Here is a 57,671-nt window from a genome sequence, read left to right on the forward strand (position 1 = left end):
AATACACTTGTGAGTCTCCTTCAAAAGCTAAAATATGCGTACAAACACGATCTAAAAACCATCTGTCGTGCGAAATAATAACTGCACAACCTGCAAAGTTTTCTAAACCTTCTTCTAAAGCTCGTAAAGTATTTACATCTAAGTCATTGGTTGGCTCATCCAGTAATAACACGTTTCCTTCTTCTTTCAATGTCATAGCTAAGTGAAGACGATTTCGTTCTCCACCCGATAAAGTAGCTACTTTTTTGTTTTGATCACTTCCACCAAAATTAAAACGAGATAAATACGCTCTCGAATTTACTTGTCTTCCGCCCATCATAATCAATTCTTGACCATCGCAGAAGTTTTCCCAAATGGATTTATTCACATCAATATTGGAATGCGATTGATCTACATAAGCGATTTTAACAGTATCTCCAATTGTAAATGAACCTGAATCTGGTTTTTCTTCTCCCATAATCATTCGGAAAATAGTAGATTTACCAGCACCATTTGGACCGATAATTCCAACAATTCCCGCTTGTGGCAATACAAAATTTAAATCATCGTATAACAATTTATCTCCAAATGCTTTTGCTACATTTTTAGCTTCAATAACATTTGTTCCTAAACGAGGTCCGTTTGGAATGTAGATTTCTAATTTTTCGTCTAATTCTTTTTGGTCTTCGTTCAACAATTTATCGTAATTCTGTAAACGAGCTTTTTGTTTGGTTTGACGTCCTTTTGCTCCTTGACGCACCCAATCCAACTCGCGTTCTAATGTTTTTCTGCGTTTTGAAGCTACTTTTTCTTCTTGTTCTAAACGTTTTGATTTTTGGTCTAACCAAGAAGAATAATTCCCTTTCCATGGAATACCTTCTCCTCTATCCAATTCCAAAATCCAACCCGCGACGTTATCTAAGAAATAACGGTCGTGCGTAACTGCAATAACGGTTCCAGCATATTGTTGCAAATGCTGCTCTAACCAAAGTACGGATTCCGCATCCAAGTGGTTGGTTGGCTCATCTAATAACAATACATCAGGTTGTTGTAATAATAAACGACATAAAGCCACACGGCGTTTTTCTCCACCTGATAATACTGCAATAGGTGTATCCGCTTCTGGTGTGCGGAGTGCATCCATTGCAATTTCTAATTTATTATCAATTTCCCAAGCTCCACAAGCATCAATTCTGTCTTGTAATTCTGCTTGACGATCCATTAGTTTTTGCATTTTATCTGCATCTTCATAAACTTCTGGCAAACCAAAATCGTCATTTATTTTATTAAATTCTTCCAATAAAGCGAAGATTTCAGCAGCTCCTTCACGAACTACTTCAATTACCGTTTTAGTTTCGTCTAATTTTGGTTCTTGCTCTAAATAACCCACAGTATATCCTGGCGCAAAAACAACATCACCTTGGTAGTTTTTATCAACGCCAGCAATAATCTTTAATAAAGAAGATTTTCCTGAACCATTTAAACCTAAAATACCAATTTTAGCTCCGTAAAAGAAACTCAAATAGATGTTTTTTAATACTTGTTTGTCACTTCCTTGGTAAGCTTTGCTTACTTTTTGCATGGAGAAAATGACTTTTTTATCGTCTGACATATTAAAATTATGAATTTAGAATTTAGAAAAACTGAACACTGATTACTGAGGCTGCGCACTAACTTACACTCTCCCCTTTAAAGCATTAAAAACCCAAGCAATAGCAAAAAAACCAACGCCTACAGCAGAGAAGCCCCAACCTGCTACATCGGCATATCTGTAAATACCTAAGCCTATTAACAATAATCCCATTAGAATCATAATAAAAGTGGCCCAAGCCAAAATTGTATTTTTATTCATTCCCATAATTCAGTATTTTTAACAAAAGTTTTGTAAAATTTAGGACTGCGAAGGTACAAATTTTAAAACTTTTTATGCTTTGTATTAATTGAAAATTTTAATCAACATTTCCTTTAATAAATCGTGTTGCGACATTGAGGAAGCGCCTACACCCTTACTTTTAACATCAATATCGCGTAAAGCCGCTACAATAGCACTTACTTTTTTCATGGGATAATTTCGGAATGCTACTTCGTAATCTTTAACAAAATAAGGACTCACTTTTAAAACTTTAGCGGCATTAAACTGCGATTTATCTTTTAATCCGTGATATTGCAATAATTGTGAGAAGAAACCAAATACTAATCCTGTTGTAACTACAATTGGATTGTCTTTTGGGTTTTGAGAAAAATGATCAATAATTTTATACGCTTTTACTTGGTCTTTTTCACCCAAAGCTTTTCGTAACTCAAAGTTGTTGTAATCTTTACTAAAACCAATATTTTCCTCGATATCTTTTGGTGTAAACGTGTGTCCTTTTGGAAGAATAATTTTTAGTTTTTCTAATTCATTATTGATTTTTGATAAATCCGTTCCTAAAAATTCGACTAAAATAGCGGCTGCTTTAGGTTCAATACTATATCCTTGACCTGATAAAACGCGTTTAATCCAATCACCAACCTGATTTTCGTACATTTTTTTACTTTCGTAAACTACTCCGACTTTGTCTAAAAGTTTAGTGATTTTTTTTCGTTTATCTAAAGTCTTGTACTTGTAAGCAAAAACCAAAACGGTTGTGGGTTGTGGGTTTTCGGCATAAGCTTCTAATTTATCAATAGTTCTCGACAGTTCTTGGGCTTCTCTAACCACCACCACTTGACGGTCGGCCATCATTGGATAACGTTTCGCATTTCCTACCACATCTTCCATGGTAACATCGCGACCATACAAAATCGTTTGATTGAAATCGCGTTCGTGCTCTTGCAAGATATTTTGCTCAATAAACTCGGTTAATTTATCAATATAATAGGGCTCATCGCCCATAAAAAAATAAATGGGTTTAATGTTTCCTGCTTTTATATCTTTTGTAATTTGAATTACTTCATCCATTGCTTTAAGTATTCAGTGTTCAGAGCAGTTGGCAGTTTGTTTAAAATAACTATTTTTGCTTTATGCAAAAGTTGAACTTTCCAACGTATTCCTTTCGGTTCAAAAATAGTGAAAATAAAGTGTCTATTTTTGATGAAATCAGAAAAAAATTTATTCTTCTTACTCCCGAAGAATGGGTGCGTCAACACGTAGTTCAGTTTTTGTTACAAGATAAAAAGTATCCAAAATCATATATAAATGTTGAAAAATTAATCAAAATTAACGATTTAAGTAAACGATATGATAGTGTTGTTTTTCAACCTAATGGGGAAATATTTTTATTAATTGAATGCAAAGCGCCCGAAGTTTCTATTTCCCAACAAACATTTGATCAAATTGCGCGTTATAACTTAGTTTTGAAAGCGAAATATTTAATGGTTACCAATGGACTAAATCATTACTTTTGCCAAATGGATTTTGAGAATGAGAAATATGTTTTCTTAAGAGAACTCCCTGAATATTCAAATCAATGAAAAAAATAGCAGTAGTTATATTAAACTGGAACGGATCCAATTTGTTAGAACAATTTTTACCTTCGGTAATTGCATTTTCTGATGAAGCTACGATTTATGTCGCTGATAATGCTTCGACTGATACTTCTATTGAAGTGATTCAAAACCAATTTCCAACTGTAAAAATTATTCAAAATACAGGAAACTTTGGATTTGCAAAAGGATATAATGAAGCGTTGAAATTTGTAGAAGAAGAATATTATGCTTTAGTAAATTCAGATATTGAAGTTACTGAAAATTGGTTGGTTCCTATTTTACAAATTTTTGAAAATCAACCTGCAACAGCAATTATCCAACCTAAGTTATTAGATTTCAAAAAGAAAACCCATTTTGAATATGCTGGTGGTGCTGGTGGTTTCATAGATAAATTTGGTTATCCTTTTTGCCGTGGACGAATCTTTGATACTATAGAAGAAGACCTACATCAATATGATGATGAGATTGAAATCTTTTGGGCAACGGGTGCTTGTTTCTTCATTCGTAAAGACGTGTATCGCAAATTAAATGGTTTTGATGATGATTTCTTTGCCCATCAAGAAGAAATAGATTTATGTTGGAGAGCTTTTAATTTGGGCTACACAATAAAATATACACCAAAATCAATAGTGTATCATGTAGGGGGCGCAACATTAAACGATGGAAATCCAAGAAAAACCTTTTTAAATTTTAGAAATTCATTATTAATGTTAACTAAAAATTTACCGAAAAATCAACTATTTCCTGTCATTTTTATGCGTTTATGCTTAGATGGATTAGCTGGTATTCAATTTATTTTAAAAGGAAAATTCAAACATTGTTGGGCAATTATAAAATCCCATTTTGCATTTTATACTCTTGTAAATCAAATTTATAAAAAGCGTAACGCTAAACAAAATCCAAATTATTATAAAATAAATAGTATTGTTTTTCGTTACTTTATCAAAAATGGCAAGGTATTTGCGAAAATTTTTAACAACAGTTTAGTTTAAAAAAAGTTCTTTATTAACAATTTCAACCTAATTTTGTAAAAAAATATGTATCGTATGAGAAAAGTAATGTTATTTGCCGCAGTGGCTGCTATTTCGCTTAGTTCTTGTGTTTCAAAGAAAAAATACAGCGAATTAGAAGCTAAGAACAAAGAAATTCAGGATTTATTAAACACAGCAACAATTAAGTTAAATACATGTTTAACTGAAAGAGAAGCTTTAGCCCAACAAGTCGATTTCTTAAAGAGAAATAATTCGGACTTAATAAATAATGTGGGTAATTTAACAACATTAACAACTAAAGGTGCTGAAAATCTTGAGAAATCTTTAGAAAGTTTAAAAGAAAAAGATCTAAAAATTTCACGTTTACAAGATGCATTAACTAAGAAAGATAGTGTTACATTAGCTTTAGTTACAAGTTTAAAACGTGAGGTTGGTATTGACGATCCAGATATCAATATCAATGTTGAGAAAGGTGTCGTTATGATTTCGATAGCTGACAATTTACTTTTCAAATCGGGAAGTTATGAAGTTAGCGACAGAGCTAAAGGTGTTCTTTCTAAAGTAGCAAAAGTAATTAACAGTAAGCCCGACTTTGAATGTATGGTAGAAGGTCACACGGATAATGTTCCAATCAAAAATGCAGTTTTACTAGACAACTGGGATTTATCGGTTAAAAGAGCTACTTCTATCGTTAGAGTTTTACACAATGATTTAGGTGTGAGTCCTAAACAATTGATTCCAGCTGGAAGAAGTTCTTATATTCCACTTGTAGATAACAACTCCCCTGCTAACAGAGCAAAAAACAGAAGAACAAGAATTATTATTATGCCTAAAATTGATCAATTCTATGATATGATAGAAAAGGAAATGAAGAATTTAAGTGATGGTAAATAATAGTAAAAAAAAACGCTTTCAAAATTGAAAGCGTTTTTTTTTTATAAAACATCCAAACTTCCTTTTCCTTCACGAATAACTTCCGGTTCATAGCCTGTTAAATCAATAATAGTTGAAGCTACATTATCTCCATAACCACCATCGATAACCAAATCTACCTTGTTATTCCATTTTTCGTAGATTAATTCAGGATCTGTAGAATATTCTATAACATCATCTTCATCGTGAATGGAGGTAGAAACAATTGGATTTCCTAATAGTTTTACAATTTCTCTCGCGATATTATTATCAGGAACACGAATACCTACTGTTTTTTTCTTTCTGAATTCTTTAGGTAAATCATTATTTCCCGGCAAAATAAAGGTATAAGGACCAGGTAAAGCACGTTTTAAAATTTTAAAAGTCGATGTATCAATTTGTTTCACATAATCTGAAAGATTACTCAAATCAGAACAAACGAATGAAAAATTGGCTTTTTCTAACTTAATTCCTTTGATTTTAGCAATTTTTTCTAAAGCTCGAGAATTGGTAATATCACAACCTAATCCATACACGGTATCGGTTGGATAAATAATTAAACCTCCATCCTTTAGAACATCTACTACTTTTTTTATAGCAGCTTCGCTAGGCTTATCTTCGTATATTTTGATGAATTCAGACATATAGAACCGATTGATTAAAAAAAAGTGAAAAACATTATAAAAATAACATTTTCACTTTAAAATCTAAAACTAAAAAAAATGATTTTTACCTAAACAAAGGTATAAAATTATTGTTTAATAAGTTGGATTTCGGCAACTAACTTAATCTCCTCACCTACTAAAACGCCACCTGTTTCAAGAGCTGCGTTCCAAGTTAAACCAAATTCTTTTCTGTTTATTTTACCATTAACAGATAGTCCTGCCTTTGTATTTCCCCATGGATCTTTCATTAATCCACTATATTCTGTTTCTAAAGAAATACTCTTTGTAACATCTTTAATGGTTAAATCACCGTTGATAATGTAGTTTCCTTCATTTACTTTAGAAATTGAAGTACTAACAAAAGTTAGTTTTGCAAAATTGTCCGTATCAAAGAAATCTGCACTTCTTAAGTGATTATCTCTATCAGAGTTATTTGTATCGATAGAATTAACTTCTGCTGAAAAATTGATTTTTGAAGTTTCAAAATGATCGTCTTCATTTTCAATTGTTGCGTCAAATAAATTAAATTTACCTGAAACATTAGTAAACATCATGTGTTTTACTTTAAAACCTATTTCTGAATGTGTTGGGTCTATTGCCCATGCTGATTTTGCCATACTTTTAAAATTTATTGTGTTATTATTTTTAAATTATTTAATTTTTATAAGGTTAAAGGTACTTCCATTACTAAAAGCTCTGTATCTGAAGCCGTTGATTTGATATCAAATTGATCGACATTCCAAATTCCAAATCCATCTTTGGCTTCAAGTTGCTGTGTATATATGATAACTCCTCCTTTAATTACAAATACATAAACCCCATTTCCTTTTTTCTTTAATGTGTAAGAACTAGAAATTCCTTGATCAAAATTCCCCATGTGAAACCAAGCATCTTGATGAATCCATACGCCTTCATCATTGGGATCAGGAGATAGTATTTGCTGAAATTTATTTTTTCTAGCAGCAATATCTAGTGAAATTTGATCGTATCTTGGCGTTACATTTCGTTTATTTGGATAAACCCAAATTTGAAGAAACTTTACCAATTTGTCTTGATTTTTATTAAACTCACTATGAAAAACACCGGTTCCAGCACTCATAACTTGGACATCACCATTTTTAATCACAGTGGTATTTCCCATACTGTCTTTGTGTTCTAAATCACCTTCTAAAGGAATACTGATGATTTCCATATTGTCATGAGGGTGTGTTCCAAAACCTCTACCTGCATCTACAATATCATCATTCAAAACACGTAATACACCAAAATGCATACGTTCTGGATTATGATAATTAGCAAAGCTAAAAGTATGTCTGCTTTTTAACCAACCATGATCTGCATAACCACGAGTATTGGCTTTATGAAGAATCGAATTTTCTAAAAATTTAGAATCGGTATTGGGAATATGATTAAAACCTAATACTTCTGGTTTCTCAATTTCATCATTTTGATTTACCAAAACATTCCCTAAAACTGCTGAAGCAGCAAACATTCCAGTACCAAACAATCCTTTCTTTAAAAAACTTTTTCTATCCATTTTTATTCCAATTTGATAGTACAAAATTAAGACGGTAAAAAACAAAAAACATTGAACTAGATTAAGAAATGAATTTTAAGAATTCTTTGCTAATCTATTTCTAATCTTACTTAAAAATTCAGGTGATATTCCAAGGTAAGAAGCAATGTAATGTTGGGCTACTCTTTGAGGCAACGTAGGATATTTTTTTAAAAATTCTAAATATTTATCTTGGGCCGGTTTTGAAATAGTTTGTATTAATCTATTTTGAGTCGCTGATAAGTTTCGTTGTAAGAGCAACCGAAAAACACGCTCAAATTTAGGAACTTGAGCCAAAAGTTGTTCTTTAGTTTCAGGAGTTAAAATAAATAACTCAGAATTTTCAAGTGTTTCAATATACAATTGAGACGGTTGTTGCATGCTGAAAGAAGCTATATCACTCACCCACCAATCTTCAATTGAAAATTGGAGAATAACCTCAAATCCATTCTCGTCTATGTAATAAGTGCGAAGACAACCTTTATTTACAAAAGCTTCAAAATCACAAACAGACCCTTCTTGTAATAAAAGTGTTTTTTTAGGAACCGATTGTATTACCAGTAAATTTGTAAAAATATTTACTTCTTCATCGGTCAGAGTTACATACTTTTTTACATTATTTAAAATAGACTCTAAACCCATACTGAATTATTTAATTTCTTGATTAAAGGCATAAAATACCTCATTTTTTAACAAACCGCTTCCTCCTCCAAAATGCATTATTGTTTTCGTATTAGGAAAATGAACAGCTGTATATTCTTGAATGGCTTGCTCTTCTAAATTAGGTATACCGCAACTTAATAAAACTACATCGAAGGTTTGCTGATGAATTACATCATAAAAATCATTTATTTTATTACAAATAGAAGCTTTCCAGGAATAATTTTGTTGAATTACTCGATGTAATGTGTTTAAAATCTCAGTATTAGTGCCTACAACTAAAAAATTCAAATCTTGCATAATGATTCATTTTACGCAACAAAATTACATTAAGTTGGATTTGCAAAACCTTAACCTAAATTAAGAAATTAATTTTTTATTAGTTAGTTAAAAGATGATATTTTTCTTTAATGCGTAATATTAATTCTTCAATATAATCAGATTCTAAATCATTTGAAGCAATGTGTTTCCACAATGCATCAATCATCATTAATACAATTTCAGCCTCTAATTCTGGTTTAGAATATCCTAACTCTGAAAATGCTTTTGTTAACATCTCATGACTTGAAGTCATAAAATGCCGATGGTGCATCATGGCTAGTGAATTAAGTGGGGTTATTTTATATTGCATTTGCCAAAAATCCTTATTGTTGAGCACAAGAATTTTTGGCAAATCCAGCAAATTAGAGATATATTCTTTAGGAAATTTATAGGAAACATGTTGGGCCACTAATTTGGTAGCTTGTCGATAACCACATTTCAAAATTTCTTCTATCAGATTATCTTTACTTTTAAAATGTTTAAAAATCAATGCTTCAGACACATTTGCTTCTAATGCTATAGTTCTTGTAGAAGCAGCCTTAGTACCTAATTCTGTAAATACTTTTAAAGCGGCATTTAATATGTCCTGCTTTTTACTCATTTATATTAAAAATTACATTAAACTCGTTCTAAAATAACTGCATAGCCTTGCCCTACCCCTACACACATGGTAGCTAATGCATATTTACCATTCTTTTTGTGTAATTCTAAAGCTGCCGTGTAAGTAATCCTAGCACCCGACATTCCTAGTGGATGCCCTAGAGCAATAGCACCTCCATTTGGATTAATTCTTGGATCATCATCTTGCAAACCTAATGCCCTAGTACACGCCAAAGCTTGAGCTGCAAAAGCTTCATTAAATTCCATTACATCAATGTCATCCAAAGTTAATCCCGCTTTTTTAAGCGCTTTTTGAGTAGCTGTAACAGGTCCTATTCCCATGATTCTTGGTTCTACTCCTGTTACTGCCGAAGCTACGATTCTAGCCAAAGGTTTTAAGGTATATTGTGCAACAGCTTCACCTGAGGCTACAAAAATTGCAGCGGCTCCATCGTTTAATCCAGAAGCGTTTCCAGCTGTTACGGTACCATCTTTTTTAAAAGCTGGTTTTAAATTTCCCAACGATTCTAAAGTTGAATTTCCTCTAATAAATTCATCTTTTGAAAAAACTAATGGTTTGCCCTTTCTTTGAGGAATAGCAACTGGAACGATTTCTTCGCCCAATCTTCCATTTTCCGTGGCAGCGGCAGCTTTTAATTGAGATGCCAAGGCAAATTTATCTTGGTCCTCTCTAGAAATACCATACATTTCTACTAAATTTTCAGCCGTAATTCCCATGGGATCAGTTCCGTAAGTGGCCTGCATTTTAGGATTTACAAAACGCCAACCAAAAGAAGAATCCTCCATTTTAGAATCGGTTCCAAAAGCCTTTGATGATTTAGAAATTACCAAAGGACCTCTCGTCATGTGTTCGATTCCTCCTGCAATAAAAATTTCACCATCTCCTGCTTTGATTGCGCGGTTGGCATGAATAATAGCTGACATACCTGAAGAACACAATCGATTGATAGTTTCTCCTGGTACAGTTACCGGCAATCCTGCCAATAAAGCGGCCATTCTGGCAACGTTTCTGTTATCTTCTCCTGCCTGATTGTGACATCCTAATATAACATCATCTATAGCCTCTGCAGGTATATTTGGATTTCTCTTTACTAATTCTTCAATTACTAATGCCGCTAAATCATCGGCTCTAACAGCACTTAAAGTTCCGCCAAAATTTCCAATAGGGGTTCGTATTCCATCTATTATGTAAGCTTCTGTTTTCATGATTTTATAATTTTTCATAAGGAAGATTAACTTTTCCTCTTAAATGGTTAATTAAAATAGATGTTGATAAAGTAACTGATAATCCAATAAAACAGCCTACAGTAACAGAAGTAAAACGATAAACTGCAGCTAACCAAGTCAGTTGAGTTTGTTCACTTATAGTAACAATAATAAAAGCTACCATAGCTGTTCGGGCAACATTCATAAGATTAAAACCATAACAAATAATAACTGTTATTATAATTCCAATCAACATCAAATAAAGATTTGGTTCATGGATGATAAAACAAACCAAACCTAGTATAGATCCAATTAAATTAGATTTAAACCTTTCTATTGATAAGCGTTTTGCATCTTTTGCTTCGGGTGAAATAACTAAAATAATGGAAAGTAAAGTCCAATACATTTCATATTCGCTGAAATTTAAATACAGATGATATCCAATAAAAAAACCTATTAGACATCTAAACACATAGATAACTAAATCAGAACCTATACTATATCGTATTATTTTTTGCAGCATTTAGAAATTAATTAAGCTAATCGTTCTATAAAATTGGCTGTAGTGGTTGCTCTAACATCTTCTAACGTAGCACCCGGCATTAATTCGGTTAGCGTTAGTTTTCCATCGATAAACTCAAATACCGCTTTATCAGTTATTACCATGTCTACCGCTTTTAAGGCGGTTAATGGTAAATCACAAACGGGAACCACTTTTGCGTCACCATTCTTCTCATTGTGCGTCATAGTGATGATTAATTTTTTAGCTCCAGAAGCTAAATCCATCGCGCCACCCACTCCTAATAAAGGTTGACCCGGTACCGCCCAATTGGCTAAATTTGCCGCTTCATCAACCTGCAAACCTCCCATAATAGCCACATCAATGTGTTTTCCTCTGATCATAGCAAATGAATCGGCAGAATCAAAATACGAAGATCCTTTTAAAGCCGTTACGGGAACTTTTCCAGCATTTACGGGATAATCCATCGCACCTCCACCATCGGTTGGCGCTGGCCCCACGCCTAACATTCCATTTTCTGTATGCAGAATAATTTCATCTTCTTCAGAAATTAAATCGGCTACTAATGTTGGGATACCGATTCCTAAATTCACTACATGCCCTCTTTTAAGTTCTTGTAAAGCTCTTTTAGCCATATTCATTCGAGATTCTGACACTTTTTTACTAGAGGAAACGGTTGCAGAACTACCTAAATCTTCTAAAGTTAAAGTTGCTTGAACCAAAAAGTCTACATAAGAACCCGGTGTATGAATGCATTCCGGTGCAATTTCTCCAACAGGTACAATTTCTTCCACTTCTGCGATTACTAAATCTGCAGCCGTTGCCATAGCACGATTGAAATTTTGTTCCGTCATACGGTACTGAAGATTTCCAGCTGTATCTGCTTTCCAAGCACGAACAAAAGCAACATTTCCTCTAATCGCCGGAATAAAAACTTGTTCTACTCCATTTAATATTTTCACTTCTCTATCTTTAGCCAATTCCGTTCCGGCAGAAGTTGGCGTAAAAAAGCCACCAATACCAGCTCCACCCGCTCTGATAGCTTCGGCTAATGTGCCTTGTGGTAACAATTCGTATGCTACTACTCCGTCTTGGGCTGCCTTTACAGCCTCAGGATTTGACGTAAAGAATGAACCAATCATTTTTTTTATTTGACCATTTCTTAATAGTCTTCCTCCACCAATACCAACTTCTCCCACATTGTTTCCAATGAAAGTTAGATTTTTGGTTTGTGTTTCTGCCAAAGCGTGCATCAGATGAACAGGATTCCCTGTCATTCCAAAACCACCTTGTAGCAATATATCTCCGTCCTTTACCATAGCTGCAGCTTCCTGTAGTGTTATTTGAGGTATCGTCTTCATGTTTTTATTGTGTTAAATGTTGTGCGAAATGAATAATATGTTTCGAAAATTCTTCGGGATTAGCAAGATTAGAAAGGTGAGCCGCTTCCATTACTACCAATTGTGCATTGGGAATTTGTTCTTGTAAAAAAGTACCGTCTGTAACGGTAGTTACTTCGTCTTGTGCTCCGCATACAATCAAAGAAGGTACTTTTAAATGGTTTAATTCCGTTCTAAAATCGGCGTCTCTCACCATGGCGCAACAGGCAACATAACCTTGTACGCTATTATTTTCGAAATTCTGAAGAATTTGCGTTACTTTTTCAGGATATTTTTCTCGGTATTCTTCAATAAACCAACGTTGAGCCGTGCCTTCCAAAATACTGGATAATCCGTGGTTAGTTACTTGAGTAATACGAATATTCCAACCTTCTTCTGTGCCAATTTTTGCCGCTGTATTGCACAAAACAATACCACTACATCTTTCCGGATAGTGAATTCCTAACCATTGCCCTATTAATCCTCCCATGGATAAACCACAAAAAATTACTTTGTCTAGTTTTAGGTAATTTAATAACTCTATGACGTCATTTCCTAATTTTTCCACTGCAACTATTTCTTGATCAATGGTACTTTTTCCATGTCCACGAGTATCGCTACGCAGGATATTGAAATGTTCTTTCAAATACGGAATATTTTCGTCCCACATTGAAAAATTAGTTCCCAATGAATTAGAAAAAACTAAAGTAATTTCCTTTCCATAGTCTTCAAAAAGATAATGGCATTCAAAATGACTTAATTTAATTTTAGGCATTTTATCTTTTTAATATTTGAATATTTTTTGTCCGTTTCATTTTTGTAAAAACATTTTCTAGGAGGCAACTAAAGCTGACTTACATCAGCTTTAGTCGTAATTAATATTATTTAAAATACGGCTTAAGCCCCAACAGAAGCTCTAGATCTGTTGTTTTCACCAGCAGCAATATTTTCTCTATCAACTACCATGTTAAAATCGAATTCAATTTTAGCGAAAGCTTCCTCTTTACCATATTCCGCAGCTTTTTCAGCGGGGATTCTCACTACTGGTGGTACTAAATCTTCACGAGTTGCAAAAGCAAAATCGTCGAATGTTAAGGGATCACCTTCAATATTAATTTGGGTAGTTAATTTTCTAAATCCAGGCGCTGTTACGAAGAAGTGAATGTGAGCTGGTCTTGAACCATGACGCCCTAAAAGCGACATTAAAGTATCAGTTGAACCTCCCGGAGGACAAGAATATCCTACAGGCAAGAACGATTTGAATTCATATTTACCATCTTTATCAGTAACAATTGCTCTTCTTAAATTAAACTCCGGCTGTGTGGAATCGAAATGAGAATACATACCTTTTAAGTTACAATGCCAAACTTCAACTTTAGCTCCCTCAACCGGATTTCCGTTTTCATCTTTTACAAATCCACTCATGTATAAACGCTCTGCTCCTTCTTCTGAAACTGTTTCTAATTCTGCATACGATTTAGATTCCGGCGAACCTGCCACATATAAAGGACCTTCGATAGTACGAGGTGTTTTAGCATTAATTCCGGCTTGCTCATCTTCCCAATCCATCATTACATCGATGAAGTGTTCAATTCCTGTTCCAGCGAAAACTAGTCCCCATTCTCCATTTCTACCAATTTCACCTAAGAAATCGCAAGCATGCCACATTTCTTCAGAAGTAATATTTAAATCGGCCATAGCATTAAACAAATCTTTTAATAATCTGTTTACTACTTCTTTTACTCTTTCATTTCCTTGACCTGGAGTTTCTTTAGATTTAATGTAATCTAACACAGCATCGATACGAGCTTGTTCTATTCTTTTCATAATATTGGATGTTTTTTGTGGTTATTGTTTGTATAAAAAATTAAATAATTGTTTCTCTGATTGCATTTAGGTGTTTACATACACTAGTTACTTTGATATTCATGTATGGAAACAATGGCAATGAACTGATAATCTGATGCAATTCGTCTGGACCATCAACTTCCAAAACGGAAATATTAGCATACTTACCCGCCACGCGCCATAAGTATTTCCATTTTCCTGAAGATTGCCATTTCTGAGAGCATTCTTTTTCTCTGGCCAAATAATCCGCTAATTTTTCTTGACTCCAAGATTCGGGGATATTTACCTCCATTTCTACTACGTATACCATTTGATTTTTTTTATTTTCGTTTGTATTTTTCTACTTGATTCATATCCAACTCCACTCCTAATCCTGAACCTTTTGGAAGTTCTAGGCTAAAGTTTTCAAATTTGATTGGCTTTTTAACAATGTCGTCGGTTAATAACAACGGGCCGAAAAGTTCCGTACCCCAATCTAAATTGGGTAGTGTTGCAAAGAGATGTGCCGAAGCAGCGGTACCAATAGTACCTTCTAACATGGTACCACCATACAAAGAAATACCTGCTCCTTGAGCAATAGCCGCTTGTTTGGCAATATTGGTTAAACCTCCCGATTTTGAAATTTTTAAAGCAAAAACGCTAGCCGCATGAAGTTTTGCTAATTTAAAAGCATCTTGAACCGTGGCTGCCGATTCATCTGCCATGATAGGTACTTCAAAATAAGAAGTTAAACGAGCTAAACCTTCAAAATTATATTTTGCTAAGGGTTGTTCAATTAGATCAATACCAGCTTCTTGTAATTTCTTAATGGCTTGTTTGGCCACTTGCTCACTCCACGCTTGATTGACATCGACCGTAACTTTACTATCTTGTCCTAATGCTTTTTTAATAGCTGCAACGTGTTGTACATCTTCGTTAGGACTTTTTCTACCGATTTTAAGTTTAAAAACATTGTGTCTTTTTTCGGCAATTAGCTTTTTAGCTTCTTCAATGTCTTTTTCTGTATCACCACTAGCTAAGGTCCATAAAACTGGTAAAGTTTCTGTAATAGCACCACCAAATAAATTGTGTAGTGGCACTCCTAATCTTTTGGCGTGACCATCTAACAAGGCGGTTTCAATACCTGATTTGGCGAAATTATTTCCCGAAACATTTTTATCGAGTAGCTTCATCAGAAAATTAATCTGTGTGGGATCTTGTCCTATTAACAAAGGAGTAAAATAGGTATCGATAGCGAGTTTTATTCCTTCCGGAAATTCATCGGAATAGGAAATACCCCCTATGGTAGTAGCTTCGCCAATGCCTTCAATACCGTCAGATGAAAAAAGTCTGATAACCACAATGGATTGGTTTCGCATTACCGTCATCGATAAATGATGAGGTCTGATTGTTGGTAAATCAACAATAAAAGTCTCAATATGAGTGATTTTTAGTTGTGACATATGTTTGTTTACTTAGTAAGTGTTTTTTTGTGATTAGTAAGCACTTACTTACTTGATTAGCAAAATTATCAAGAAAACATATGTCGGTTATAGGACTTTTATTTTATTACTGCGACAAATATTACTTTATGAAGATTTTGGCTTTACCCCAATGCTTTTTCGAAATTCATTTGGGGTTACCCCTGTTTTCTTTTTAAAAATTCTTGCAAAATAGCTTGGATCTTCAAAACCGATACTGTAACAAATTTCATTAATACTTTTTTCGATGTCGGATAATAAAACTTTTGATTCGTTAATGAAATAATCCATAATGACTTCTTTAGGATGCTGTTGCGCAATGATATTACAAATTCGGTTTAAATGTCCCGTAGTAATATGGAGTTCCGAAGCATACTGTTCGATGGTTTTTTTATAGGTATGACTTTCACGAATGAGCTGTGAGAACCTTCTGAAATGAATGATTGAAGAATTGTCTTTATTGAATATCCTTAGGGGTGTACTTTTGGGAAGACGACTTAATTGTACAATAATTTTACCTATCATACTTTCCAGCATCAATAATTTACCTATATTTTCCTGATGATATTCCTCTATACATTCGAGCATATTTTGAAAAATAACTTCTGAATACGTATCTTTTTTTACTTCCGTTAATTGAAATGTTTCTAGCGCTATAACAGCCTCAGTTTCTCTTTTTATCATGTGTTCTAAAACGACATCGGAGAGACTAATAATCCAGCCTTTCATTTCTGTTTGGTGTTCAAAGCCGTGTTCAGTATTTTTAGGAATTGTTATAAAGGAAGGAGCCGTGACAGGAATTTTTTCACCATTATGAATTAACACTGTACTCCCCTTTATTATTAAAAAAATTTGAAACTGATTATTATGAATATGAGGTTTAATATTGTTATTGAATTCTTTTCCAATAACGCCAAAAGGGTAAATATACACCAAACCTTTCACAAATTCGATAGAACTTTTACCATATAATCCTTCAAAAAAAGTGCGACTAGTACTTTTCATATCCAATTCTTAATCCTTCCAAAAATAAGAAATAAACTCATTAAAAACCAATCTAGTAAGTCTATAATTTTAATTAAAAAAGATATATATCATTTTATATCACTTCAAAAATTCATATAAGTTCAAAAAACACAATCAACAAATTTACATATACTCAATAATTTATAAAAATATTTATAAAATTTTTAATTTTTTATATTTCTTTTTGTATATTTAATCGTAATTAATTTAAAATTAAACAATAGAACTAAATCAAAAAAAATATCAAATTTTAATTTTAATTTAACAATAAGTTAACCTATGTTATTGGTATATTTGCGCCCGCTTCTTAACTACCCCCTTTTAGGAGTCAATATTATTGATTTTTTGCCCGAAAATCTATAAAGTGAATATACCTACACTAATACAAATCATGAAAACTGATGTGAAATTTATATTTACACATTAAAACTAATGCCATGAAAATACTTGTCATTGAAAAAAATGAAATAATAAAGAATTTAATTTTTCATATCCTACAAAAGGAAGGTTATGAAATTAAATTAGCATCTAACGGAAAAGAAGCTTTTGATTACTTATCTGAGGAGGTTTTCAATATTGTTATCACTAACATTCACTTGCAATACTATTCTGGCTTTGAACTTATTGCTCTGATTAAATCTAAAGAAGATCACAAAAAAACAAAAATTGTCGTATTATCAGATAATTTTACTCCTGATAATATGTTGAGATTATATCAAATGGGAATAGATGATATGATTGAAAAACCATTTACACCAGTTGAAATGATTTGTAGAATTGGAAAATTATCAGAATTAATTAATAATAAATAAATGTCTTGATAGAGCTAATAAATAATATACCAGATACTTTGATAGGTATCTTTATTTTCAATATAGTAGTAGTTAATATTGGAATGTTATTGATTTTTATTTATAATAATCCAATTGCTTTTGATGACAAAAAAAATAAGAAAATCAAAAATATCTTCAATGAACTGCTAAGCGAACTCATTTTAAACGAGAACAAAATTGAATTAAAACAAAATCATGTTATAAAACAATTAAAAGTTCTAGAAAAAAAAAGAATGAAAACTATTTTCATTAAAACCTTAAAAGAATATGCAATATTCTTAAAAGGAAAAGAATTTGAAGCTCTAACAGAAATATATAAATCTATTAATCTTCATATCAATGATATTAAAGATTTAGATAGCAATAGAGTAAATTCAATTTTAAACGCATTGGAGAGGCTCAATCGATTTAAAATAAAAGTTGACAGAGAAAAAATTAAGGCGCTTCAAAAACATAAAAGTCCAGAAGTAAGAGAATTAGCAAATTCATACACCCTAAATATATACAACGACTTAGACATATATGAATTTCTTGATTTTACAAACGAACCTTTAACACCTTGGCAACAATTAGAATATTTTCAGTTAATTACTAATAATATTGAAGCACCTGTAATCAACTTTAGTAAATGGATTGATCCAAAATATGATAACTCATTAATACTTTTAGCTCTTGATTTATGTGGACATTATAAACAAAAAAATGCATCTACAGCAATTCAAATTATGCTCAATATTTCCACCGATTCTAGAGTTAGAATTAAATTAATTAAAACTCTTGGAATCATAAACGATACAGATGCTATCGAATTTCTGATACAAATTTTTAAAATAGAAAGTGAAAAAAAATGTAAAATAGAAATCATCAGAAGTTTAGGATATTTAGGATACAAAAATAAAAATGTGATTATATTCCTAGAGAATTTAATCGAAAACGAAACTAATATCTCAATCAAAAAAGCAGCTATAATTGGACTAAATCGAGTAAGTTATTCCTTTACAGCATTAGAAAAAAGAATTTACAATTTCGATATTGAAAAATCAACCAAAGAAGAATTAAAAGTAATATGACCGATATTCTTACACTTTTACAACATTATTTTGAGACTTTTTATCCTTCAAATACTTACAATAACACAACTAGAATTTTAACTATTGGACTGTTTGGTAGTTTAATATTAACAAACGTATTTTCCTTTATTGCAATTAAACGTTATTTATTCAAAAAGAACTTTTCCCAGAGTAAAAAATTAGCTTTAATGAATCATGCTCCAGGAATTAGTATTATCACAGGAGCACATAATGAGTCTTTAACTATTATTGACAATGTACATTCTCTATTATCATTAAACTACCACAAATTTGAACTAATAGTAGTTAACGATGGTAGTAAAGACGATACTCTAGAAAAACTAATTAAAGAATTCGATTTAGAAGAAACAAAATATTTTTTCGAGACTATAATTCTTACAGCACCCATAAAAAAAGTATATAAGTCTAAGAATTTAGCTTATAAAAGTTTGGTAGTAATTGATAAAGTTAATGGTGGCGGAAAAGCCGATGCTATTAATGCCGGACTTAATTTAGCGAAATATGATTATTTTTTAAATATTGATGTTGATTGCATCTTAGATTTTGACACATTACTAATTATGATGGATGTGGTATTGAATGAAAAGAAAAGATGTATTGGTGTGGGAGCAACACTTAGAATGTCAAACTCAAGTTTTGTAAAGAGAGGGACAATTGAAAAAGTCGGAGTGCCAAAAAAATTATTAGTTCGATTTCAAGAATTAGAATATGTACGTTCGTTTGTTTTGGGTAAAATGGCATGGTCTTTTTTAAATGCGGTTCCAAATATTTCTGGTGGATTGGGGTTATTTGATAAAGAGATTGTGCTTAAAATTGGGGGATATGATAATAATTCGTTAGGAGAAGACATGGATTTGGTTTTTAGAATGATTATTTACATGCAAGAAAACAACGAACCTTACTGTGTTAGAAGTGTTCCCCGAACTTTATGTTGGACAGAAGGTCCAGAGTCATTAAAAATTCTTGTAAGACAACGTATTAGATGGTCTAGAGGGCTTGTTCAAATATTAAAAAAAAATAAACGAGTTCTATTCAATCCAAAGTATGGAATCATGGGAATGGTAATTTATCCTTATAACTTTTTTGTAGAATTTTTGTCACCATTCATCGAATTTACTGGTTTTTTGATAATGATTTATTGCTTTTTTTACGATCCGATTATGTTCTTGAATATGCTATACTTAGTTGTTGTTATAATAAGTTTTTATGTAGGTTTAAGTTTTACAGCCGTTTTTTTAGATAGAAAAGTTTTTAAATATTATCAAAATAGCTTTGTAACATTAGGTATTGCAACAATGGCAATTTTAGAACCCATAATGTATCACCCTATTATTTTATATTGTAGCATAAAAGGTTTTTTTGACGAAGTAACTGGAAAGAAAAAAAAATGGGGAGTAATGACTAGAAAAGGATTTAATAATATTTAAGATATGTTACATTTTGCATTTAAAATAAAGATTGGTATCATCCTAATACTAATGAGTTGCTCAATCTTTTCACAAGAAATACTAACAGAAAAGAAGCGAAAGGAAGAAAATCTTCAATTTACTGAAACGGACTCATTAATGAAAATGAGTTCATTAAATCAAATAGGCCTTTCTGAAGTACAGAGTTTCTACAGTGGAAATATAGAAAAAATGAGCACTACTTCACTATTTTATCTAAAAAAATCTAAAAATCTGAAGTTCACTTTTGTAGTGAGAGTTAATATGAAATTAAGAGCTTCCATAAATAGTTTTAAATACGATGCCGAGATGTATGTTAAACATGGTAAAAATTACTATTCTTTTGCTGGGGCAAGTATATCCGATAAGGAATTGTTTCCTAATTACGAATTGTTTTATCAATTTTACAGCAATTTAGGCCGTAGTTGGGAATTAGAAACAGGAAGTAAATTTTTAGCGGCTCAAAATTTCAATCTTGTTACGCCCATCATTGGATTTACTAAAGATTTTGAAAAAAATAGAATTTCTTTCAGAAACTTTCTGACTTTTACTAGCGATAAAATGTATTATTCTAACATAATGCAATGGCGCCATTTTCTCAATGAAAAGCGGGATAACTTATTACTTGTAACTGGCTTTGGCAATGCTCCTGATAGCAGAAATATTGATTTAGCAGACGATTTCATTATAAATAAAACTATTTTTTCAGGATTAGCTTATGAAAAAAACTTTGAAAAATTTAAGTTAACAGTAACCTCTGTTTACAATAGAAATAATTTTAATACGGGTGCCAAATTCAATCAATTCGATATTTACTTTAATTTAATACATAGCTTTTAATAGTATTTGTATTTTGAAAATTCTTCTAATTTTTTTTAAAACTAAACAAAATTTCATGCTTATCACTCAGCTTTTTTTTAAGTCGCTGTTTAGCTTTTTTTACAGCGTCTAATGTAATTCCAAGGATTTCTGAAATTTCTAAATTACTAAATCCTAGTTTTTGTAAATAGATTATTCTTAAGTTAGAATTAGTTAAGGAAGGAAAATTGGTTTTCAAGTAACTACTAAACTCGGGATATTCATTTTCAAACTGACGTTTAAAACTCATCCAATTTTCTTCCGTCATCAGATGTGACTCTAGTAAAGCGTTCAGTTTTCCTCTCTTTGCTTCTAAGTAAAATGAGGAAGAATACTTAATCTTCTCAATTTCATTTTTAAGCTTATTGATTTGAATATTTTTATCCTTCAAATACTCTACCTGATTTTTAAAACTTTCACTAGAAGCCTTTAGCTTGTTTTCTATCTGTGTTTTTTGCTCTTCTAATTCTAAAACTCTATTTTCGTATGCCTCGTTAAGCTTGAAATGCTTCTTTCTTTGAAGATAATAGATATACAATAGCATTATACTGGAGAATACTATAATGATTCCTAATACTCGTTTTCTGGTTTTTAGCTTGTTATATTCTATTTCTGCATCGCTCAACTTCTTTTGGAACTTTGCCTTTTGAATTTGCCACTTCAAAAATTGTATTTGCTCATCGCCATCTGTACTTTTTAAGGAATCTTCTATAACCGCTATACGTCTTCTTAAATTTAATTCATTAACATCATTAGGTTGTAATTTCAGCAACTCTAACTTAAGCAGAATTATTTCTAATTCAGATCTTTTAAAATATGGTTTTAAAATAGCTATATCATAAGCTTGTTTGAGAACTAAAGTTGCCGCATCAAACTTTTTTAATTGCAAATAAATTCTACCCAAAGCAGTCAAGGCAAACATTGTATTTTTATCTTCTTTAAGTATTTTTGAAATTCTAATATCTTCATTTAGAAGTTGAATAGCTAGTTCATATTTTTTTTGTTTCTCAAAAACTAAAGCCTTGTTACCAAGTGTTTTAGCCAATCGAAGACTATCATTAATTTTAATAGCAATATCTTTCGCTCGATCAAAATATTGTAAAGCCTTTGTGAAATTTTCTTTCTTGTAATAATTTATTCCCAAATTATCTAACAAAGATGCCTGATTTGACGAGTTGGACTCACAATATTTTAATGCTAAATTTAAATAATAATCTGATTCATCATAATCTAAAAATGTTTGCATTATCCATCCGATAGTTTTAAATGTTTCCTCAGGTAAAATAATCTGCTTTTTATCAATATTTTTTAAATCCTCTAATAGATCTAACAAAATAGGCTGCATTATTTGGTACTTTCGGTATTTGTAAAGATGGGTTATATAATTATATTTAGTCCAAACAATTAACGAATTATCATTTAATTGAGACGCTAACTTTATAGATTTCTCATACAAAACCTTATCTTTTGACTTTACATTATCTTGAAAAGCAACATAACCATTTGCTAAAAAAGCATAATAAAGGGGAATAAAATTCCTGTTTTTAGAAAGTGGTGTTATAAATTTTTTTAAAGAAGCCGTATCGGATGGGAAAAATTTTTCTTGCTTAATTAAGGCTTTGCAATGGTCATTTAGCCTACCATTTTTTGGGACAATAATTTGAGCATTTACCAAAAAAAAAGAAAAATAGCAAAAAACAAGATAATAAGATAGTTTCATATAATGGCTACTTTGAAGAGCGAAAGTATGAAATATACTTTACTTAATCTAAACTTTTTTAAATTTGAGCCGCTAAATTACAACTGGAGCAAAAAAAATACAGATTGTAAAAGGAGACATTTAGGGGACAATTTTAGAAAATAATTAATTTTACTAAAACAATAATTAAAGTTGATTTTCTGACCACTCCTTGCTTAATCAAAACAAAATTACAACAAAAACTTACTGATAAAATTATAACCAAAATCCTTATTTGATGAAGAAATTTACCATAAAAATGATATTCCATATGGGTTTTAGTCTATCACAGACCTAAAGAAGGTTTTTAACATTAAAAACATGAGCACAAATAGCAAAGCTAATTTAGAAAAGATTTATAAACAAAAAGCCGTTCATACTTTTACGCCTTTTGCATCAATAGATTATTGAGATTAATGACTTGAATCTTATGGTTTACATAATGAAATATGATTATTGACTGAATCCTGAAATTTTGAGAAAAAGCATGTTTAAATTTTAAAAATTATTTTTTTTTAAAATCGATAAGAAATTTATGGAATATCATAGTTTTTGCGTAGGTAAATTTTATAAAAATGAAAGAAATTAATGTAATATATTTATACAAAAAATTTAAAATTATTTGAAATAAATAGTGTTAATTTTATCAATATAAACTAATTCTTTAAAATTTAATAAAACGATGAAACAAACCTCACTTTTGAATTTAATTAATGAATTCAACACCAGAGAGACTTCCCTAAAGCTTTAAAAAATTTAATTACATAATATTTCTACGTATATAAAATATCAGATGATAAAAATCATACAAATAACTGTAATTAGATTATAAATTTGCTCTCTTAAATAGTTTAAAATGTTTTCCAAATCTTGTAATTACGCCATCAAAGCCACCATTTTTATAGCCCAACAATCCTTACAGGAAAATAAAGTAAGTTTTGTTGATATTGCAAAAGAAATTGATTCTCCTACAGCATTTACAGCAAAAATTCTACAGATTTTAGTAAAAGCAGGGATAATAGAATCGGTTAAAGGCGTAAACGGGGGATTTTATATTCCCAAAAGAAAAATTAAAAAAACTTTTTTAGTTCAAATCGTTGATGCTATAGATGGTGATTCGGTGTTTCAGGGTTGTGGTTTGGGATTATCTCATTGTTCAGAAAAACATCCTTGTCCTGTGCATGATAAATTCAAAAGTATACGAAATCAATTAGCATACATGCTAAAAACAACGAATCTAGAAGAATTAGCTTTGGGAATTAAATCAGGAGAAACTTTCTTGAAAACGCTATAAAACTAATTCTTCTAATTTGTAGTATTTTTAAAACTGAAACATCAAATTTACAAAGACATTTCGTCCCATTCTTGGAAGATTTTTCCAATCGGTGTAAGTAGTATAATTGGCATCGAATATGTTTTCAACACCTGTATTTAGGATCATTTTTGATTTTTCAAAAGTGAATTTATAACCCAAATTGGCATTTACAATTGCATAATCAGGCGTTTTGTCTTCTCCATAAAAAGTATTGTATTCAGTTTGTTTGGCATTTCCTCTTAGTTGTAATTCCGAACTAAATTTTCCAAGTCTAAAACCTAAAGAAGTCATGTAATTAAACGGACTCATAAAAGGCAATCCGTTATTCTTATTGTCTTTTCCTAAGTTATAAACGAATTGTCCTTTCCAAATCCAGAAATCAGATAATTGATAACTTACCGTAAAATCGGAAGATAAAATAGTAGCGTAATCTAAAGCGGTATAAACTTTAATTCCATTAGCACCAATGGTCATAGGCGCTACCGAAGCATCAGGAATTCCGATGATATAATCGTAAATATGAAAGTACGATGCTGATAATTTCGTTTGCCATTTCGCATTTTTGAATCCAATATTAGCATTTCCTTCTAATGATTTCTCGTTTTTTAAATTGGGGTTTCCAATGTAATCAAATCCATCAAAACTGTTGTACAAATAAAAGCCATACCCTTCAGAAACTGATGGAGCGCGTTCGCCATAACCCATTCCGAATCCATACGAAATTCCATTCTTGTTGTAGAAATAATTAGTGGAAAAACTTTTCAAGAATCGAGATTTTGAGGCTTGCATTTCTGGATAGAAAATCTGTAAACTTTGTAAGCCGAAATCACTCGCAACATTGTTATTATGAAATCCTAAATTCGTATTGAATTTCAGATTAGAATGGCAATTGATTTCGTAATTATCTTCCAAATAAATTCCAGTGTACAAGGTACGAACATCAGGCCAAGTGTACATAAACATTAAATTTTCGTTTGGATCAGATGGATACATCGTCATTTCGGCAACGGAACGATTGTAAAACGAATTCAAATTGGCTAAAAATTGATGTTTTTTGTATTTTGCATTTACTTTGGAATAAAAACCATAGGTATCACTCCAACCTGGCATGTCCATATGAATAGGAACTTCAGGGCGTTTGGTATCATCCATAGTGTGCGTAATCGTATTGAAATAGAGTTTGGTTTCCCAATTATCGATTGGCTCCAAATTAGGTTTGTAATTGAATTTTACCGAAGTAATCAAAGCTTCCGCTAGAGAAACATCCATTGGTAACGCAGGATAACCGACATCGGTTGCTTTATCAAAAATTACTGAAGCTTCAATGTTTTTATTAGGTGCCAATCGGTAACCCGAAGTTGCAGATAAATTCAATTTTCTGAACTGTGAAAACTGAATTTCTTTATTATTTCCTGCTTTGTAATTTTCGGCATCGCGAAACATTACATCGGTATCTACATAAAATAAACTATCCGCATAATTGATGGCAGAACCTATGATTTTCTGACGATTATTCGTTTCATAACCTGAGTTGACAAAGAATTCCCAACCCGCATTGGTAAATTGACGTTGGCTTCTTTTTAAATCAATCGAACCACCAATTGTATTTCCGTGACAACTGCCTTGTTGGCCTGAAGAAATGGTAGCTTCTGATAAATTCGATACTTCAACATAGGATGTTACTGGGTCCATTTTATCGGTACAAGCGCCAAAGATTCGCATTCCGTCGATGGTAACTACAGTTCGCTCGGTTGCCATTCCGTTGATAATGGGTTCCCAAGCATAAGCACCTCTTTTGATTAAATCTACTTTGGTTGATTTTTGTAAAAATTCATCTAAAGTAGCGAGTGTTTTGGTTTGTTTTTCGTGCAAGGCTGCTTTTGTTCCTACTACCAAAACTTCTTTAAGTTCTTTGGTTTTAAGAGAATCCGCTTCTTGACTAAAAGTAAAACAAAACGAAAGTGACAGAAAAAATACTATTAATTTTTTCATGATATAAAGATTTTAAAAAAGGTCATTATAGTGTCATAACGACCTTTTTTATAAGTAAAAATTAAAATTCGATTTCGAAGAAAATACTACTAGAAGTAACGGTTTCAGAAATTTCTTCTCCTTTTAACACAGTTCCTTCAGCGTTGGCTAGTTGTAGGTTGATTTTCCAATAACCTGTCATGGTTAACGATAATTTCCCATTGTATAATCCGTTAGCAACAGCTTGAGTAGCATGTACGTTGTTTGGAGATGAATGATTTCCCATACTTGGCATTCTTGGGTCAATTTTTACGGTGTAACCATCAACAACTGGGAACGTCATCATGTTTTGCATTTTCCAAACACCAACTTTCATATCGTTAATGGCTACTTTTGGAGTAGTAGGTTCTATTAAAGCTACCAAGTATTTTGTACCATCCGAACCCATAAAGGTGTTTACTTTACGTTTAGTAGAAGCGGGCACATCGATTACATCTGTTGCTGTGTAATCCACACCATTAATAGTATAATCGATTTTTAAATCCCAATATTCTGTAGTATTCTGCGCCATTTGGAACATAATATATCCTTTATACAAAGTTCCATTTTCAGTTACTTTTTCTACTGCTGAATATGGGCACGCATGTGTCATTGAAGTCATGTGCATAAGTGGAGACCAACTCACTTCTGCATTTTTAATATAATTGTTGGTTCCGTTTTCTTTGATTCGTAGGCTAATTTCATTGTATCCTTGTTCTAAACTTCCCATTTTAGAATACAATTCAATAGTATGTGTGTCATTAGTGATTTCTTTAAATTTAGTAATTCCGTCTAATTCATTTACAGCAGTTTCATCATCGTTTGAACAAGACACGAAAGTTAAGGCCATAGCAAAAATGGCTACAATATATTTTATTGAAGTTTTCATTATATTTTTTAATTAAAGTGATTGTAATTAAATCTGAAATACTTGATTTCAGACAAATTTGGATATAAGTTGAGTGGGTTAATTCAGAAAATGAACTAACAAAAACCAATATTTAATTAAGAAATAAATGTGGGTGGATGAAAGAAGGCACAATCATTCAAGTGAAAGTAAAGATTAGAATAATTGTTACCAATAGAAGTTTTATTTAAAAAATAAATTTGTCTAATTTCTATCGGTTGAATTTCCTGAAAAAATACTATTTCAGTTTGTTCGAAAGATATTTTCTTATCAGAAGAATTTTCAGAATTACTTTCGGAAGCTTTTGCCAATTGTTTTGCCAAGTGACACTTTCCGTTACATTTTAATTCCGGTTTGGATTTATTCTCACAAAGGTTAGTTACAATATACTCATAATTCACGGCATACTCTAAAACCGGAAGTATTGGCTTTAGAAACATCAATGCAGTTAATATGACTAGTAATTGTTTCATGGGACAAATTTACAAGAAATAAATTAAGGTCTAGTATGATTTCAGTCATATTTTTTTTACTTTTATTGAAATTAATTTGTGCTTTATCTAAAAGAATTAAAGCCTTCAACACAACTACTTTATGCAGATAGATTTAGATTTATTATTTACTTGGGGTGCTATTGCCAAAGAGTACAAGAAAAATGAAATTATTTTCCATGAAGAGGAATCGGCAAATTTTTATTATCAAATCATCGATGGTTGCGTAAGAATGTACAATTCCAATGACGAAGGAAAAGAGTTTACTCAAGGCTATTTTAAAAATGGTCAGAGTTTTGGTGAACCACCTTTGTTTATTGATGAAGTGTATCCTTCCACTGCAGTAGCCTTTAAAGATTCCAAAATAATAAAAATTTCGAAGGAGAAGTTTTTAAAGATTTTAGAGGAATATCCTTTTATTCAGAAGCAATTCTTGAATTTAATGGCAACTCGAATTCACACCAAAGCCAAAACTACAAAAGACATTGTAAATCAAAAACCAGAGTTTCGAATTTTAGCCTTTTTAAATGCCCACAAAAACCCCGATTGTCCTAAAAAAGAATTGGTAGCATTTACAAGACAAGAAATTGCCAACTTTACAGGTTTACGTGTAGAAACTGTGATTCGAGAGCTTTCAAAAATGAGCAAGACGAATAAAGTGGAAATAATCAACCACAAATTATATTACTGATGTCGTTTAAAACAATTTTTTGGATTCGATTTTCAATTTTTAATCTGATGCTTGTTGCATTATTAGGACTTTTAATGCGTTATAAAATTCTGTTTGAATTTCCGCTTCTCGATCAAAAAAGTGTACAACACTCGCACTCTCATTTTGCTTTTGCGGGTTGGGTTACACACACTTTAATGACGTTAATAATTGCCTTTTTACAAAAACACGACACGCTTCACAAAATAACATTTAAAAAATATAATATTATTTTAATTGGGAATTTAATTTGCTCTTATGTAATGCTGATTTCCTTTATTTTGCAAGGCTATGGCGCAATTTCAATTACTTTTTCAACTCTTTCTATTTTTGTTTCTTATTGGTTTGCTTATGTATTCTTTAAAGATTGCAAACAACTTGAAACAAATCCTGTTGCGATAAAATGGTTCAAAGCGGCTTTGTTTTTTAATGTAATTTCGTCTTTAGGAACTTTTGCTTTGGCTTACATGATGGCCACTAAAAACATTCACCAGAATGAATATTTGGCTTCCATTTATTACTATTTGCATTTTCAATATAATGGTTGGTTTTTCTTTGCATGTATGGGATTACTATTAGATTATTTAAAAGTAACTTCAAACGATAATCGCATTTATTCACAATCGTTTATTTGGTTATTTTGGTCCTGTATTGTAGGTTATTTTTTATCTACGCTTTGGTTAGATTTGCCTCTTATAATTTATATTTTAACAGTTATTTCGGCGATTGTTCAAGTTGTAATTTGGTATTTATTGTTTAAAACTATTTTTAAAGAAAACAAATCCATCTTTTTAGCTCTTCCAAATTATTTGAAATATATAATTATATTTATAAGTTTTGCTTTGAGTGTGAAGTTTCTGTTGCAATTGGGCTCAACGGTTCCTGCAATTAGTAAATTAGCTTTTGGTTTTAGACCAATTATCATAGCATATTTACACTTGATTTTATTGGCGATTATTTCGCTTTTTCTACTGTTTTACATTTATGTAAATGATTTCATTGTGGTGAATAAGAAAACCATTTTAGGACTAGTCTTATTTAGCATTGGTGTTGTATTGAATGAAATTGTTTTAGGACTTCAAGGTATTGCATCTTTTAGTTATACTTTAATTCCTAACATTAATGAGGCTTTATTCGGAGTTGCAATATTACTCTTTGCGAGTATTTTATGGGTCACTTTTTTTGCAAAAAAAGGATAAAAAAGTATTTTTTATGATTCTACGCATAAAATAATCATCAGATTATCAGGTACTTTGTATTATTAACTTATACAAATTGTACTATTATGAAAAATTATTTTAAGACGTTACTTATCGCTAGTTTATTAATAACGGTGGGATGTAAGCAAGGCGAAGAAACAGCTTCAGAACCAACATCAGAATCTACGGAAGTGCCTGCTGGAGGACAAGAGAATGTAATAGATGAAAATTCTGCTCCTAACATTGTACAAACCGCTGCTGGAAGTAAAGATCACACGACTCTGGTTACGGCTGTAAAAGCTGCAGGATTAGTAACTTCATTGAGTAATGCTGGACCATTTACTGTATTTGCACCAACCAATGCTGCTTTTGATAAATTACCTGCAGGAACCGTAGAAGGGTTATTAAAACCTGAGAAAAAAGGCGATTTAGAAAACATTTTAGGCTATCATACGTATGTAGGTTCGTTGAAAGCAGAATACATGCAAGATGGACAAGAGTTTGATATGGTATTTGGTGGAAAAGTGAAAATCACTAAAAAAGACGGAAAAACATTCGTAAACGGTTCTGAAATTGTGGCTTCCATTGAAACATCAAACGGAATTATCCATGTAATTGGCGATGTTTTACTTCCAAAATAAGAAACAATTATTAATTCATCTTTTATAAAGGTAAAAAGCGTAGACTTCAACAGTTTACGCTTTTTATTTTAAATACCTCCTAATCGAATTAAGGAACCTAAAACCAGCATTGAAATAGCAATCAAAGTTACAACTATGATAAGAATCGAAACGTAATGATATCGTTTAGGTGTAAGTTTTGGAAAAATAAAAAGTTGGGCTGAAATGGCTAATGTTAAAGAAGTAATAAACAAAATAAGTTTGATAGAAATTACTTTTTCGATTCCATTTGAGAAGGAAAACCATTTGGTAAAAGTAACATCATAATCATACGCCATTAAAATTCCTGTAATCACAAGCGTAATTAAAGAAGGCATTCCGATAGGTTCAAACTTATCTTTAAATGTTTTAAGTTTCTCTAAATCTTTAGTTTTGATGGCTTCAGGTAAATAGCGAGTCGCTAAAATAAGATGTCCTCCTATCCAAACGGTTGCCGCCAATAAATGAATGATTAATAAAAAATGATGATACATTACGCTAACGTTTTATACATAATAACATTGGCAATATTGAGAGCTCTTTCTTTGATTTCGGTAGCTTTTTCGCCTTCGAATAATTCATCAACTGTTGTAGTGAATACGATTACCCAATGTTGAAAATGTTCAGGATTCATAGGACATTTACTATGTAAATCTTTGTGTACTTGCATCGGACTTCCGTTGTAATTTCCGGTATAGAACAAGATGTTTTCCCAAAAATCGTACATTCTAGGCAAATGAGTTTCCCAATTTACCTTGGCAATTTCGGTAAACAGAAAACCGATAACTGCATCAGTTTTGATTTTATCATAAAAGGTATCGACTAAAAGTTCAATATCCTTTCTATTTCTAATATCTGTTTTCATTTTGTAATTTGATTAAATAACAATTACAAGTCTTTTTTATTGAATTTTCGCATAGAAATGAAAAACGGAATAATTGCCCACAAACTCAATAGCACAAATGAAACTATTAATCCAACCGAAGTCCCAAAGAAATCTTTAAAAATTGCTCCTGTATATCCCATCATGGCAGAAACATCTAAATGCAAAAGAATTTGAATTCGAGCTAAGTCTATTGGACTAAAAGCGGTGATGCCAACCATCATATTTTCGATTGGATATTCAGCTAATTGGAACAGTAAAAACAAAACCATTCCGTCGAATAATAGTGCGAAATACAACCAAATCATTATCGCTAAACCAATTCCTTTTGCTTTATCTCGGGTTAAAATCGAACTCAAAAAAGCCAAAGCGACAAAGATGACTGAAATCAAACAACCATTGAGCAACATCATAAAACCAATACTATCAGGAGAATTGACTAACAACGGAATTCCAGCACCTATAAAAAACGCAAAAACCATTGCCGTTGATAATCCGAAAAACAAACTCAACCAAATCTTTCTTCTTTTGATGGGTTGACTTAGTAAAAGTTCAATAAATTCGGCGCTGTTGTACAAATAAATTGTAGCGAATAAAATGGAAACCAACGGAACTGTGAATAAAATCACATTCAAAATGGTTAGCAATCCTTTTGACGAATTGTCTTCTAATGCAAAAGAACTCCATGATAAAATAGACAAAATCAGCGTGTAAGCCAAAACGATTTTGTTTCGGATAATGTCAGATAATATGATTTTAATGATTCGGTTCATTTTGTTTGTTCTTTAAAATTTTGGCAATCGCTTTTGAGATTTTCTCTTCGCCAGTAGTCGTTTTTAATTCTTCTACTTTTTGATGAAAATGTACTTTTCCTTCTTGCATAAAAATGATTTCGGTAATTAAATCGTCCAATTCACTTAGTAAATGCGACGTAATCAAAATCAATTTTCCTTTTTCTTTCTCTTTGATGATTTTTTCTTTTAAAACCTCAGCCGCTAACGGATCTAAACCAGCGGTGGGTTCGTCTAAAATCAGCACATCTGGATTAAAAAGAAAGGCTAAAACAGCACTTACTTTTTGAGTTGTTCCACCAGATAAAGTGCGCATTTGCTTATCGAACATTTTTTCTAATTCGAAAGCGTGTAGCAAATCTTCATCCAAATCATCTGATGAATTTCGAATCTTTTTTATCATTTCGATAATTTGACCAATTGTCATATTATCGGGATAGCGTCCAATTTGTGGCATATAGCCAATTTTTTCACGATACAAATATTCACCTAAAACAGAATTTCCGTTAAAATGAATCGTACCCGAATCGGGTAAAACCATTCCCAAAACCGATTTTATCAAAGTGGTTTTTCCACAACCATTCGGACCAATTAAAGCGATACATTCTCCTTTTTTACAAGAAAGATTGATGTTCTTTAAAACTTCAAATTTTCCAAACTTTTTCTGCAATTCTTTTATCTCAATCATAGTGGCAGTGACTTCATTAAAGGCTTATTATCTACAAAATTATCAGGTGTTATACTGGGTAATACTTTTTCAGATTTATCTAACAGTGTTATCATGAAGCTCCGATACAGCAACATGGCAGAAGGCGTATTTTCGGTAAGTACGGCAAACAAACTCAGTGGATGATACGGAACATCTCCCATTCCATCTTTGTCTAAATCGTAGCCTTCATATTTGTCCCAATAATTGGCATTGAACGTGTTTAAAACCAAACTTCCATTGGTACTGATATCGAATGTGTTTTTCAAGAAATTATTATTTACGATTTCGTTTTCCATACAACTCGCTTGGATTTTCATGCCCCAACCGTTCGATTCGAAACTATTTTTTTCAACTTTGATTCGAGACGTTCCTTCCATGTAAATTCCCGAGGTATTTCGAGCAAAACGATTATTAAAAATGTAACTATCGGAGATTTCTTTTAGTAACAATCCGTAAGCCGAATCGCCCCAATTTTCCTCAAAATAATTATTAAACATTTTCACGTTTTTAGTAAACATAACGGCTACTCCAGCACCATTATTTTTAAAAACATTGGTTATGTAAGCATCATCATTAGAAAACATAAAATGCAATCCGTAACGTATGTTGTTATTAGCAATATTTCTCCAAATTACGGAATTGGTTACAAATTCGAAATAAATACCGTCTCGATGACCGTCAATTCGATTAGCAATAATTAAAATATCTTTTGATTTCCAACAATGAATTCCGTTACCTAATTTTTGCTCTTCTTTTCCGTATGCCTTTAGCGTATTATTTTTAATAATACAGTTTTGAGAATTTTGTAGATATATTCCAAAAAAATTATCGTCTAAAACATTATTTTGAATTAAAACATGACTTTTATTGTAAACTTTGATACCGCATGGATCTGTAATAGTTGCATAAGCGCTTCTAATTACTTTAAAGCCATCAACTACAACACTATCAGCATGTATTGATAAAACTTCATGCTTTTTTTCACCATCTAAAACTGGCAAATCTTTACCTAAAAAAACAATTTTTTTATCAATTATTATATTTCCTTCTTTGTACCATCCGCCGTGTACAATAAGTGTATCACCCGCTTTAGCTAAAGTAATTCCTCTTTTAACAGACTTAATCGCATGTTTTTTACCTACGTGAATAGTGGTAGCTTTTAGAGAAAGTGAAAATAAAAGGAAAATAATTAAGAAATATTTCATTTGATTTTATTTAATTATTTCACTCCAAGATGTTGGATTTGCTTTATATTTTGAAGCTATTTTTTTTACCTCTTCCTCAGTTTTTACAGCAATTATATTGCCGCGCATTGGGCTATTAATCTCCCCACCTTTCACATAGAAAGCAGTTTCAGCAGGAATCAAAATATTATTTTGGCTAAAATCATGGATATAAAAAGATTGAATATTTGTTGTTAGATTTTCTTTGTGGTAACTAATCATACAATGCATATCATCAAACTTATAAATTCTTCCTTTGTTAGTAATTAATTCAGCACCAAATTTTCCATCTGAAATTTTCATTTTACAAAACTCACATGCGTCTGAATTTAACTTAATTGGTTCTGCTTCTTTTGTTACACAAGAAACCGATACTAATAAAATTAAAAAATAAGATAACCATTTCATTATGTTAATTTTTTAAATTTGAATTCTTTTAAAACTATTGCAAATAATATTCCCCCAGCAACTACAAGCATCCAACCACCAATATCTGGTATTGAATAAGCACCAAAATTTAACAATTGCTTATACCCAATTAATGGAGGTTGATATGCCATGCCTGGCACTTTTATAGCGGCATTTGGATCAAGATTATGTCCATATTCGTAATTCCATCTGTAAAAATCAACTCCTGCAAGAATTACAAAAAGAACAAAAGTTATAAGAAAGCCAAAAACAGCTTTTCTATTGTTAATGAATACTAAAATTAGTGAAATAAATGCAAAAATTCCAAAAACATAAGGAAGAACCGTAAATTCAAAAAAATTCTCCGTATGCAAAGTTGCCATACCGATGTAGTGGTTTAATCCATTTATAATATCAACATCACCCCCTATTTTATTTGCATGAAGTTGTAACATTAATCCCTCCGGATATTGAGGAGCATCTAGTTCAATTCTCCACATGGGTACAAATAAAGAGCCAATAAATAATAATCCTACTAGTACTAACAAAACTTTAGAAAGTATTGTTAAATTATTTTCTTTCATGATTTCTGTTTTCATGTTAAAATTATATATTGTTTAAAATAAATTATCGTAAGTTTTTCTTACAAAAAGAAAAACAATAATGATTTTTAATTATAGTTTTTAAGTGAAGATTTTTGTTTTATTGGAAGAAAAATTAGGGAGCATTACTGCTCCCTAAAAAATTTATTTTGTTGAAGAAGCTGGTAAATTTGTACCTAAGCTATAACTAATTGGCACATTACTTCCAGCAGGAGAAACTCTAATGTATCCTGACATTTCTTGGTGTAATGCACTACAGAAATCTGTACAGTAAAATGGAACAATACCAACTTTTGATGGTTTCCAATTTAAAGTTGCTGTTTCACCTGGCATAATTAGTAATTCAGCGGTTTGTGCTCTTCTAATTGAGAATCCATGAGGAACATCCCAATCTTGTTCAAGGTTTGTAATGTGGAAATAAACATCATCTCCGACTTTGATTCCTTCAATATTATCTGGTGAAAAATGTGAACGTACCATAGTCATGTAAACATGTACTTTGTTCCCTTCTCTTACCACTTTTGTTTCTTTTTCACCTTTAGCTACTCTTGGGTGATTATTTTTCTTAATATCGTAAATTTTTAATTGTCCGTTATTTCGAATCAAATCAGCAGGAGCCGCTTGTGCATAGTGTGGTTCTCCAATAGTTGGGAAATCTAATAATAGCTTCATTTTATCTCCGCTAATATCATACAATTGAGCCGATTGTGTTAACTCAGGACCTGTAGGCAAATAACGGTCTTTAGTAATTTTGTTATACGCCACCAAGTATTTACCAAATGGTTTTTTACTATCTCCACCTGGAATCATTAAGTGACCAACAGAATAATAAGTAGGAACTCTATCTAAAACTTTTAATGTTTTGATATCCCATTTCACTACTTCAGAAGATACGAAGAATGTGGTATAGGCATTTCCTTTTCCATCAAACTCAGTATGTAAAGGTCCTAATCCTGGTTTTTGAACTTCTCCATGAAGAACAGAGTTGTATTTTAAAACTGGAATTCCCTCATAATCACCTTCATAATCTTTTTTACCAATAGCTTTTACCATTTTATCAAAGCTAAATACTGGAATTAATGCTGCTAATTTACCAGAACCCACTATGTATTCACCTGTTGGGTCAACATCACACCCATGAGGTGATTTTGGACATGGCATTAAATAACAAATATCTTTCATTGCCATAGCGTCTAAAACTAAAACTTCATCTTTAATTACTGAAGTTCCTGTATGCGTTTCGTCATTCCATGTGTTATGTGCATATTTTGTTTTTTCAATTTTACCTTTACCAGCTTTGATATATTCTTCAGCTTTTTTCCAATTGACAGCCATGATAAAATCTTTATCATTTTGAGAAGCATTTACTTCTAAAAGGGTATTTGCTTGTTCAGAATTGTAACAAGTGAAGAAAAACCATCCATGAGATTTTCCTTTACCAGCATGGGAAAGGTCAAAATTCACACCTGGTAAACGTAATTGGAAAGATAAATCCATTTTACCAGATTCTTTATCTACTTTAATAAAACTGATGTGAGCTTTAAAATTTTCTTTATACGTATTAATTGGCACATCTCCTTTATCGTAATCCCCAGGTACACCAAAACGAGTTCCAGCAACTACATATTCTGTATTTTCAGTAATAAAAGGTGAAGAGTGGTTACCAGCAGAGTTTGGTAACTCAATAATTTCTGAAGTTTTAAAACGTTTTAAATCAACTCTTGCGATACGTGGTGTGTTGTTTGCATTAGCAAATATCCATCTACCATCAACTTCACCGTTAGTTTGAGATAACTCTAAGTGATGTTGATCATCCCAAGGAATAAAACCTTCTGATGTGTTTAACATTGGTTTTGTTTCTTCACTAAAACCCCATCCACTTTCAGGATCTACCGAGAAGATAGGAACAACTTTCATCATTCTACCGCTTGGAAGTCCATAAACACTCATTTGACCACTAAAACCACCAGATACGAAATTATAAAATTCATCGTATTTACCAGGAGCTACATAAACACGTTGAGCAGCATCACCACTCACGGCATCCCCTGAATTTTTTGGTTTACAAGAAGAAACCAAGGCACTTCCTAATGCAATTACTAAAATTGCTTGTACAAATTTATTTTTCATGATATATGTAGTTAAATTAAGGTATCGTATTACTTTCACTTAACACAATACCCTTTTATGTTTATTTCACACCGTCATTTTTACGCATATACTCAAGAATTCCTCTAGCTTCGTCATCAGAAACACCTTGATTAGGCATACGAACCAAACAAATTTCCAATTGCGCTTGTACTTCAGGATCTTTGTCAATCATTGGATCAGGATTAGTAATGAAGTTCATAATCCATTGTGGTGTTCTTCTTTCAGTTACACCTTTCCATCCTGGCCCTACTAATTTTTCATCTGTTGTTTTGTGACATGATGCACATTTTACACCTGCTACTTCTTCCCCTTTTGTAGCCATAGCTTGATCTAATGTTGCACCTAATTCAACTGTGTCGTATTTTCCTTCACCACGTTTTGGATCATACGAAGCCGGATCAGCGGCAGCTTCTGTTGTTGCTTCACCTCCACCAGGCTGATAATTATCTTCAGCAGATGCTTCTTTTTTACCACATGCTACAGCTAAAGCAAGAGATAAAACAAGTAAAATTGATTTGTTCATGATATTTAATTATTAAAATTATTAGGACAAATTTCTGAAATTGAATTAGTTAAAAGTATGATTACAATCATAAAAAAGATATTTTTATCCATAATATTAACTTTTTTTTATAAAACGTTTGAAAGCTTTTATGTTAAAAAATCAAGCTATGATTTCAATCATAATAAAATCTTTATTTAAAGGATAAATTTGTCCTTCATTAAACAATATTAGTTATGGTCTTAGAAACAAATAAAACAATTGGAGAAATCGTTGCAGATGATTTTAGAACAGCAGGTGTATTTAGTCAATTAGGAATCGACTTCTGTTGTAAAGGGAATCGAACCATAGATGAAGTATGCAATAGAAAAGGAATTGATAAATATGTACTTTTAGAAGAATTAGATCGTGCGACTGCTAACAACAGCAATCAAAATATCGATTTTAAATCATGGGGAATGGATTTACTTATCGATTATATCGAAAAAAAACATCATAGATATGTAGAAGAAAAAATTCCGCAATTATTGATGTTCTTAACAAAATTAGAACAAGTTCACGGCAAAAATCATCCTGAACTTTTTGAAATTAAAAATTTATTTCATCAAAGTGCAAACGATTTAACCCAACACATGAAGAAGGAAGAGTTGATATTATTCCCTTTTATTAAAAAAATGGTTGAAGCCAATCGCAATCATACAGCCGCTGGTAATCCTGGATTTGGTTCTGTTGCAAACCCTATCGAAATGATGAAAGAAGAACACGAAAACGAAGGTGAACGTTTTGAAAAAATCAAAGCTTTAACTCAAAATTATACACCTCCAGCAGATTCTTGTAATACTTACAAAGTAACCTTCAAAATGTTGGAAGAATTTGAAACGGATTTACACGCACATATTCATTTAGAAAACAACATATTATTTCCGAGAGCCATCGTTTTTCAAGAAAGGTTTTATTAATTAATTTGTTTTTAAGATAGAATTTTGGCTCCTTTACATTCTATCTTGAAAAGGAAAGGACAGCTAGATACGGGCTGTCCTTTCTATTTAAGGTTTGGTCACAATTAAAGCAAATTGTTCATCCAAGTTATCCCATTCGGGCAATTGGATTTTAAAAACATGGATTAGTATATTTTTTAATTCTGCTACCGAAGTTACTTGTTCAGAAACTACTTTACCATCTAAAAAATAAGTCGAAAACTTATTGTCTACTAGAGAGTACCTACAATTTTGATCTGCACGAGCTACCGTTAAAATGTTAGTAAAAATATGATTAGGATGGGTAGAGGTATACCAATTGGCTACTTCAAAATCAACAAAATATTGTTTTTCAATAGTAAACTTGTACATGGATTTCCACTCATTTTGCAATAATGTTTGCATGACAAAATGTAAATCCTTTTTTATAATTCGAATAGTTTCATGGGAAGTTTGATGCACCTCATGTAACACAAAAGGAATGGGGTGGGTTAACGATTGTGCCCCAAAACCTACATCTATCAAATAAACTTCGTTGTTAAGCACCACTTTTAAAAACAAATGTGTTTTTGCAGGAAAAGCATCATCTGACTTGTTCCACACAACTCTAGCTGATAAAGGAATTACTTCAAAACCAATTTGTTTTAACACTTTGTAAAATAATGTGTTTTGTTCAAAACAATAACCGCCTCTGCCCGAAGCTATTATTTTATCTGAAACTGAGGTAATATCAATAGGTACCGACTTTTTAAAAATAGGATTAAGATTCTCAAACGGAATAGTAGTAACATGAAGAAAAGTAAGTTGTTGTAAAGTCTCTAAATTTACTTGCGGAACATCACAAAAACCTATTCTCTCAAAATAACTTTTTAATGAAACAAGAGTCGACATAACATTCTGAATTAGACTTGTAAAATTATGTAAAAACAAGAGATAGTATCAATCTTAATAAGATGAAACAATTAGTTTAAACTAAATTCAAAAACAATAGGAATATGATCTGAAATTGCTCTAGCTGCTTTTAAAGAAGTAAATGAGCGATAAAAATGAATGACATGAGAACGAATGAGGCGTATTTTAGATGTATCGTACCAAATGTTATCATACTCATTAGCCAAACAAATTCCTTTTTTACATTCGCGTTTTAAAGACGTTTTTTGTTTGGTAAAAGCAGGTAAATATCCCATTTTACGCAAAGGAGCAAATACAGTATGTGATTGAGGACAATTAAAATCGCCAACAAAAACCAAATTCAAATCGGAATATTGTTGTGGTAATAATTTAAAATATTTGATTTCAGTTTCAGGTTGTTTGCTTTTAGGAATGGCATGAAAATTTACAACAGTAAAAGGTTTTCCTTCATAATCAAAAGTGCAATAGTAAGGCTCTCGATCTATTTCTACATGATATTTTTGTTCTAACCAAGCCTCACCTACTTTTGTAACTTGAGCCGTTTTCCACAAAAAAGCATAACGTTCTCTGCTCGATTTCGTTCCACTGGTAGGATCACTAATTACATAATCCCATTTTGAACCTGTTCTATTCAAAGCATCGGCTAATTTGGCAACAGCTTGTGCCCCTTTATCTCCCGCTACTACTTCTTGAATAGCCAACACATCGTAATCTTGTAAAGTAGTTACCATAAAATTGATTTCAGATTCAGATTTAGAACTTCCTAAATTTTCGATATTCCAAGAAAGTAACTTTACTTGCGCTTGCAATCCTATACAAAGGAGTAAGAATACTACAACTAACTTTTTCATGTAAAACGTATAAACTTAGATTAACTAATTTCTAATTAAAAAATTCACTTCATTGACCTCTATACTAAAAAAGCGACTTTCCATAAATTTCTATTTTTCTTTGTAATACAAAATTCCTTCTCCATTAGCATAACAGAAAAATGTCCCATTTTCATCATAAACTTTAATCAAAGGATCTTTTGATTTAAAATAGTCATAGTCCACTAATATGGGGATTTTATCAAAAATGGGTGCTATAATTTTATTTTCAGGATGGTCATAAATGTACAAACCATATTTTGAACCATTTCTCAAGACATAACCTCCATTACTTCCTGAAAAAGAAGCTTTGTAAATTTCATCATACTGAATAGGAACCATGAGTTTCTTATACCCCGTATTATAATACCCCATCTTTCCATTTTCTTCAACAAGGTAGCCATTCTCAGGACGGATAGATTCTCTTCTAAATACAATTTGTTCAGGTTTTGATAATTCCCAATAAAATTTATGCTTTGTAGTAATCGATTGCCATTGATCAATTCGCTTTTGTGAAGTTTTAGGCTGCTCTACTATTCTAAAATCACTATCAATAACTTCCACGGCAGTATCATAATCTGCATACTCGTTTTTAGTTTTTATGGCAAAGGGTTTGGTTTCAATTGCTTTAATCTGATTGTTTACTAGGTCAATAACAGCTTGCATTCCTTGGTTATTGATATCTTTATAAGTAACCAAAATGGAATTATCATTGGTTCTGTATTCGCCATTATAACGCAATTCCAGATAAGAAGATTTATCGAAAAAAATTCGGGTTACTTTTTTTTGCTTCAAATTGTACACAAACATACTGTAAAGATTATCCATATCGGTTGTAACCATTAATACCTCATTCAACTCGTTTTTTTCATCTAAAGCATCTAAAATACTAATACTTTTATAATCGGTTGTAAAGACACGATTTCCTTTTGCATCATACAAAGTTTGAAACTCATCGATTTCATCTTGTAATACTCTGTTGTATTTTCTTTTCGGACGGTAATCACATCCTAAGAAAAAACGGCCTTCTCTATAAAAAAAGTGATGCTTTTTGTCTTTTATAATGATTTTGTTTTGATAGACTAAACTAGTTAAAACCTCATTTCCAACAAATTTATGGCAATTGAAATACGTTACTTTATCTTCTTGTCTTGGAACAACTAGGTCAAATTCAGGGGCAATAAAAATTTGTCCTGCTCTATTGGAAATACCAAACTTATCTCCCACCCTATATGGCACTCCCACTTCTTGAGCATGAGAAGTAACAAACAAAATAACAAACAAAAAAAACGAAAAAAATCTTTTCATATTACATTGTATTAAAATCTCCTTTCATCGTTTTTTTTTATACGCTGAAATAGTAGAATTGATGAAATTAATTTACTCCTGCAAGATATCAATTTATTTTACAGCTGGATTACGATTTGAAATAATTGTGAATACAAAAGAGTAGATTTTGAATAGTAATTTCTGTAATCTAGCAGTCTATCAAATTATTGGAAAATTGAACTACATTAAGACTAAAATTCATCTGTTAAAATTTTCTAAGTATTGTTGCGAAACATAATCCTTCGAGGTAGCTTTGCCATAAAATTGCTAACCCCTGATGAGAACGATAAGGTCAAAATTTGTTCACCTATTTGTTTTTTTAATTGCTACTTCGATTCTCCTGGATTGGTCTGATCATTGTCATAAAAATGTATTAGACAAATTTGAGGAAGTATCGTTGGTGGGTCGTGGTGAAACCAAAGAATTTTCTCTTTTCAAAGGTATCGTTAAAAATAAAGATACAGAACTTTCGATTCCTTCACCTGCAATACGTATTGCCAATGAGCAATCACTTCAATATTTTATTACATTTACTTGTAAAATCAAATCTTACCTGCATTTGCTGCAATTATTTTAAAAAATTACTTTTCTCAAACGTATATTTTTTTAAAAACTTACTAACTTTTATCACATGAAAAAGAATTACCTAGTTGTAGCACTTATGGTGCTAGGACTTACTGTGTCTTGTAACGACAACTCTAACAAAAAAAGCAACCAAGGAAAAAGCGTACCTGTAATTACCATAAACTATAAAGATACATTAATTCAAAATAGCTTTGTAGCGGATATTCAAGCGAAAAAAAATATTGAAATCCGTTCAAGAGCCGCCGGAATTATCGAACAAATCTTCGTAAACGAAGGTCAATTCGTAAAAAAAGGACAACGTTTGTTCAAAACCAACGATGCCGAATTACGTATGGAACTTAACAAAGTGACTGCGAGTTTAAGACAAGCAGATGCCGATATTAGAATTGCCGAAATCGAAGTAAATCAATTACAAGCCTTATATGCTAAAGACTTCGTAGCGAGTAACGAACTTGATATGGCTAAAGCAAAACTAGCCTCTGCCAAAGCAAAACGCGCGTATGTAGATGCCGAATTAAGAGCTGTTGAACAAAGAATATCTTTCACAAATATTGTAGCCCCATTTGATGGAGTAATTGATGTTATTCCTTTTAAAGAAGGTAGTTTAGTCGAAAATGGAGCCTTATTAACCACTTTATCACAATTAAATGAAGTATATGCATATTTCTCCATTCCAGAAAATTTATATTTTGAATTAATTGCGCACAATAAAATGGGCAAACATCAAAAAATTGAATTGATATTGCCAAATCGTGAGCATTATGATTATAGTGGAACTTTAAAAACAGCGGAGGGAGAAATCGATCCGGCAACCGGTTCTATCCGTTACAAAGTAATGTTTCCAAACCCAGAACGCCTTATCAAGCACGGAACATCTGGTAAATTAGTCATTTCAGAAAGAGAGGAAAACGCAATCATTGTGCCTCAAAAAGCGACTTTCTCTATTCAAGATAAAACCTATGTCTTTGTGGTTGGAAAAGACCAAAAAGTAAAAATGCAAAACATTCAAATTGGCTCTACTCTACGCGAATCCTACATCGTTACTTCAGGTTTGAAAAAAGACGACGTAATTGTTTTAGAAGGAACGCAATCGTTACGAGATGGTGATGTTGTTAAAATTAAAGAAAACGCAACCTCTAAAACACGCAAATAATCATGGTAGAAATGTTTATAAAACGAAAGGTACTTTCGTTGGTAATCTCTATATTTTTTGTATTATTAGGATTAATGGCAGTATTCCAAATGCCAATTACACAATTCCCTGATATTGTACCACCATCTGTAACGGTAACTGCAAAATATACTGGAGCTAATGCCGAAGTATCTGCTAACGCTGTGGCGTTACCTTTAGAACGTGCCATCAACGGAGTTCCAGGGATGACTTACATGTCTACTGTAACTTCTAACGACGGATTAACGTTAATTCAAGTTTTTTTTGAAGTAGGAACCGACCCTGATTTAGCAGCCGTTAACGTTCAAAATAGGGTAACTACTATATTAGACGAACTTCCCGAAGAGGTAATTCGTGCTGGAGTTACCACTGAAAAAGAGGTAAACAGTATGTTAATGTACTTGAACATAACAAGTACCGAAGAAAGTCAGGACGAACAATTCATCTATAACTTTACAGACATTAACATTCTGCAAGAATTAAAACGTATTGATGGTGTGGGTCGTGCCGAAATCATGGGGCAAAAAGAATACTCCATGCGTGTTTGGTTAGATCCTCAAAGAATGCAATCGTACAATGTTTCAGCAGACGAAGTCATCCAAGCCTTACAAAAACAGAATATATCGGCAGCTCCAGGTAAAGTGGGAGAAACTTCTGGAAAAACAACGAGTCAGTTGCAATATGTAATCAAATACACGGGTAAATTTTTCGACCCAAAACAATACGAAGATATAGCCATTAAATCCGATGCTAAAGGAACTATTTTACGCTTAAAAGACATCGCAAAAGTTGAATTTGGTGCCATGAACTACGGAATGGTTTCTAAAACCAATGGAAAGCCATCGGCATCCATCATGATGAAACAGCGCCCAGGATCCAATGCTTCGGAAGTAATTGAAAAAGTAAAAGCCAAAATGGCCGAACTAAAAGGTACTTCATTCCCTCCAGGTATGGATTATAGCTTAGCGTATGATGTTTCACGTTTCTTAGATGCCTCAATTAGTGCGGTATTAACAACATTAATTGAAGCGTTTTTTTTAGTAGGATTTGTGGTATTCTTATTCCTACAAGATTGGCGTTCTACCATTATTCCGGTACTAGCGGTTCCTGTTGCTCTAGTGGGTACGTTTGCCTTTATGCAAATGATGGACTTCTCGATTAACTTACTAACCTTATTCGCTTTAGTTTTAGCGATTGGTATTGTGGTAGACAATGCTATTGTAGTGGTAGAAGCCGTTCACGTAAAAATGGAAGAAGGCACCCCACCCTTACAAGCTACGATTGAAGCTACAAAAGAAATTGCTGGAGCCGTTGTCGCTATTACCATTGTAATGTCGGCCGTGTTCATTCCAGTGGCATTCCTGAGCGGACCTGTTGGAGTATTCTACCGCCAGTTCTCTCTAACCTTAGCAATTAGTATTGTGATTTCGGGGATTAACGCATTAACTTTAACACCTGCTTTATGTGCGATAATCTTAAAGCCTCACAATCATAACAAAAAGAAAAGTGCCTTGGACAATTTCTTCCATAAATTCAATAACGGATTTGAAAAACTAACCAACGGATATACCAATATTCTATCCAAGTTTGCAACCAAAACTACGGTAACGTTTGGAATTTTATTCGCCTTCATAGTGTTAACATTCTTAACCACAAGAATACTTCCAACAGGATTCATCCCAATGGAAGACCAAGGAATGGTATATGTGAGTGTTACTACGCCGCAAGGAGCAACCGTAGAACGTACCGAAAAAGTTTTGGATGAAATCACCGCTATGGCACAAAAAATTGAAGGCGTTGAAAACGTTACTACCTTAGCGGGATACAGCATCGTGACTGAAATTGCGGGTTCGTCTTATGGTATGGCTATGATTAACATGAGTGATTGGTCGGAACGAACCAAATCTGTGGATGATTTGATTGTCGAACTAACCGAAAAAACGAAAGAAATTGCCGATGCTCAAATCGAAGTGTTTGCCCCACCTACAGTTCCAGGATTTGGTAATACAAGTGGATATGAATTGCGTTTGTTAGATCGTTCAGGAGGTAAAATCGAAAATACGGATAAAATTACTAAAGAGTTCATCGCGAAATTGAATAAAGCTCCCGAACTTCAAAACAACTTTACAAGTTTTGATGCTACGTTTCCTCAATATTTAATTCATGTTGATTATGATTTAGCAGCTAAAAAAGGAATCTCAGTAGACAATGCGATGTCAACGCTTCAAACTATGTTAGGTTCTTACTATGCAACCAACTTCATACGATTCAGTCAAATGTATAAAGTTATGGTACAAGCAAGTCCGGAACACCGCGACACACCTGAAAGCATCTTAAACTTATATGCCAAAAGTGATAACGGTGAAATGGTGCCTTTCTCAACATTCATTAGAATTGAACGTGTATATGGACCAGAAGTACTTACTCGTTACAACATGTATATGTCAGCCATGATTAACGGGGAACCTGCAGAAGGATACAGCTCCGGTGATGCCATTGCAGCAGTAGAACGAGTAGCACAAGAAACACTGCCACGTGGATTCGATATCGAATGGTCGGGAATGACGCGTGAAGAAATACTTTCAGGAAATCAAACGACCATTATTTTCTTGGTATGTTTATTATTCGTTTACTTATTATTAGCGGCTCAATACGAGAGCTTCTTATTACCTATGCCGGTATTATTGAGTTTACCAACGGGGATTTTCGGTTCTTACATAACGCTGGTGTTGGTTGGATTAGCAAATAACATTTACGCCCAAGTAGCCTTAGTCATGTTGATTGGATTGCTTGCCAAAAATGCCATTCTGATTGTAGAATTTGCAATAGCCCGAAACAAAGAAGGTTTAGATATTGTATCTGCTGCTATTGAAGGTGCTAAACAACGATTACGTCCTATTTTAATGACATCCTTTGCCTTTATTGCCGGACTGATTCCGTTGTGTTTGGCTTCTGGAGCGGGCGCTGTTGGAAACCAATCGATTGGATATGCAGCTGCTGGAGGTATGTTAATTGGAACTGTTTTTGGATTGGTTATCATACCCGGATTGTACATCTTTTTTGCCAAATTAGAAAATAAAAAAACAAATGAAATCAATAACTAAATATACGATTTTCTCTCTTTTAGCTCTCCTAACCGTATCGTGTGTCACACCAAAAGTGGCAGACTTAAAGCAAGCTAAACCACTTCCTGAAATCAATTTGGGAACTAAAGAAAATAAAGCTGAGTTTCAAAAGTTACAACTACGTACTTATTTTACCGATCCGCATTTGTTGGCTTTGTTTGACCAAGCAGTAGTGGCAAATCCGGATTATCTGATTGCACAACAAAGAATAGAAATGGCGAATAGTATTCTTAAGCGAACCAAAAGAAATCGTTTGCCTTCATTAGAATTAGGTGCTATTGCATCGGGTACGCGCTACGGAGATTTCACCATGGAAGGCGTAGGAAACTACGACACCAATTTATCTGCAAACATTACCGAAGAGCAGAAAATCAACCGAAGTTTCACTCCTAATTATTGGGTAGGTGCAAGAAGCAGTTGGGAAGCCGATGTTTGGGGAAGACTAAAAAATCAATCGCTAGCCGCTCAAAAACGTTTCTTAGCTTCTCAAGAAGGATTGAAACTTTTGAAAATGGAGCTGTTTACTAACATAGCTCTGCTGTACTACGAATTGGTTAAATTAGACAACAACTTAATTATTTATCAAGAAAACTACCGCTTGCAACTTCGTGCGTATGAAATTATAGCCGCACAACGTGTCGTAGGTAAAGCTACTGAGTTAGCAGTTCAACAATTAAAAGCTCAAAACAAAAACATTGAAGCTGAAGTGGAACATTTAAAAGTAGATATTATTGAGGTTGAAAAAGCACTTCGTACCCTTATTGGAAGTTATGAAGGTGAAATAATACGAGGAAAAGAACTATTAAATAGTAACTTCGATATCTTAAATGCCAATATTCCAGCTGCTGAAATCATCAATTCTCGACCTGATGTAATGGCGTATTATTACGAATTAGAAGCTTCAAGAGCGGATGCCAAAGCAGCAAAAGCGGCCTTCTACCCTAGACTCCAAATAGAGGGCTTCATGGGATATAATGCCTTTTCTTCTGAAACTTTATTTAAACCAGGTTCTCTAGCATCTCAATTATTAGGTGGATTAATGATCCCTGTTTTCAATAAAGGACAATTAAAACAAGAGTTTGCAATTGCTAATGGCGAACAAGAAATTGCGTTTTTAAATTACCAAAAAACGATAACTACTGCTTTTAATGAAATTCAAGCTGTTCTCAAAGAAATTGAAATCTATGAACGGGTAATGAAATTGAAATTAGAAGAAGTGAATCATTTAAATAAAGCAGTAGAAGTATCAAACGATTTGTATGCTACAGGTTATGCAAATTACTTAGAATTAATCAACGCACGCAAAAATAAAATACAAGCCGATTTAGATTTCTTACGTTTCAAAGAAGAAAACACCCGAAATAACATTATGTTATTCAAAGCTTTAGGGGGGAATATAGAATAAAAATAGGAGCTTAGAGCTCCTATTTTTGTTTTTAATCCAAATTATTTTCTTTATTCCAAAATACAACCAATCGTAATATTAAATAACTTTCGACATTACCACAATTAATTATTCAATAAATTAAAATTCTTATATTGGTTAGATGTAAATTTAAAAAGTAAACTCAAAAATCCGAAACGTAAAGCCTACAACTAATTGAAAATTAATATGTTGAAAAAATAACTACATATAAATTAAAATTAAATAGTACATTTGTTACTTTCACAAATAAGTAAAATTATTTAACGCTCTAATGAAATTAACATTGATAAAACCATTTTGCTTGGTAGTTGCTAAGGTAAACTACTACTAATTAATTACTATAATAAATTTACTGTAACACATTTAGAAAAATGCTTTTCACCTTATTTTTGGAAAGAAATACAAAGAATACTAAACTTTTAAGTAACTTTAAAGCTTTTAGTAAAACTAAAAGATTGCAAGGTTTTATCATAAACTACCAAATTTTATGTACCAACTCATTAGCCGAGATCAAATAACATCGTCAAAAAAAATTATAGGCACTGAAATTATAAAGTTTCAGAAATCCTTTTATGATGTGGAAGTCCTACAACTATACCAAGAAGAAAACAAAGAATCTGAATACTGGGAGATTTTCGATTGTGTAAAGAAAGATCCTATTGTTTATAAAAGTTTCGATAGCATCATCAATATCAATCACACTAATATTGAAACCTTTAGTCAAAAACTAACCGAAAAATTAATCCTCATATTTGACGCTATAAATGCTCATGAATTCATTGTAATTTCTCATCTAAAACTTGACTTTTTTGGTAACCGAAAAAATGAATTCCAACCTCTTAAAAATGTGTATACAAAACTAGAAACAATAGTTGGAGACAAGAGTTATAAAGAAGCTTTCATATTAAATCGTGATAGCTTAGCCGATTTTGTAGAAATACTATTTTGGTTGGTTCGTTACGACCCTAATATTCCTGAATATATTTTCTTTTTTGATGCTGACGAACAAGTAGAATTCTTTATTTGTAAATATGGCAATATGCATTTTAGAGCATTACAAAAAGAACAAATCACAGCAGAACAATGGAAAAATTGGGGTTGCACTATAATTGATGTTGAGCATGACAACTTCACAGAAGATGGAAACATCACCGAAAGAGAAATACTAATGTAACCATTATAAAAATGAAAATAAAAATTCTACTAGTCCTACCACTCCTTCTCATCTCTAACAAAATCAATGGTCAATTTTCTATCACCAATCCTAAAATAATAAAAGAGATAAATGAAAGTTCTATAAACGATCGTACTCAAATTTTAGTTGAAGAAGACAACTCAGAATCAAAAATTATAGCTGCTACGTTAGAAATTTATTATTTTGAATTTCTACACAGCGTAAAAAACCTGATGAAAGCAGTGAATTTAAAAGAAAAATTAATGTTTACTCAAAAGGAAATCAATGCCACAGCAACTAAAAATGACAACTATTTGTACCAATTAGTTTATCACGAAGCCTACAATGACAAAACTTCTTACGACAGTTTATGGCAGGAAATGATAAACACTCATAAGACTTTTAAAGAAAAGACAATGGATAAAGAACTGAATATTAGAGATGATTTTAATTTTTATTTTAGTGATTCACCCGAGGAACATCGAAAAAAGATGATTGAAAATTCTAATAAAATTATGAATAATCTTTTGAATAAGAAAAACCAAAAACAAAACAAAAAAAATGCTGAAGCGGGAATATTGTATTTCCAATCACTGCAATAAAATTACATCTAAATAATTGATAATTATTCTATTAAAATCAGTTATGCTAAAATAAAATTAGGAATTTTTATTACCGAAACTCCAAACTATCAATCCATCATCAAAGAATTAAAACCTAACATTTCTAATATATTGATAAAAAATAACGAATAATTTTCGTATATTTGGGTATAAATCAAATTAAGAATGAGAATACTCTTAATAACAGCTCTTTTACTAGGAACTACTTTTGTATTAGCGCAAGAGAAATACAGAATCCAATACGATTATAAAACGGATAACTTCGAATACTTTAAGTTAAACAAGGCATATGAAGTCATAGATACACTTAGCCATCCTAGATTCAAACGCAATAGTTTAATTGAAATTAAAATGCTCAACATAAACCCTTTTGCGGTGAACATCAAAACCGATATTCAAGAAGAAGAAATTCACGCAACGGGTTCGGGTGGTTATAACTTTGGTAATTTGTTGGGCGGTATTACTTCTATGACAAATGGCGATTTAAAACTAAATATTACCAAATTACCCGAAAACCTTGATACACCTTCTTATGTAAACAAAGACATCTTTGGTGAAACATCATCGAGAAGTTCATTGGTTGAAAATAAGTTTTCACATTTAAATACCATATCCTCTAATGTAGATGCTTTGAAAAGAACTTTTTTAGCCAACTTAACGAATCCAAATCTAGACAAGGAAACCATTTTAAACAACATTAAAAAAGTAGCAGCTCTTCAAACAGACAGCCGTTTAGCAGATCCTAATGATAACTTTCACGTCTACTTAGCAAGCCTAAAAAAAATTATTAAAGAAGATGCTAATTTCATCGTATTCAACGTAAACGAAATGAAAGGTGAATTATCTAAAAAATCTGACAACCAAAAAGAATCCATTTCATTAGGAGAATTAAGAGCACAAAACAGTACGTATTCGTATCTAGAAAGCATACTTTCACAACTAGACGAATCTTCGAATTGGACAGCAGAAAACTTAAATAAAATTGAAGCCTTATACACTTCATTAGAATCAGCATCTTTTGAACAAACTTATGATTACGAAATTGCTGCTGATAAAGTTAACTTAGAACTTAAATTTGAACAAAGTGAATTTGCTAATGAGTTAGACGATGATGATGCTGTAACAACTCTAAAAACACGACACGTTAAAATATTTTCAAAAGGTGGCTTTAAAATCAATACCAGCGTAGCCTTGACATTAAATAATTTTCAATCCAAATCTTTTGATTACTTTATTGATGAAAATGGTATCATCGGAGCAGAAAAAAACAACTATTTTATTCCTAATTTGAGTACTTTAATTAACTTCTATCCTGTGATTTCTGAGAACTTCAACTTGGGTGGTAGTTTTGGACTTTCTATTCCAATTGCAGAAGGTATCAATGGGGTGAATTATTTGTTTGGTCCTTCCTTAATTTTAGGAAATAAAAGTCGTTTGGCTTTATCTGCAGGAGTAGCTTTCGGACCTGTTAAAAAACTAACCAATGGCTTACAAGTAGGTGATTATACCAATTTAAACGATGTGGACAGCTTTACTAAAAATGTATACGACTTTGGATATTATTTCGGAATTTCATTCAATATTTTTAATTTGAAATAAAAGATATAGCATTACGACTACAACAGAAAGAAAAACCGCTTTAGGAACAAAACTAAAGCGGTTTTTCATTTAAATTTATATCCCTATCTCAACTTCAAGCGATACAAAGTCCCTCCTTCTTTCTTAACTCTTTCATCTGCAATAAAAACTTGGTTATTATCCGTAAAAGTAATCGCTTCCTTTTGAGAATAATGGTGTAAATTCAATTCGGTCATTTTTCCTTTCGTGATATCGTCTTTTGGATATTGTTGAAACAACCAAACTTTCGAATGTGATAATAAGGCAAAAGTAGAACCATCTGGACTAATAGCAGCGCTGGTAATAACACAGTTATGATAATCGCTACAAGTTATAATTTTATCCACTAATTGAGCTCGATGATGACCGGGCACATTCGGGATTTGATAGACATAACTCGTACCATCAAAACCTTTACTTCTGTTTTTAGTAAACAAATAAAAGTGATCGCCATAGACAAAAAAAGCTTCTACATCATAGAACATTTCTTTTTTATTTGGTGGAAACTGGGTTTGTTCAGGATAATAGAATGAAATTTTAGCTACCGAATCGACGGTATTGTTCTGCAATTGTCCTTTTTCAACTTTGTAAATGGCCAAATCTTGTCGAGTATTATCATTATTTCCAAAATCACCAATATACAAATTACCTTGTTTATCAAAGGTTAAATCTTCCCAATCGGTATTAGCTATACCAGCGATAGTAATCGTTTTTACAATTTTACCCAAGGTGTCTAACACCACTACTTCATTAGGATTACCACTGTCTTCTAAAGCATAAATAAGCCCATCAGAATACGCAATACCCGAAACCTCTTTGAGTCCCTTTGGAAAATCTTGTATCACTTGCAAAGGCGTTGCCTCTTGCTGTTGACACGAAGAAAATAGGATCCAAAACCCAACTAACAACAATTTATGCATCTTTCTCATCTTAATTAAAATTGAAATCCTAAGGAAAACGCTCCTCTAAAACCATCTGCCGAATGAAACAATCCCACATTCGCGGTTATCAATTCCGCTCCTGTAATAAAAAATCCACCTCCATAAGAGTTATGCCATTTTTTAGAATATTCGCCATCCAACCAAACTCTTCCATAATCAAAACCAGAATACAAGCCCATTCGCAAAGGAATCAAACGGGTTTTCATCGAACTAAAACTATATCGTAAATCGGTATTTTGATAAAACGACTGATTTCCAGTAAATCGTTGGTTCCTAAACCCACGCAAACCATCAATTCCTCCTATCGTAGCTGCTTGATAAAACTCGAAATCATTTCCAAAATTAACCTGACTTTTCAATTTGGTCGCCACTACCCATTTCCCCAAAGCATCAATCTTGTGATTGAAACTAATTTCAGGAATAAGATAACTATATTGTCTAGAATTGTTGTCTAAATTGGTCTTATACCCTGCTGTTAGGGCAAACTTCATTCCCATAGTCGGATACGCTTTATGGTCAAAATTCTCAAATTGAAACGTAAAATCAGTTCCTAAAAATTGTACCTCATCAAAAATGTAATTAGGTAAAACAGTAGGGATGGATACTAATCTTCCAGTCGTTTTATGTACTTCGATATTTTCATAACGCATACCCCAAGCCATGTTTACTCCCGATCTACTACTCCATTTTAGTTGCGGATTAAAATGCAAACTTCTTACTTTAACACGATTGTAATCCAAACTTAAATCACCATCATAGTTAGGAGTTGCATTACCAAAACCAAAAAAGTTAAAGGTAAAGTTCGGACTCTGCATGCCGGCATTCAACTCAAAATTTACATCGCGAATTACATTAGCCATTTCAAAACGATAATTGAGTTCATATCCTTCAGTGGCAAAATAATAAGCCGTTTTTACTTGATGTTGGCTCGTAAACGGATGACGCTCAAAACCCAACTTTGTAAACAAAGTATTCACCCCTAGCTTCAAACCATCATCAGGATTAGCTCCAATAGTCGGAATAACTTGCGTTTGATTTCTCCTGATTTTCTTATAATCATAAGTATTCGCATCATAAGTATCGCGCAGTTGCAGTCTTGCCTTTTGTGCTTGTGAAACATCATTATTCTTAGATTCGTAATCATAAATAATGACATTTTTACCATTGGGAACTAAATATTGATCGTTATTGTGTCCTCCAATCAATCGAATTTTAGTTTTATCTGTGGTTCCAATGACTTCAAATACATCGTCATCATCTAAACCATACAACCAAAGTTCTTTTGTAATATTCGTATTGTAAACTGTAGTGAAATAAGGTACAATACGTTCGTCTTTTTTCTTTCTAGAAAGTGTAACTTCAAGGACATCCGGACTTACATTGCGAATTGTAAAAACATCTTTCTTATCAGTTCCTGTAAGTACCGCATAACGACTCAACAGATCGAAATAGCGACTGGCTATTTTCTGTAAATTGGCTTTACGTGCTTGTAAAACCGTTTTTAAGTAAGTGATGGTCGGACTAGCTAATTCTTTTGGGATGTTGGAAAATGCTTTTTCTATCACTTCATCCGTAATCTGATTTTGAATAAACACCGCTTCTGTAATCCAATCGGAAGCGTTTAAATTACGTATGAAAGCTTTGTCCAAAGGAAACGGTTCCAAATTAAATCCTTTTACATCTTCCAAATCAGTTTCATACTTGCGTAATAATTTAGCCATAGGAATTAACTTCACTGCAGCTCCTAATATAAAACCATCCGACATAATGGAAAACGCCTGATCGCGGTCTCTTGGCAGTGGTTTGAAAACAATTTTGTCGTTCTCATTGAATTCCAACCAGCGCCATTGGTCTTGGTGTCGGTCCCAATCGCCAATCAACATATCAAATAATCGGGCTCTGATGTACTGCTTTTCATCAACACGATATTTTTCATCTTCTTGAAGCAATTGTATCACTTCATAAGTACTGTAAATCTTTCCCGTAAAATCTTTTTCTTCTAATTCTAAGTTTCCATCTGCTGCATGTTCTTCAAAAAGGTACAACTCATCGCCAAACTCGGTATTAAACTTACCTAAGGCTGCTTGTTTGGGAATATAATACAATTTCGAATTCAACTTATGAAGGGAAATAGCATCCGATAGAGGGCCTACAATAAAAGGGGCATACGGATAAGCTCCAGTAAACACATCCTCTACCAAATCTTCCGAAGCCGTATTTTCAAACTGCTGCTGAACAAACTGGTCTTTAAACATCGCTGCTTGAATGTATTGAGAGGCATTCTTTTTCATAGCACGTATTACATATTGTTTGCCATCTTTAGTTTTTAAACGTAAAGTTTTCGATTGAGTACCACCTCCTTTTCTAATAGGAGTTAATCCCCCCATCAAAGTATCTAAAGTAGCTACTTTTGCAGTAACGGGTATACTGTAATACTTACGATAGCGTTCGCCCCAAAGTGTTTTATAAAACTTGCTTTTTGTTGTTTCATCTGTTTTATAAATGGAAACCGTTACTGAATCGGGAAATTGTTCGGAAAATTCTGTCGGAACTTTATTGGTTAAAGGGGCTTTTACTAACGTTTTATAAGTTAAAACATCGGAAACAGCATCAAAGAATTGCACTTGCGAAGCCCCATTTTCAAAAACCTCCAATAGGGCATATCCTTTCACACCATGACCATAAAATCCATTTTTAGATAAGCGAACCGGAGAAACTTTGGAACCAGCCCCACTGATGATTTGCGGAATGTTATTTTGAACTAAATACTGCAAACTATGATCATGCCCCGAAACAAATAGCACCTGATCGTTTTGCTGAGCTGCAGCAATCAAATTTTTCTTTAATTCGTTATAGTGGGTATTTTGAATATCAGCATTACTCACTCCAGTTGTTTTTCGAAGTAAATTTTTCAAACTTCCTAATATGGGTAAAGGTGATAAATGGCTTTTGAATGAAAATTTTCCGCCATGTGATCCATCGGTAAACATAGGATGGTGAATGGCTACTATAGTGGTTTTGCCGCGTGCTTTTTTTATTTCATTACGGAATTCCTCTAAGAAGTGATTTCGAGTTTGGATATCACAATTTTCGTTAATTGTGGGATAGTTGTCCCAATTCGTAATAAACCACTGCGAATCTACAAGAATCAAAGTAATATCTTCTGAAATCGTAATCGTTTCTAACGGACAGCCATCCTTTGGTAAAAAAGATTTCTTTCCTAACTTACTTGTTACAAATTCTTGCTGTCTTTTTAATCCTTCATTACCTTGATTGTACCAATCATGATTGCCAGGAATAAAAATAGTTTTCCCTTTAAAATCCTTAGCAAAATCGATTTGCTCTTGTAGTTTTTGTTCTGCTTCCTTTCGCTGATTAGTACCTTCCTCTGGCATTCCGGAGGGATAAATATTATCTCCTAAAAAAAGTAAAGTACTGTTTTTATCAGCCTTTTTTAACCGCTGTCGCAATCCTTCAAAATGAAGAATACTGTCTTGAAACATGCCATTACCTGCATCTCCTACTAGAAAAAAAGTATGTTCTATTTTAGAGGCTCCCACTACTGGTTCCGCCATTGATTGGGAATGATATTGTGGTTTATAAGTAGCACAAGACTGAACAATCAGTACGAGAAAGAAAAGCTTTAAGAACTTCATGTGTTTTGATTATCTAAATTTAAAAGCTACTAAAAAAGCTACCACCGAAATGATAATGCCAAACATGAAAAACGTATACGCTATTCGAAGCAATCGGTATTTCTTTTCTAAAACAATCCCCAAATTATACAAATCTTTAATCATAGAATTATAAACATATTCTTTGTCCTTGATAAGTTCGTTCATGGCCCAACTATAATCTTCAAAAGACATTTTGTAAAAATTACCAAAAAACAACAAATTAACCTTTTTGTCTTCTACTTCTTTACGGGTAAAACTTCCATTAGTAATACTCGGACGCGTGGCTAAAATGGCAAAAGTTATCGCAATCACACTAGAAATAATTAAAATCAGGGTTGGGATGATTAAATGCGCATTAGAAGGATTATCTAACTTCGGAATAATCGTAGTCAATGAAACCGAAATAATAATAGCGTTGACCGATAGTAAAATATTCGCTTTATTATCAACCATACCACTTAAATTGTTATGATTGTTTAGCGTAGTACGAAACATGGTATCAATTCCACGTTCGGTTCTTTCTTTATTTTTCTTTTTACCTCCTTCGATTTCTACACTTGAAGTTGAAGTTATATCTTGATTTTGAGTATAGTTTTCTTCCATAATTATTGATTTTGCAATTGTGCTGCAATTATTTTCAAATTCTGTTCTTTCAAACGTTGCCAGTGTTTTTGGGCATACGTGGTGTAATAGTGATGTTGTTCTAAAAATTCGATGTTGAGTGTAAACCAATCGAAGTTACAATATTTTTTGTCAATATCGTGTTCCCATTCTTTTCGTAAACGTTCTAGCGTTTCGGGATAATTTTCATTGGCCAAATGCACATAATCAGCATCTTTCATAATAGCTTCCAATGGACTTTCAGGAACATGATGATATTGGGTAGCCAAAATCAAACGCGATACCATTTCTTGTAACGATACCGTTGCCTTTTTTGAAGATAAAAATTCCTGAGCTAAACCAACACTTCGCTGTTCATGATTCTCAGAACATTCAACATATCCAGCATCGTGAAACCAACCCGCTAAAAGTAAAGCCTTAGTGGCGGTCTCTTCCACTTGTTCCGCCTTACATAAAGTTTCGATAGCTGCCACCACATCTTTTGTATGTTGTAAGTTGTGATACGAAAACTTGCCATCCAAACGCTCTTGTAAAAGTTGGGTAATGAATTTTTCTGCCTCAAGTATCAAATCAGAATCATCGTGTTTTACTTGTACACGAAGGGCTTTTAATCCAGAAACCGATTGCAAATCCTCTACTTCCAACTTTTCTATTGTAGCTTCTAATTTATCCTTGTGCTGTAAGAACTTAATGTACTTGAGGTATTCTTTTTCTTCCGATACATTAGAATACACAATGGTGATTTTTCCTTGTTGTGTAATACGCTCGTTTGAGTTTTTAACCAATGCTTTATCGATGCGTTTTTTCACCACTTCATAACGCGCATTGTAAGAACCGTCAACATCAAAACGTTTTTCATCCATTCTAAAACGAATCGAAATCGGCGTGCTAAATGCTAAGATTAAAGACGTTACATCCAGCGCACAAGGTAAGTTTTTTTTAATTTTGTGATGTTCAATCTCCATTTCGCAAAGCGTTTCCAATTGCCACAAACGCAAATTATGCAAATACATCAAACTAAATTCTTCGTTAGGTTCTATAGAAGCCCCTATATATAAATTATGTTCAACCCCATCAGTTTTAAAACGCTCATAGTAATGAGGAAAAATTTCCTGAGCAGCTTGCTGTTTCGCATCCAAAATAGCGGCCATTTTCTTATTGATAGCCATGATGGAATCTTCAAAATCTTTTCGGGTTTGATAAAACATACCCGTCTTTTCATCAATCTTACTGAAATAATCGTTGATTACACTTTTGCTACTTTTATTTAAGCCTGAATGTTTTAAAAGAGGGTGAATTTCGGTTTCGATATAGTGGTAAATATTTTGTTCTAAATCGTTTTTAAAAGGTTGGTCTAATTCTTCTAAAAAATGTCCCAATTCAAATTTCTTCTGGTCAATAACACTGATTTTTTTATCGGAATTTAAAACATCTATGAGTCGAATGATGTGATGAATTTGCGCTTTTAAATCAGTAACAATAGCATTT

56 protein-coding genes (2 of these 56 running past the window's edge) are annotated in these 57,671 nt (G+C 32.5%); 19 read left to right on the forward strand and 37 right to left on the reverse strand.

The genetic code is table 11. The features are described 5' to 3' along the window. The 3 genes from ettA to holA all read right to left on the reverse strand — a co-directional run. A protein-coding gene (gene ettA / locus NAT47_RS07875) for an energy-dependent translational throttle protein EttA (protein ID WP_250581852.1) crosses the window boundary here: on the reverse strand, positions 1-1,591 show its 5' portion. It extends 101 nt beyond the left edge of the window; the window shows 1,591 of its 1,692 coding nt (coding positions 1-1,591); its start codon is at positions 1,589-1,591; its stop codon lies off the left edge, out of view. Positions 1,592-1,654: 63 nt separating this feature from the next. After that, the gene (locus tag NAT47_RS07880) at positions 1,655-1,837 is read right to left on the reverse strand and encodes a CAL67264 family membrane protein (protein ID WP_026725732.1); all 183 of its coding nucleotides are present in this window, start codon (positions 1,835-1,837) and stop codon (positions 1,655-1,657) included. 78 nt (positions 1,838-1,915) lie between these two features. Then, positions 1,916-2,920 (reverse strand): DNA polymerase III subunit delta, encoded by a 1,005-nt coding sequence (gene holA, locus NAT47_RS07885; protein WP_250581853.1) that lies wholly within the window; start codon positions 2,918-2,920, stop codon positions 1,916-1,918. 62 nt (positions 2,921-2,982) lie between these two features. On the opposite strand from holA, the gene NAT47_RS07890 reads away from it, so the two are divergent. The 3 genes from NAT47_RS07890 to NAT47_RS07900 are packed head-to-tail and all read left to right on the forward strand — an operon-like array spanning position 2,983 to position 5,333. Beyond that, positions 2,983-3,432 (forward strand): type I restriction enzyme HsdR N-terminal domain-containing protein, encoded by a 450-nt coding sequence (locus NAT47_RS07890; protein ID WP_250581854.1) that lies wholly within the window; start codon positions 2,983-2,985, stop codon positions 3,430-3,432. Beyond that, positions 3,429-4,439 carry a glycosyltransferase family 2 protein gene (locus tag NAT47_RS07895; protein WP_250581855.1) on the forward strand — a complete coding sequence of 337 codons (1,011 nt, stop codon included), beginning with the start codon at positions 3,429-3,431 and terminating at the stop codon, positions 4,437-4,439. The genes NAT47_RS07890 and NAT47_RS07895 overlap by 4 nt, the downstream gene beginning before the upstream one ends. A 54-nt stretch (positions 4,440-4,493) precedes the next feature. Next, positions 4,494-5,333, forward strand: coding sequence for an OmpA/MotB family protein (locus NAT47_RS07900; RefSeq protein ID WP_250581856.1), 840 nt, complete (start codon positions 4,494-4,496; stop codon positions 5,331-5,333). 41 nt (positions 5,334-5,374) lie between these two features. Here NAT47_RS07900 and NAT47_RS07905 read toward each other — a convergent pair whose 3' ends face one another. The 14 genes from NAT47_RS07905 to NAT47_RS07970 form a co-directional block, all read right to left on the reverse strand. Beyond that, complete coding sequence (locus NAT47_RS07905) at positions 5,375-5,995, reverse strand: L-threonylcarbamoyladenylate synthase (protein WP_250581857.1); 621 nt, start codon at positions 5,993-5,995, stop codon at positions 5,375-5,377. Between the two features lie 107 nt (positions 5,996-6,102). Continuing rightward, on the reverse strand, positions 6,103-6,633 hold the full coding sequence (locus NAT47_RS07910) for a YceI family protein (RefSeq protein ID WP_250581858.1): 531 nt from the start codon (positions 6,631-6,633) through the stop codon (positions 6,103-6,105). Between the two features lie 44 nt (positions 6,634-6,677). Then, on the reverse strand, positions 6,678-7,553 hold the full coding sequence (locus tag NAT47_RS07915; protein ID WP_250581859.1) for a pirin family protein: 876 nt from the start codon (positions 7,551-7,553) through the stop codon (positions 6,678-6,680). 75 nt (positions 7,554-7,628) lie between these two features. Beyond that, the gene (locus NAT47_RS07920; protein WP_250581860.1) at positions 7,629-8,213 is read right to left on the reverse strand and encodes a Crp/Fnr family transcriptional regulator; all 585 of its coding nucleotides are present in this window, start codon (positions 8,211-8,213) and stop codon (positions 7,629-7,631) included. 6 nt (positions 8,214-8,219) lie between these two features. Then, positions 8,220-8,531, reverse strand: coding sequence for a hypothetical protein (locus NAT47_RS07925; RefSeq protein WP_250581861.1), 312 nt, complete (start codon positions 8,529-8,531; stop codon positions 8,220-8,222). 79 nt (positions 8,532-8,610) lie between these two features. Then, positions 8,611-9,153: a TetR/AcrR family transcriptional regulator gene (locus tag NAT47_RS07930; RefSeq protein WP_250581862.1), complete on the reverse strand. Its 543-nt coding sequence runs from the start codon at positions 9,151-9,153 to the stop codon at positions 8,611-8,613. 17 nt (positions 9,154-9,170) lie between these two features. Then, entirely contained in the window at positions 9,171-10,379 is a 1,209-nt protein-coding gene (pcaF, locus tag NAT47_RS07935; RefSeq protein ID WP_250581863.1) for a 3-oxoadipyl-CoA thiolase, read from the reverse strand. A gap of 4 nt (positions 10,380-10,383) precedes the next feature. Further along, on the reverse strand, positions 10,384-10,902 hold the full coding sequence (locus tag NAT47_RS07940) for an FUSC family protein (RefSeq protein ID WP_250581864.1): 519 nt from the start codon (positions 10,900-10,902) through the stop codon (positions 10,384-10,386). Between the two features lie 11 nt (positions 10,903-10,913). Then, positions 10,914-12,260 carry a 3-oxoacid CoA-transferase gene (locus NAT47_RS07945; RefSeq protein WP_250581865.1) on the reverse strand — a complete coding sequence of 449 codons (1,347 nt, stop codon included), beginning with the start codon at positions 12,258-12,260 and terminating at the stop codon, positions 10,914-10,916. Between the two features lie 4 nt (positions 12,261-12,264). Next, positions 12,265-13,053 (reverse strand): 3-oxoadipate enol-lactonase, encoded by a 789-nt coding sequence (pcaD, locus tag NAT47_RS07950; protein ID WP_250581866.1) that lies wholly within the window; start codon positions 13,051-13,053, stop codon positions 12,265-12,267. A gap of 122 nt (positions 13,054-13,175) precedes the next feature. Beyond that, positions 13,176-14,105 (reverse strand): dioxygenase family protein, encoded by a 930-nt coding sequence (locus NAT47_RS07955; protein ID WP_250581867.1) that lies wholly within the window; start codon positions 14,103-14,105, stop codon positions 13,176-13,178. A 40-nt stretch (positions 14,106-14,145) separates the two neighbouring features. Then, positions 14,146-14,436, reverse strand: a complete 291-nt coding sequence (locus tag NAT47_RS07960; RefSeq protein ID WP_250581868.1) for a muconolactone Delta-isomerase family protein — start codon at positions 14,434-14,436, stop codon at positions 14,146-14,148. Between the two features lie 10 nt (positions 14,437-14,446). Then, complete coding sequence (locus NAT47_RS07965) at positions 14,447-15,568, reverse strand: muconate cycloisomerase family protein (RefSeq protein WP_250581869.1); 1,122 nt, start codon at positions 15,566-15,568, stop codon at positions 14,447-14,449. A gap of 126 nt (positions 15,569-15,694) precedes the next feature. Then, positions 15,695-16,591 carry an AraC family transcriptional regulator gene (locus NAT47_RS07970; RefSeq protein WP_250581870.1) on the reverse strand — a complete coding sequence of 299 codons (897 nt, stop codon included), beginning with the start codon at positions 16,589-16,591 and terminating at the stop codon, positions 15,695-15,697. A 458-nt stretch (positions 16,592-17,049) separates the two neighbouring features. Here NAT47_RS07970 and NAT47_RS07975 point away from each other — a divergent pair, with 458 nt between their 5' ends. From NAT47_RS07975 to NAT47_RS07990, 4 genes are read left to right on the forward strand one after another with little or no spacing between them, the layout of a single operon-like run. Further along, a complete protein-coding gene (locus NAT47_RS07975) occupies positions 17,050-17,424 on the forward strand; it encodes a response regulator (protein ID WP_250581871.1) in 375 nt (124 codons plus the stop codon). A gap of 5 nt (positions 17,425-17,429) precedes the next feature. Continuing rightward, positions 17,430-18,515: a HEAT repeat domain-containing protein gene (locus NAT47_RS07980; RefSeq protein ID WP_250581872.1), complete on the forward strand. Its 1,086-nt coding sequence runs from the start codon at positions 17,430-17,432 to the stop codon at positions 18,513-18,515. Continuing rightward, on the forward strand, positions 18,512-19,963 hold the full coding sequence (locus NAT47_RS07985; RefSeq protein ID WP_250581873.1) for a glycosyltransferase family 2 protein: 1,452 nt from the start codon (positions 18,512-18,514) through the stop codon (positions 19,961-19,963). Before NAT47_RS07980 ends, NAT47_RS07985 begins: the two co-directional genes overlap by 4 nt. A gap of 51 nt (positions 19,964-20,014) precedes the next feature. Further along, a complete protein-coding gene (locus NAT47_RS07990; RefSeq protein WP_250581874.1) occupies positions 20,015-20,821 on the forward strand; it encodes a YaiO family outer membrane beta-barrel protein in 807 nt (268 codons plus the stop codon). A 25-nt stretch (positions 20,822-20,846) separates the two neighbouring features. Here NAT47_RS07990 and NAT47_RS07995 read toward each other — a convergent pair whose 3' ends face one another. After that, the gene (locus NAT47_RS07995; protein ID WP_250581875.1) at positions 20,847-22,559 is read right to left on the reverse strand and encodes a tetratricopeptide repeat protein; all 1,713 of its coding nucleotides are present in this window, start codon (positions 22,557-22,559) and stop codon (positions 20,847-20,849) included. Positions 22,560-23,433: 874 nt separating this feature from the next. Here NAT47_RS07995 and NAT47_RS08000 point away from each other — a divergent pair. Next, on the forward strand, positions 23,434-23,871 hold the full coding sequence (locus NAT47_RS08000) for an RrF2 family transcriptional regulator (protein ID WP_250581876.1): 438 nt from the start codon (positions 23,434-23,436) through the stop codon (positions 23,869-23,871). Positions 23,872-23,898: 27 nt separating this feature from the next. Here the strand turns inward: NAT47_RS08000 and NAT47_RS08005 are convergent, their stop codons facing one another. The 3 genes from NAT47_RS08005 to NAT47_RS08015 all read right to left on the reverse strand — a co-directional run bounded on the left by NAT47_RS08005 (position 23,899) and on the right by NAT47_RS08015 (position 27,282). After that, on the reverse strand, positions 23,899-25,884 hold the full coding sequence (locus NAT47_RS08005; protein WP_250581877.1) for a TonB-dependent receptor plug domain-containing protein: 1,986 nt from the start codon (positions 25,882-25,884) through the stop codon (positions 23,899-23,901). Between the two features lie 61 nt (positions 25,885-25,945). Next, a complete protein-coding gene (locus tag NAT47_RS08010) occupies positions 25,946-26,791 on the reverse strand; it encodes a hypothetical protein (RefSeq protein ID WP_250581878.1) in 846 nt (281 codons plus the stop codon). Between the two features lie 116 nt (positions 26,792-26,907). Beyond that, positions 26,908-27,282, reverse strand: coding sequence for a hypothetical protein (locus NAT47_RS08015; protein ID WP_250581879.1), 375 nt, complete (start codon positions 27,280-27,282; stop codon positions 26,908-26,910). 121 nt (positions 27,283-27,403) lie between these two features. Between NAT47_RS08015 and NAT47_RS08020 the strand changes: the two genes are divergently transcribed. The 3 genes from NAT47_RS08020 (at position 27,404) to NAT47_RS08030 (ending at position 29,849) form a co-directional block, all read left to right on the forward strand. Next, a complete protein-coding gene (locus NAT47_RS08020) occupies positions 27,404-27,991 on the forward strand; it encodes a Crp/Fnr family transcriptional regulator (RefSeq protein ID WP_250581880.1) in 588 nt (195 codons plus the stop codon). Positions 27,992-28,038: 47 nt separating this feature from the next. Next, positions 28,039-29,208, forward strand: a complete 1,170-nt coding sequence (locus NAT47_RS08025; RefSeq protein WP_250581881.1) for a hypothetical protein — start codon at positions 28,039-28,041, stop codon at positions 29,206-29,208. A gap of 86 nt (positions 29,209-29,294) precedes the next feature. Continuing rightward, positions 29,295-29,849, forward strand: a complete 555-nt coding sequence (locus tag NAT47_RS08030) for a fasciclin domain-containing protein (RefSeq protein WP_250581882.1) — start codon at positions 29,295-29,297, stop codon at positions 29,847-29,849. Positions 29,850-29,917: 68 nt separating this feature from the next. On the opposite strand, the gene NAT47_RS08035 is transcribed toward NAT47_RS08030, so the two are convergent. The 9 genes from NAT47_RS08035 to NAT47_RS08075 all read right to left on the reverse strand — a co-directional run bounded on the left by NAT47_RS08035 (position 29,918) and on the right by NAT47_RS08075 (position 37,157). Further along, on the reverse strand, positions 29,918-30,361 hold the full coding sequence (locus tag NAT47_RS08035) for a copper resistance protein CopD (protein ID WP_250581883.1): 444 nt from the start codon (positions 30,359-30,361) through the stop codon (positions 29,918-29,920). After that, a complete protein-coding gene (locus NAT47_RS08040; RefSeq protein ID WP_250581884.1) occupies positions 30,361-30,732 on the reverse strand; it encodes a group III truncated hemoglobin in 372 nt (123 codons plus the stop codon). Before NAT47_RS08040 ends, NAT47_RS08035 begins: the two co-directional genes overlap by 1 nt. A gap of 23 nt (positions 30,733-30,755) precedes the next feature. Then, positions 30,756-31,523: an ABC transporter permease subunit gene (locus NAT47_RS08045; protein ID WP_231834496.1), complete on the reverse strand. Its 768-nt coding sequence runs from the start codon at positions 31,521-31,523 to the stop codon at positions 30,756-30,758. Next, on the reverse strand, positions 31,507-32,229 hold the full coding sequence (locus NAT47_RS08050; protein ID WP_250581885.1) for an ABC transporter ATP-binding protein: 723 nt from the start codon (positions 32,227-32,229) through the stop codon (positions 31,507-31,509). Before NAT47_RS08050 ends, NAT47_RS08045 begins: the two co-directional genes overlap by 17 nt. Next, positions 32,226-33,455: a nitrous oxide reductase family maturation protein NosD gene (locus NAT47_RS08055; RefSeq protein ID WP_250581886.1), complete on the reverse strand. Its 1,230-nt coding sequence runs from the start codon at positions 33,453-33,455 to the stop codon at positions 32,226-32,228. Before NAT47_RS08055 ends, NAT47_RS08050 begins: the two co-directional genes overlap by 4 nt. Before the next feature lie 6 nt (positions 33,456-33,461). Beyond that, on the reverse strand, positions 33,462-33,881 hold the full coding sequence (locus NAT47_RS08060) for a nitrous oxide reductase accessory protein NosL (RefSeq protein WP_250581887.1): 420 nt from the start codon (positions 33,879-33,881) through the stop codon (positions 33,462-33,464). Continuing rightward, the gene (locus NAT47_RS08065) at positions 33,881-34,465 is read right to left on the reverse strand and encodes a hypothetical protein (protein ID WP_250581888.1); all 585 of its coding nucleotides are present in this window, start codon (positions 34,463-34,465) and stop codon (positions 33,881-33,883) included. Before NAT47_RS08065 ends, NAT47_RS08060 begins: the two co-directional genes overlap by 1 nt. Before the next feature lie 162 nt (positions 34,466-34,627). Next, entirely contained in the window at positions 34,628-36,613 is a 1,986-nt protein-coding gene (nosZ, locus tag NAT47_RS08070) for a Sec-dependent nitrous-oxide reductase (RefSeq protein ID WP_250581889.1), read from the reverse strand. Positions 36,614-36,674: 61 nt separating this feature from the next. Further along, complete coding sequence (locus NAT47_RS08075; protein ID WP_194097407.1) at positions 36,675-37,157, reverse strand: c-type cytochrome; 483 nt, start codon at positions 37,155-37,157, stop codon at positions 36,675-36,677. A 215-nt stretch (positions 37,158-37,372) separates the two neighbouring features. Between NAT47_RS08075 and ric the strand changes: the two genes are divergently transcribed. Further along, entirely contained in the window at positions 37,373-38,095 is a 723-nt protein-coding gene (ric, locus tag NAT47_RS08080) for an iron-sulfur cluster repair di-iron protein (RefSeq protein ID WP_250581890.1), read from the forward strand. Positions 38,096-38,182: 87 nt separating this feature from the next. Here the strand turns inward: ric and NAT47_RS08085 are convergent, their stop codons facing one another. The 3 genes from NAT47_RS08085 to NAT47_RS08095 form a co-directional block, all read right to left on the reverse strand. Further along, positions 38,183-39,004, reverse strand: coding sequence for an arylamine N-acetyltransferase family protein (locus tag NAT47_RS08085; RefSeq protein WP_250581891.1), 822 nt, complete (start codon positions 39,002-39,004; stop codon positions 38,183-38,185). 71 nt (positions 39,005-39,075) lie between these two features. Further along, complete coding sequence (locus NAT47_RS08090; protein ID WP_250581892.1) at positions 39,076-39,876, reverse strand: endonuclease/exonuclease/phosphatase family protein; 801 nt, start codon at positions 39,874-39,876, stop codon at positions 39,076-39,078. Between the two features lie 90 nt (positions 39,877-39,966). Then, the gene (locus NAT47_RS08095) at positions 39,967-41,202 is read right to left on the reverse strand and encodes a hypothetical protein (RefSeq protein ID WP_250581893.1); all 1,236 of its coding nucleotides are present in this window, start codon (positions 41,200-41,202) and stop codon (positions 39,967-39,969) included. Between the two features lie 298 nt (positions 41,203-41,500). On the opposite strand from NAT47_RS08095, the gene NAT47_RS08100 reads away from it, so the two are divergent. The 7 genes from NAT47_RS08100 to NAT47_RS08130 all read left to right on the forward strand — a co-directional run bounded on the left by NAT47_RS08100 (position 41,501) and on the right by NAT47_RS08130 (position 50,926). Continuing rightward, on the forward strand, positions 41,501-41,800 hold the full coding sequence (locus NAT47_RS08100) for a hypothetical protein (RefSeq protein WP_250581894.1): 300 nt from the start codon (positions 41,501-41,503) through the stop codon (positions 41,798-41,800). 54 nt (positions 41,801-41,854) lie between these two features. Next, positions 41,855-42,961 (forward strand): efflux RND transporter periplasmic adaptor subunit, encoded by a 1,107-nt coding sequence (locus tag NAT47_RS08105; RefSeq protein WP_250581895.1) that lies wholly within the window; start codon positions 41,855-41,857, stop codon positions 42,959-42,961. 2 nt (positions 42,962-42,963) lie between these two features. Continuing rightward, positions 42,964-46,083 (forward strand): efflux RND transporter permease subunit, encoded by a 3,120-nt coding sequence (locus NAT47_RS08110; protein WP_250581896.1) that lies wholly within the window; start codon positions 42,964-42,966, stop codon positions 46,081-46,083. Continuing rightward, complete coding sequence (locus NAT47_RS08115; protein ID WP_250581897.1) at positions 46,067-47,509, forward strand: TolC family protein; 1,443 nt, start codon at positions 46,067-46,069, stop codon at positions 47,507-47,509. Before NAT47_RS08110 ends, NAT47_RS08115 begins: the two co-directional genes overlap by 17 nt. Positions 47,510-48,017: 508 nt before the next feature. After that, on the forward strand, positions 48,018-48,704 hold the full coding sequence (locus tag NAT47_RS08120; RefSeq protein WP_250581898.1) for a hypothetical protein: 687 nt from the start codon (positions 48,018-48,020) through the stop codon (positions 48,702-48,704). Between the two features lie 11 nt (positions 48,705-48,715). Continuing rightward, positions 48,716-49,306 (forward strand): hypothetical protein, encoded by a 591-nt coding sequence (locus tag NAT47_RS08125; RefSeq protein ID WP_250581899.1) that lies wholly within the window; start codon positions 48,716-48,718, stop codon positions 49,304-49,306. A 186-nt stretch (positions 49,307-49,492) separates the two neighbouring features. Continuing rightward, complete coding sequence (locus NAT47_RS08130) at positions 49,493-50,926, forward strand: hypothetical protein (RefSeq protein WP_250581900.1); 1,434 nt, start codon at positions 49,493-49,495, stop codon at positions 50,924-50,926. Positions 50,927-51,009: 83 nt separating this feature from the next. On the opposite strand, the gene NAT47_RS08135 is transcribed toward NAT47_RS08130, so the two are convergent. The 4 genes from NAT47_RS08135 to NAT47_RS08150 form a co-directional block, all read right to left on the reverse strand. After that, positions 51,010-51,873: a hypothetical protein gene (locus tag NAT47_RS08135; protein WP_317236590.1), complete on the reverse strand. Its 864-nt coding sequence runs from the start codon at positions 51,871-51,873 to the stop codon at positions 51,010-51,012. A 5-nt stretch (positions 51,874-51,878) separates the two neighbouring features. Beyond that, complete coding sequence (locus tag NAT47_RS08140) at positions 51,879-55,460, reverse strand: metallophosphoesterase (RefSeq protein WP_250581901.1); 3,582 nt, start codon at positions 55,458-55,460, stop codon at positions 51,879-51,881. Between the two features lie 90 nt (positions 55,461-55,550). After that, positions 55,551-56,165, reverse strand: coding sequence for a Pycsar system effector family protein (locus NAT47_RS08145; RefSeq protein WP_317236591.1), 615 nt, complete (start codon positions 56,163-56,165; stop codon positions 55,551-55,553). Between the two features lie 2 nt (positions 56,166-56,167). Continuing rightward, a protein-coding gene (locus NAT47_RS08150; RefSeq protein WP_250581902.1) for an HD domain-containing protein crosses the window boundary here: on the reverse strand, positions 56,168-57,671 show its 3' portion. 1,403 nt of this gene lie beyond the right edge of the window; only the last 1,504 of its 2,907 coding nucleotides appear in the window; the start codon falls outside the window, past its right edge; it ends in the stop codon at positions 56,168-56,170.

This window comes from Flavobacterium fragile (assembly GCF_023634865.1).
Classification (GTDB): Bacteria; Bacteroidota; Bacteroidia; order Flavobacteriales; family Flavobacteriaceae; genus Flavobacterium; species Flavobacterium fragile.

Bases quoted from the DNA above. Each gene is read 5' to 3' on its own strand.
- NAT47_RS07900 (WP_250581856.1), top strand. From the start codon at position 4,494: ATGAGAAAAGTAATGTTATTTGCCGCAGTGGCTGCTATTTCGCTTAGT.
- NAT47_RS07970 (WP_250581870.1), bottom strand. From the start codon at position 16,591: ATGAAAAGTACTAGTCGCACTTTTTTTGAAGGATTATATGGTAAAAGT.
- ric (WP_250581890.1), top strand. From the start codon at position 37,373: ATGGTCTTAGAAACAAATAAAACAATTGGAGAAATCGTTGCAGATGAT.
- nosZ (WP_250581889.1), bottom strand. From the start codon at position 36,613: ATGAAAAATAAATTTGTACAAGCAATTTTAGTAATTGCATTAGGAAGT.
- NAT47_RS08060 (WP_250581887.1), bottom strand. From the start codon at position 33,881: ATGAAATGGTTATCTTATTTTTTAATTTTATTAGTATCGGTTTCTTGT.
- NAT47_RS08125 (WP_250581899.1), top strand. From the start codon at position 48,716: ATGAAAATAAAAATTCTACTAGTCCTACCACTCCTTCTCATCTCTAAC.
- pcaF (WP_250581863.1), bottom strand. From the start codon at position 10,379: ATGAAAACAGAAGCTTACATAATAGATGGAATACGAACCCCTATTGGA.
- NAT47_RS07955 (WP_250581867.1), bottom strand. From the start codon at position 14,105: ATGAAAAGAATAGAACAAGCTCGTATCGATGCTGTGTTAGATTACATT.
- NAT47_RS07910 (WP_250581858.1), bottom strand. From the start codon at position 6,633: ATGGCAAAATCAGCATGGGCAATAGACCCAACACATTCAGAAATAGGT.
- NAT47_RS08120 (WP_250581898.1), top strand. From the start codon at position 48,018: ATGTACCAACTCATTAGCCGAGATCAAATAACATCGTCAAAAAAAATT.
- NAT47_RS08020 (WP_250581880.1), top strand. From the start codon at position 27,404: ATGCAGATAGATTTAGATTTATTATTTACTTGGGGTGCTATTGCCAAA.
- NAT47_RS07960 (WP_250581868.1), bottom strand. From the start codon at position 14,436: ATGGTATACGTAGTAGAAATGGAGGTAAATATCCCCGAATCTTGGAGT.
- NAT47_RS08050 (WP_250581885.1), bottom strand. From the start codon at position 32,229: ATGATTGAGATAAAAGAATTGCAGAAAAAGTTTGGAAAATTTGAAGTT.
- NAT47_RS08130 (WP_250581900.1), top strand. From the start codon at position 49,493: ATGAGAATACTCTTAATAACAGCTCTTTTACTAGGAACTACTTTTGTA.
- NAT47_RS08085 (WP_250581891.1), bottom strand. From the start codon at position 39,004: ATGTCGACTCTTGTTTCATTAAAAAGTTATTTTGAGAGAATAGGTTTT.
- NAT47_RS08010 (WP_250581878.1), bottom strand. From the start codon at position 26,791: ATGAAAACTTCAATAAAATATATTGTAGCCATTTTTGCTATGGCCTTA.
- NAT47_RS08030 (WP_250581882.1), top strand. From the start codon at position 29,295: ATGAAAAATTATTTTAAGACGTTACTTATCGCTAGTTTATTAATAACG.
- NAT47_RS08040 (WP_250581884.1), bottom strand. From the start codon at position 30,732: ATGAAAACAGATATTAGAAATAGAAAGGATATTGAACTTTTAGTCGAT.
- NAT47_RS07915 (WP_250581859.1), bottom strand. From the start codon at position 7,553: ATGGATAGAAAAAGTTTTTTAAAGAAAGGATTGTTTGGTACTGGAATG.
- NAT47_RS08015 (WP_250581879.1), bottom strand. From the start codon at position 27,282: ATGAAACAATTACTAGTCATATTAACTGCATTGATGTTTCTAAAGCCA.
- NAT47_RS07975 (WP_250581871.1), top strand. From the start codon at position 17,050: ATGAAAATACTTGTCATTGAAAAAAATGAAATAATAAAGAATTTAATT.
- NAT47_RS07925 (WP_250581861.1), bottom strand. From the start codon at position 8,531: ATGCAAGATTTGAATTTTTTAGTTGTAGGCACTAATACTGAGATTTTA.
- NAT47_RS08135 (WP_317236590.1), bottom strand. From the start codon at position 51,873: ATGAGAAAGATGCATAAATTGTTGTTAGTTGGGTTTTGGATCCTATTT.
- NAT47_RS08095 (WP_250581893.1), bottom strand. From the start codon at position 41,202: ATGAAAAGATTTTTTTCGTTTTTTTTGTTTGTTATTTTGTTTGTTACT.
- NAT47_RS08075 (WP_194097407.1), bottom strand. From the start codon at position 37,157: ATGAACAAATCAATTTTACTTGTTTTATCTCTTGCTTTAGCTGTAGCA.
- NAT47_RS07930 (WP_250581862.1), bottom strand. From the start codon at position 9,153: ATGAGTAAAAAGCAGGACATATTAAATGCCGCTTTAAAAGTATTTACA.
- NAT47_RS08025 (WP_250581881.1), top strand. From the start codon at position 28,039: ATGCTTGTTGCATTATTAGGACTTTTAATGCGTTATAAAATTCTGTTT.
- NAT47_RS08045 (WP_231834496.1), bottom strand. From the start codon at position 31,523: ATGAACCGAATCATTAAAATCATATTATCTGACATTATCCGAAACAAA.
- NAT47_RS08035 (WP_250581883.1), bottom strand. From the start codon at position 30,361: ATGTATCATCATTTTTTATTAATCATTCATTTATTGGCGGCAACCGTT.
- NAT47_RS07905 (WP_250581857.1), bottom strand. From the start codon at position 5,995: ATGTCTGAATTCATCAAAATATACGAAGATAAGCCTAGCGAAGCTGCT.
- NAT47_RS07965 (WP_250581869.1), bottom strand. From the start codon at position 15,568: ATGTCACAACTAAAAATCACTCATATTGAGACTTTTATTGTTGATTTA.
- NAT47_RS08145 (WP_317236591.1), bottom strand. From the start codon at position 56,165: ATGGAAGAAAACTATACTCAAAATCAAGATATAACTTCAACTTCAAGT.
- NAT47_RS08000 (WP_250581876.1), top strand. From the start codon at position 23,434: ATGTTTTCCAAATCTTGTAATTACGCCATCAAAGCCACCATTTTTATA.
- NAT47_RS07985 (WP_250581873.1), top strand. From the start codon at position 18,512: ATGACCGATATTCTTACACTTTTACAACATTATTTTGAGACTTTTTAT.
- NAT47_RS07940 (WP_250581864.1), bottom strand. From the start codon at position 10,902: ATGCTGCAAAAAATAATACGATATAGTATAGGTTCTGATTTAGTTATC.
- NAT47_RS07945 (WP_250581865.1), bottom strand. From the start codon at position 12,260: ATGAAGACGATACCTCAAATAACACTACAGGAAGCTGCAGCTATGGTA.
- NAT47_RS08065 (WP_250581888.1), bottom strand. From the start codon at position 34,465: ATGAAAGAAAATAATTTAACAATACTTTCTAAAGTTTTGTTAGTACTA.
- NAT47_RS07880 (WP_026725732.1), bottom strand. From the start codon at position 1,837: ATGGGAATGAATAAAAATACAATTTTGGCTTGGGCCACTTTTATTATG.
- holA (WP_250581853.1), bottom strand. From the start codon at position 2,920: ATGGATGAAGTAATTCAAATTACAAAAGATATAAAAGCAGGAAACATT.
- NAT47_RS08005 (WP_250581877.1), bottom strand. From the start codon at position 25,884: ATGAAAAAATTAATAGTATTTTTTCTGTCACTTTCGTTTTGTTTTACT.
- NAT47_RS08090 (WP_250581892.1), bottom strand. From the start codon at position 39,876: ATGAAAAAGTTAGTTGTAGTATTCTTACTCCTTTGTATAGGATTGCAA.
- NAT47_RS07995 (WP_250581875.1), bottom strand. From the start codon at position 22,559: ATGAAACTATCTTATTATCTTGTTTTTTGCTATTTTTCTTTTTTTTTG.
- NAT47_RS07920 (WP_250581860.1), bottom strand. From the start codon at position 8,213: ATGGGTTTAGAGTCTATTTTAAATAATGTAAAAAAGTATGTAACTCTG.
- NAT47_RS08110 (WP_250581896.1), top strand. From the start codon at position 42,964: ATGGTAGAAATGTTTATAAAACGAAAGGTACTTTCGTTGGTAATCTCT.
- pcaD (WP_250581866.1), bottom strand. From the start codon at position 13,053: ATGCCTAAAATTAAATTAAGTCATTTTGAATGCCATTATCTTTTTGAA.
- NAT47_RS07895 (WP_250581855.1), top strand. From the start codon at position 3,429: ATGAAAAAAATAGCAGTAGTTATATTAAACTGGAACGGATCCAATTTG.
- NAT47_RS08140 (WP_250581901.1), bottom strand. From the start codon at position 55,460: ATGGCGGAACCAGTAGTGGGAGCCTCTAAAATAGAACATACTTTTTTT.
- NAT47_RS08100 (WP_250581894.1), top strand. From the start codon at position 41,501: ATGAGAACGATAAGGTCAAAATTTGTTCACCTATTTGTTTTTTTAATT.
- NAT47_RS08105 (WP_250581895.1), top strand. From the start codon at position 41,855: ATGAAAAAGAATTACCTAGTTGTAGCACTTATGGTGCTAGGACTTACT.
- NAT47_RS08055 (WP_250581886.1), bottom strand. From the start codon at position 33,455: ATGAAATATTTCTTAATTATTTTCCTTTTATTTTCACTTTCTCTAAAA.
- NAT47_RS07990 (WP_250581874.1), top strand. From the start codon at position 20,015: ATGAGTTGCTCAATCTTTTCACAAGAAATACTAACAGAAAAGAAGCGA.
- NAT47_RS07890 (WP_250581854.1), top strand. From the start codon at position 2,983: ATGCAAAAGTTGAACTTTCCAACGTATTCCTTTCGGTTCAAAAATAGT.
- NAT47_RS08115 (WP_250581897.1), top strand. From the start codon at position 46,067: ATGAAATCAATAACTAAATATACGATTTTCTCTCTTTTAGCTCTCCTA.